The organism is Curtobacterium sp. UNCCL17 (assembly GCF_000686685.1).
In the GTDB taxonomy this organism is placed as follows: domain Bacteria; phylum Actinomycetota; class Actinomycetes; order Actinomycetales; family Microbacteriaceae; genus Curtobacterium; species Curtobacterium flaccumfaciens.
Genome location: NZ_KK366001.1, coordinates 1 through 56031 on the forward strand (window position 1 = coordinate 1; position 56031 = coordinate 56031).

Below are 56031 nucleotides of genomic sequence, written 5' to 3' on the forward strand. Positions count from 1 at the left end.
CCGGTACTAATAAGCCGAAGACTTGATAACACACTGATTTCCGTGCACTTGTTGCACGGGCTCGCGTCCACTTTGTGGTTCCCGACAGACGATCGGGAATCGAAACTGAATACACCGCTCTGTCTTCTTCACCGAAGATGGTAGCTGGGACAGCTTTGAGACCAAATGCATGATCTGGTCGAGAGTGTTCCGGTGGTCATAGCGAGAGGGAAACGCCCGGTCACATTCCGAACCCGGAAGCTAAGCCTCTCAGCGCCGATGGTACTGCAAGGGGGACCTTGTGGGAGAGTAGGACGCCGCCGGACTTAACGTATGAAAGATGTGGCCATCGGCCCTCCATCGAGAATTCGCAGGGGAAACCCTCGTTCTCGGTCGGGGCCGGTGGCCATTTCTGTTTTCGCCGCCGTTCGCTCGACGCCGGCTCTGGTTCGTGATGGACTGGAGGCCGACGTCGGGTGACCGACGCGGCACCCAACACAACGACACAGCGGACGAACGCCCGAGGCACTGCACCGGGCACGCGATGAGGAGCAACGGTGGCGAACGACGACGATCAGCGGCGGAACGACGGGGACCGCGGAGATCGACCCCGGCGGGACGGCGACCGGTTCCCGCGTCGCGACGGCGCTCCGCGTCGGGACGGCCAGAGTGATGGTCGTTGGTCGTCCGGTCCTCGCGAATTCGAGCGCCGCGAAGGCGACCGTCGCGATCGTCCGCAGGGTGGAGACCGTCCGTTCCGTGACGGCGCGCCTCGACGGGACAGCGCTCCGCGTCGCGACGGCGACCGTCCGTTCCGTTCCGGCGACCGGAACGACCGTCCGTCGTGGCAGGGCGACCGTGGTGACTCCGGCCGGCCGCCGCGCGGCGATGGTCCGCGCGGTGCCGATCGTCCGCGGCGCGATGGCGATCGTCCGTTCCGTGGTGGCTCCGACCGTCCGGCTCGTGACGGTGACCGTCCGTTCCGTGGCGGGAGCTCCGATCGTCCGCGTCGTGACGGTGACCGCCCGTTCCAGGGCGGCTCGGACCGTCCGCGCCGTGATGGCGACCGCCCGTACCGCGGTGGTTCGGACCGTCCCGCTCGTGACGGCGACCGTCCGTACCGTGGCGGATCGTCGGACCGTCCCGCTCGTGATGGCGACCGCCCGTACCGTGGCGGTTCGTCGGACCGTCCGCGGCGTGATGGCGACCGTTCATTCCGTGGTGGCTCTGACCGCCCGGCTCGGGACGGTGACCGTCCGTACCGTGGCGGCTCCTCGGACCGTCCCGCCCGAGATGGCGACCGTCCGTACCGTGGTGGTTCGGATCGTCCCGCTCGAGATGGCGACCGCCCGTACCGCGGTGGCTCGGACCGTCCCGCCCGAGATGGCGACCGCCCGTACCGCGGTGGCTCGGACCGTCCCGCTCGTGACGGGGACCGCCCGTACCGCGGTGGATCCTCCGATCGTCCGGCCCGTGGTGGTTCGTCCGACCGTCCGTTCCGCGGCGGTTCGTCAGACCGCCCGGCCCGCGACGGCGGTGAGGACCGTCGTCGTTTCGGTGACGGCAGCCGTCACGCCGGCGCCCGTTTCGGTGAGGCCGCGCGCGACGACTGGGAAGACCGCGACCCCTACGGCACGAAGTCGATCCGTCCGCGCCACGACGACCCCGAGATCCCCGAGGAGATCCAGGCGCGCGACCTCGACCCTGCGGCCCGGATGGAGCTGAAGACCCTCAGCAAGGACAACGCCGACTGGGTTGCGCGTCACCTCGTGGCAGCTGCGCTCTTCGTCGACGACGACCCCGAGACGGCCAACCAGCACGCCCTGAGCGCTGCTCGTCGTGCCGGTCGTGTCGGTGTCGTCCGGGAGACGGCCGCGATCACCGCGTACCGCCTCGGCGACTTCGCCACCGCGCTCCGGGAGCTCCGCACCTACCGTCGAATCTCCGGTCGCAACGACCAGCTCCCGATGATGGTGGACTGCGAGCGTGGCCTGGGCCGTCCGGAGCGGGCACTGGAGCTCGGTCGCTCGGTCGAGCGCTCGGCCCTCGACACCCCGGTGCAGGTCGAGCTCGCGATCGCCATGTCCGGCGCTCGTCTCGACCTCGGGAACCCCACAGCCGCCCTCGGTGAGCTGGAGATTCCACAGCTCGACCCGTCCACCGCCTACACGTGGTCCCCGGCGCTCTACAGTGCTTACGCGGCCACGCTCGAGGAGCTCGGTCGACAGGACGAGGCCGACGAGTGGTGGGCCCGTGTGGACCGCGCGGCAGCGGCCCTCGCCGAAATCGCGGACGACAACGCTTGGGAGACAGTTGATGTGGTCGAGGAAACGCTCGAAGTCGAAGAACACGGAGACGCCGGAGACGACGACGCCGATGACCTCGGAGCCGACGACGTCGCGACCGACGAACTCGACGGCGACGACGAATCCGCCGACGACCTCGACGACGACCTCGATGACGAACCCGCCCTCGACGACCTCGACGACGACACCTCCGCAGCCGACGAGCCCGGCGAGATCGACGACGACAACCCCCGCGACGTCGACGGCTCCGCAGCCGACTGAGCAGTCGGCGGCCTTGACCGACGGCGTCGACGTGGTCCTCACCGACCTCGACGGCGTCGTCTACCGCGGCCGCAACGCCATACCGCACGCGGTCGAGGCCCTGACCCGGGCCTCGCTCACGGCGCGGGTCGGCTACATCACCAACAACGCATCGCGCCGCCCGATCGACGTCGCAGAGCACCTCGAGCGCTACGGGCTCGAGGCGTCCGAGGGTGACGTCGTCACCTCGTCGCAGGCCGGCGTCCAGCTGCTCGCGACCCTGGTGCCGGCCGGGTCGACCGTCCTGGTCACCGGCGGGCTCGGCCTGTCGAGCATCGTCGAGGCAGCCGGGTTCACGGTCACCTCGAGTGCCGAGGACTCCCCGGCCGCGGTCATCCAGGGCTTCTCGCCGGACCTCGGTTGGAAGGAACTGGCCGAGGCCTCGTTCGCACTGGCGGACCCGGACGTGCCGTGGGTGGCCACGAACATGGACTGGTCGATCCCGGTCGAGCGGGGCATCGCACCCGGCAACGGCACACTCGTGTCCGCCGTGCACCAGGCGGTCGGCCGGATGCCCGTGGTCGCCGGCAAGCCCGAGCGGCCGATCTTCGACACGGCCGTCGAGCGCTTCGGTGGCGGTCGGACCCTGTTCATCGGGGACCGGTTGGACACCGACATCAAGGGCGCGAACGACGCCGGTATCCCGAGCGTGCTCGTGCTCACCGGCATCGACAAGGCGAAGCAGGTGCTCGCGGCCGACCAGCGCTCGCGTCCCACCTACGTGCTCGAAGACCTCCGGGGGCTGTCCCAGCCCTACCCGGAGACGGCGCGGCGCGAGGACGAGGACGGCACCCGGTACGTGACCGTCGGTACCTCGACGGTGGCCATGCGCGGGCACGTCGTCCGGGTGCTCGATGCCGGGACGGACATCGATCGGCTCCGTGCCGGCTCGACGCTCATCTGGGAGTCCGGGTTGGCCATCTACGGCCTCGACGTGGACCCGCAGCTGTACGGCGGCGAGTAGCGTGTCGGACGTGCCGAACCCCGAGCAGCCGTCCGCCGATCCCGAGCAGCAGGACGCCTTCGCCGCGCGCACAGCCGAGGCCGAGGCCCTGCCGCTCGCTGACCGTGCCGACGCCTTCTCCGCCCTGCACGACGAGCTGCGGACGCGGCTCGAGAGCGGCGGCTCCGCGAGTGCCTGAGCCGGACGGAGCCGTGCACGACGCGACCCCGGTCCGCCTCGACGCCCTCCTCGCCGCACGCGGGCTCGCACGGTCGCGCACCGTCGCCAGCAAGCTGATCCAGGACGGCCGGGTGCTCGTGGGCGGCCGTGCCGTCCTGAAACCGTCGACGCCGATGGCACCCGATGCGGACATCGAGGTCGACGCCGCGGACGAATGGGTCTCGCGTGCGGCCCGGAAGCTCGTCGGCGCGCTCGACGCGTTCGAGGTCGACCCCGCCGCCCGGGTCGTGCTCGACGTGGGTGCGAGCACCGGTGGGTTCACCCAGGTGCTGCTCGCGCGCGGCGCGCGCCGTGTCATCGCGCTGGACGTGGGCCACGGGCAGCTGCACCCCACCATCGCACTCGACGAACGCGTCGCCGTGGTCGAGGGGACGAACGCGCGGAACCTCACGCGCGCCGACTACCTGGCGCTCGACGCCGCCGCCGCCGAGACGAGCCTGGTGGTGGGGGACCTGTCCTTCATCTCCCTCCGACTCGTGCTGCCGGCGCTGGCCGAAGCCGTCCCCGCGGACGAGTTCGTGCTCCTGGTGAAGCCCCAGTTCGAAGTGGGTCGTGGCGGTGTGCGCGAGGGCATCGTGCACGACGCCGGACTCCGGAACGACGCGCTCATGAACGTGCTGTGGGCGGCGTGGGACCTGGGCCTCGGCACCAGTGGGCTCGCTGCGTCCCCGATCGTCGGGACGCACGGCAACCACGAGTACCTGGCCCGCTTCCAGCGCGGTGTCGGGGGCAATCCGACAGAATGGAGAGTCCGGGCGACCGAACTCACGGAAGGGTCTTCATGAGTGACGAACGGCACATCCTGCTCGTGTCCCACACGGGTCGCCGTGACTCGATCGACGCTGCTGTCGAGGTCTGCGACCTCCTGCACGCGGCCGGTCTCACGCCCGTCATGCCCTTCGACGAGTACGCGGACATCCGTCGTGCCGAAGCGTCGGTCGGCAAGGTCGACATCCTCGGCGTCGACGTCCAGCCGAACCAGCTCGAGATCGTCATCGTGCTCGGTGGCGACGGCACGATCCTCCGCGCGGCGGAACTCGTCCGGAACACCGGCGCTCCGCTCATCGGGGTGAACCTCGGGCACGTCGGGTTCCTGGCCGAGAGCGAGCGTGACGGCCTGTCCGAGACGGTCGAGCGCGCGCTGTCCGGCGAGTACAACGTCGAGGAACGCGTCACCCTGCAGGTCGATGTGGTCGTCGGCAACCAGATCGTCTACTCGAGCTGGGCGCTGAACGAGGCCACGATCGAGAAGGCCTCGCGGGAGCGGATGCTCGAGGTCGTGACCGAGGTCGACGGCCGCCCGCTGTCGTCCTTCGGCTGCGACGGCGTGGTCGTGTCGACCCCGACCGGCTCCACGGCGTACTCGTTCTCCGGCGGTGGCCCCATCGTGTGGCCGGACGTCGACGCGTTGCTCATGGTGCCGCTGAGCGCCCACGCCCTGTTCGCCCGTCCGATCGTCGTCGGGCCGGACTGCACGCTCGCGATCGAGGTCCTGCGGCGCACGAGCGGCGTCGGTGTGCTCTGGTGCGACGGCCGACGGACCCACGACCTGCCTCCGGGCGCCCGTGTCGAGGTGCGGCGTTCGCCCGACCCGGTGCGTGTCGCCCGCCTCAAGGACGCTCCGTTCACCGACCGCCTGGTCGCGAAGTTCCAGCTGCCCGTCGCCGGGTGGCGCGGCCCCCAGAGCGACGAGACGACCGATGAGCACGGAGGACGACCGATGAGCACGGAGGACGACCGATGAGCACGGAGGACGACCGATGATCGAGGAGATCGCGATCCGCGACCTCGGTGTCATCGGTGAGACCACGCTCGAACTCGGGCCGGGCTTCACCGTCGTCACCGGGGAGACCGGTGCGGGCAAGACCATGATCGTCACGGCGCTCGGGCTGCTACTCGGTGCGCGGGCCGATGCCGGTTCGGTGCGCCGCGGTGCGTCGAGCGCCGTCGTCGAAGGTCGCTGGCACGTCCCGGAGCAGGACGCCGTCGCCGAACGCGTCGAGGACGCCGGCGGCACCGTGGAGGACGGCGAACTCATCCTCACCCGCACGGTCTCCGCCGAGGGGCGCAGCCGTGCCACGGTGGGCGGTCGCAGTGCGCCCGTGGCGGTGCTCGGCGAGCTCGCCGACCAGCTCGTCACCGTGCACGGGCAGTCGGACCAGATCCGCCTGACCTCGGCCACGGCGCAGCGCGCTGCCCTCGACGGGTTCGGGGGAGCCTCGCTCGAGAAGGCCCTCGCCCGGTACATCGCCGCGTACGACGCCTGGCAGCGGCACGCCGGTGAACTCGAGGTCCTGGTCCGCGACCGGGACGACCGGGTGGCCGAGGCCGAGCGGATCCGGGCGGCCTCGGACGAGATCGAGGCCGCCGACCCGCAGCCCGGCGAGGACGTCGAGCTGGCCGAGCGCGCCGAGCGGCTGGGGAACCTCGAGGAGCTCCGGTTGTCCGCGGCCCTGGCGCACGAGGCGTTGTCCAGCGAGTCCCTCGACGGCGTCTCCGACGTCGTCGGCCTGGTCGAGTCCGCACGCCGTGCCGTGGAGCGCGTGGTGTCGTCGGACAGTGCTCTGCAGCCGGTGCTCGAGCAGCTCACGGAACTCGGGATCCAGGCGGCCGAGGCCTCGGCGAGCATCTCGAGCTACCTCGGTTCCCTGGAACCCGAGGCCGGGCACGACCTCGAACTCATCAACGAACGCCGTGCCCTGCTGGCCGGCCTCACCCGCAAGTACGGCGAGACGGTGGACGACGTCATCGCCTACGGACAGCGCGCGAGCGACCGGCTGCTCGAGCTCGACGGCGACGACGACCGGATCGCGGCGTTGCAGCAGTCGGTCGAGCAGGACGAGCAGGCGCTCGAGACCGCCGCCGCCGCGCTCACCACGGCGCGCACCAAGGCTGCGGCCGACCTGGCGAAGCGCGTGACCGCTGAGCTGAAGACCCTCGCGATGGGTGGTGCGACGCTGGTGGTCGAGGTCACCGACGCCGGCGAGTACCGCCGACACGGCCGTGACCAGGTGACGATCCTGCTCCAGCCGCATTCCGGCACCGACCCCCGGCCGATCGGCAAGGGGGCGTCCGGCGGTGAGCTGTCCCGCGTGATGCTCGCGATCGAGGTCGTCATGGCCGGCAGCACCACGGTGCCGACGTTCGTGTTCGACGAGGTCGACGCGGGTGTCGGTGGGGCGGCGGCGATCGAGATCGGCCGACGGCTGGCGAAGCTCGCCGAGCGCACGCAGGTCATCGTCGTCACGCACCTGGCCCAGGTCGCGGCGTTCGCGAACAACCACCTCAACGTCGTGAAGGACGCCAGCGGGGCCGTCACCTCGTCGAGCGTGCGCCGGCTCGAGGGCGAGGACCGGTTGCAGGAGATGGCACGGCTGCTCTCCGGACTCGGTGACAGCGCCAGCGGCATCGAGCACGCACGCGAGCTGCTCGACGTGGCCGGCCAGCGGGCCTGACGACCAAGCAGGCGGGTACCGGACCCGGACCCGAACCCGGCCACGGCCCGAGGACCCGGCCACCCACCCGCGCAACGCCCACGGCGAACCGAGGTCGCGCCTCCCGGCAGTTCTGACGTACGATGGAATCCCGTGGCGGACACTCTCAGCGGCGGTACCAATTCTTCGAACTCGACCCCGAAGGTGACGAAGCAGATCTTCGTGACCGGCGGGGTCGTCTCGTCTCTCGGCAAGGGCCTGACGGCGGCCAGCCTCGGCAACCTGCTCACGGCTCGCGGCCTCAAGGTCGTCATGCAGAAGCTCGACCCGTACCTCAACGTGGACCCGGGCACCATGAACCCGTTCCAGCACGGCGAGGTCTTCGTGACCGACGACGGTGCGGAGACGGACCTCGACATCGGGCACTACGAGCGCTTCCTCGACATCAACCTGTCGCAGGCCGCGAACGTCACGACCGGTCAGGTGTACTCGACGGTGATCGCCAAGGAGCGTCGCGGCGAGTACCTCGGCGACACGGTGCAGGTCATCCCGCACATCACCGACGAGATCAAGCGCCGGATGCGCGAGCAGGCGCAGAACGACCCCCAGCCCGACGTCATCATCACCGAGGTCGGTGGCACCGTCGGCGACATCGAGTCGCAGCCGTTCATCGAGTCCGCCCGACAGGTGCGGCACGAGCTGGGCCGCAACAACGTGTTCTTCGTGCACGTCTCGCTGGTGCCGTTCATGAACGCCTCGGGTGAGCAGAAGACCAAGCCGACGCAACACTCCGTCGCCGCGCTCCGCTCGATCGGCATCCAGCCCGACGCGCTCGTGCTGCGGTCGGACCGTCCGGTGTCGGAGTCGAACAAGCGCAAGATCGCGCTGATGTGCGACGTCGACGAGGACGCCGTGGTGAACGCCGTTGACGTCCCCTCGATCTACGACCTGCCGACGCTGCTGAACAACCAGGGCCTCGACCAGGTCATCGTCGATGCGCTCAGGCTCGACGCCGGTCCGGTCGACTGGACCGCGTGGACCCCGGTGCTGAAGGCCGTGCACGAGCCGAAGAAGGCCGTCACGATCGCCCTGGTCGGCAAGTACATCGACCTGCCGGACGCCTACCTGTCCGTCACCGAGGCGCTCCGTGCCGGCGGCTTCGCGCACGACGCCAAGGTGACGCTGAAGTGGGTCGTGTCCGACGACTGCACCACGCCCGAGGGCGCGGCGAAGCAGCTCGGCGACGTCGACGGCATCTGCATCCCCGGTGGGTTCGGCGTGCGCGGCATCGAGGGGAAGCTCGGCGCGCTCAAGTTCGCGCGTGAGCAGGGCATCCCGACGCTCGGCCTGTGCCTCGGCCTGCAGTGCATGGTCATCGAGTACGCCCGCCACGAGGTCGGTCTGACCGACGCGTCGAGCACCGAGTTCGACCCGGAGACCTCGACCCCGGTCATCGCGACGATGGCGGAGCAGGTCGAGATCATCGCCGGCGGCGACCTGGGCGGCACGATGCGCCTGGGCCTGTACCCGGCGTCGTTCACCGAAGGCTCGCTGGCGGCGGAGCTGTACGGAGCGCCGGAGGCCTCCGAGCGGCACCGTCACCGCTACGAGGTGAACAACAAGTACCGCGAGCAGATCGCGGACGCCGGCCTCGTCTTCTCGGGCACGTCGCCCGACGGCACGCTGGTGGAGTACGTCGAGCTCCCGCGCGACGTGCACCCGTTCTACATCGCAACGCAGGCGCACCCGGAGCTCCGCTCGCGTCCGACCGATGCGCACCCGCTGTTCGCGGGGCTCGTCGCGGCCGCGATCGAGCGCCACGAGGCGTCCAGCCTGTTCGACCCGCAGACCGAGGAGCAGGTCGCGTAAGCGCCGGTCTCCACGATCGGACGGGAGGCGCGGTGCCAGCTGGCACCGCGCCTCCCGTCCGTCTGTCGCCGCGTCAGGGGCGCGTGCTTGGATGGAGACGTGACAGACGCACCGATCGCTGACGAGTCCGCCTCCTTCGAGGTCACCGAATCCACCGTCGTGTACGAGGGCGCCGTCTGGGACGTGCGCCGCGACACCGTCGCGTACAACGGCGACTCGATGGTCCGCGAGTACATCGACCACACGGGCGCCGTCGCCGTGTACGCCGAGGACGACGAGGGCCGCGTCCTGGTCATCCAGCAGTACCGACACCCGGTGCGGCTGCGCGACTGGGAGCTGCCCGCCGGTCTGCTCGACATGGAGGGCGAGGACCACCTGACGGCCGCGAAGCGCGAGCTGGGCGAGGAGGCCGACCTCGAGGCCGACACGTGGGAGCCCCTGGTCCGCTACAACACGTCCTCGGGTGGCAGCGACGAGTTCATCCAGATCTACCGGGCGCGCGGTGTCCGGTCGACCGAGTCCGCCTTCGAGCGCGAGGCCGAAGAGGCCGACATCGTGACCCGCTGGGTCCCGCGGGCGGAGCTCCTCGAGGGGATCCTGGACGGTCGGCTCAACAACTCGGCCCTCGTCGTCGCGACGCTCGCCGTCGAGGCCATCGAACAGCGCGGCAAGTGAGCGGGTCCGCGGGCGACGGTCTGCGCGAGCTGGTCGCCACGGGGACGTGGACGCACGAGCCGGAGGCCGCCCAGTTGGACGGCGACGTGTTCCGCGTCACCGCGGTCGAGGGCAGTGACGCCTGGCGGACCACCTCGTACGGCTTCGTGCACGACTCCGAGCACGCGCTGCTGCAGCCGACCGACGGTCCGTTCTCGGTCGAGGCGTCGTTCGTGCTCGACTACACCGAGCAGTTCGACCAGGCCGGGGTGTTCCTGCGTGTCGACGAACAGACCTGGATCAAGGCCGGCGTGGAGTTCTCGGACGGAGCCCCGCAGCTCGGCGCCGTGGTGACGCGTGGGTTCTCGGACTGGTCGGTGTCGCCCGTGCCGGAGTGGGCGGGCCGGGTGGTGACCGTCCGCGCGAGCCGCGATGGCGACGCCGTGACGATCCGGGCGTGGGCCGAGGGTGACGAGTCCCGCTTGGTGCGGGTCGCGTACCTCGACCCGGACGCCGTCGTGTCCGCGGGGCTGCTGTGCGCCGGGCCGACGCGGGCCGGGCTGACCGTGACGTTCACCGGGTTCCGCGTGGGCGCGCCGGACGAGGCGTTGCACTGACGGGCGGGTGGCCCCGCGCCGGTTAGCCTGCTGAGGTGATGCCCCTCGACCGTGCCGCGGAGACGTACCTGCGGCACGTCGCGATCGAGCGGGGACTCTCGCAGCACACGTTGTCCGCGTACCGGCGGGACCTCGCCGTGTTCACGTCGTGGTTGGCGGACGCTCCGGTCGTCGAGTCGGACGGTGCGGACCGGGCCGGGGGGTCCTCGGCGCTGCTGGACGTGGCACGGTTGGCACGGGCGGACGTCTCGGGGTTCGTGACACACCTGGCCACCCGACCGGAAGGTCCGCTCGCACCGCGGTCGATCGCGCGGATGCTCAGTTCGGTGCGCTCGTTCACCGCCTTCGCCGCGGGTGAGGGCTGGCTGCCGCTCGACCCCGGCACCGCCGTCCGGCCGCCGAAGGCCCCGATGCGGCTGCCGAAGGCGATCCCCGTCGAGGACATGGAACGGCTGCTCGGGGCGGTGTCCGTCGACGCCGACGACCCCGTCCAGCTGCGGGACAAGGCCCTGCTCGAGCTGCTCTACGCCACCGGTGCGCGGATCTCCGAGGCGGTGGGACTGTCGGTCGACGATGTGACGACGCTGTCGGACGCCGACGGCGAGCTCTCCGTCGTGAAGGTCACCGGGAAGGGCAACAAGCAGCGGATCGTGCCGCTCGGCAGCTTCGCCCGGGCCGCGATCGACGCCTACCTGGTGCGCGCACGGCCGGTGTTCGCGGCGCGCGGGCCGTCGACGCCGGCATTGTTCCTCGGTGCCCGTGGAGCGCGGTTGTCGCGGCAGAGCGCCTGGCTCGTGATCCAGGCCGCCGCTGCTGCCGCCGACCTGGAGGCGCACGTGTCACCGCACACGTTCCGGCACTCGTTCGCGACGCACCTGCTCGATGGCGGTGCCGATGTGCGCGTGGTGCAGGAGTTGCTCGGGCACGCGAGTGTCGCCACGACGCAGATCTACACGATGGTCACGGCGGACATGCTGCGTGACGTCTACCAGACGGCACACCCGCGGGCGCGGCGGTAGGCGGGCCCGCGCCCGTCGTGCGGGTGCATGGGCCGTGCGGGTGCGCGACGGGCGCGTTTCGTGAGCAGAAATGGGCGGGTCGCGCCGTCGCACCCGACCATTTCTGCTCACGAAGCGCCGCGGACAGCGGCGGGCGGCTCCCGCTGCTCAGAACAGGTGGAACTGGGCCGACGCGGCGATGACGGTCGTCGTCACCGCGACGACGAGGGCGCTCGCCGAAGCGCTCCGCGCCAGGACCGCCCAGCCGCCGACAGCCTCGGGACGGACGATGCCGATGACGCCGCACACCACGCCGAGCAGCCCCGCCAGGCCCCAGGGGTTCGCGACGACCGAGACCACGGCGAGCAGCACCGCGAGCACCGTGAACACGCAGAGTCGACGGTCGCGGGCGGTGCCCGATGCCCACGCGTCCGTCCGGATCGCGGCGGTCTGCACCGAGAACGACGGCCCCACTGGCGCGACGACGATCGGCGTGACCGGTTCTGCAGCGGCCGCGGGGACCCGCGTGGCAGCGCCCCAGGTGCGACCGTCCCACCAGCGCAGACGACGGGCGTCCTGCGGGTCCGGGAACCAGCCTGCGGCCGGCAGCGTCACGGTTGCTCCTCGAGGTGCGGGGTGGATCGACGCTCCCGAGCCTAGGAGCGCGGTCGGCCTCGCCCCAGTCCCCAGCCGGGTGTCAGCACAAGGGGGGACCTGCCCGGTGCACTACGGTCGGGGCGTGCCCTCGACGCTCGACGACTTCTGGACCGCGCGACGCCGCGAGCGTCCGAGTCTCCCGACGGCGGTGCCGGAGGCGTGGTCCTTCGGCGCGACCCCGGAGCAGGCGGACGCGCTCCTGCAGCTCGTGCTCGACGGGGTCAAGGTCGGCACGGCGTCGTCGCTCTGGGACTACGAGGCGACCGGTGACCCGCTGCCGGCAGCCGACGAGTTGAGCATCGTGACCGACGGCTCGGGTGCTCCCCGTGCCGTCATCGAGACGACGGTGGTCCGGGTGGTGCCGTTCGACCAGGTCGGCGCGGACCACGCCTGGGCCGAGGGCGAAGGGGACCGGACGCTCGAGCACTGGCGGAGGGTGCACGAGGCGTTCTGGCGCGCACACTCGGAGAACCCGCGCGGGTTCGCGCCGGACATGCCGGTCGTGTGCGAGCGGTTCCGGCTGCTCTGGCCGAACGGCTGAGACCGAGCCCGAGCCCGAGCCCGAGATCGAGATCGAGACCGATCCGGCGTCAGGCGGGGACCGGCTCCGCGTCGACCTCGGTGAACACGTCCTTCACGGCGGCGAGCAGGCGAGCGTTGAAGTCCACGCCGAGCTGGTTCGGCACGGTGACGAGCACGGTGTCGGCAGCCCGGACGGCCTGATCGGCCGCGAGCTCTGCGACGAGCTGTTCGGGCTCACCGATGTAAGACCGGCCGAACCGGGCCAGCCCGCCGTCGAGGTGCCCGACCTGGTCCTGCCCCTCGACCTGGGCGCGCACGCCGAAGTAGTGGCGCGACTCGTCGTCGATGATCGGGATGATGCTCCGCGAGACCGAGACGCGCGGTTCGCGGTCCCAGCCCGACTCGGACCACACCCGGCGGAAGCGCTCGATCTGCTCGGCCTGCAGCTGGTCGAACGGCACACCGGTGTCCTCGGTCAGCAGGGTCGAGGACATCAGGTTCATGCCCTGCTCGGCGGTCCACTCCGCGGTGGCGCGGGTGCCGGCGCCCCACCAGATGCGGTCGCCGAGCGAGTCGGACAGCGGGGAGATCGGCAACGACCCGGCCGAACCGGTCATCTGCGGGTTGGCGTTGGCCATCGGCTCGCCGGCGATCGCGCGGCGGAACACGTTCGTGTGCGCACGGGCCATGTCGCCGCCGTTCTCGTCAGCAACGTCGGGCACGTAGCCGAACTGCTGGTAGCCGGCGAGGGCGGTCTCGGGTGATCCCCGCGAGACACCGAGCTGCAGTCGCCCGCCGGAGATCAGGTCGGTGGCCGCGGCTTCCTCCGCCATGTAGAGCGGGTTCTCGTAGCGCATGTCGATGACGCCGGTGCCGATCTCGATCCGGCTGGTCTTCGCGGCGATGGCGGAGAGCAGCGGGAACGGTGCGGCCTGCTGCGGGGCGAAGTGGTGGACGCGGAAGTAGGCGCCGTCGACGCCGGCTTCCTCGGCTGCGACCGCGAGGTCGATCGCCTGCACCAGGGCCTCCCGCCCGCTGCGCACCTTCGACCCCGGCACGTCACGCCAGTGTCCGAACGACAGGAACCCGATCTTCGTCATGTCCATGCGAACGCATTCGGAGGCGGGGCCATTCCGCCGCGACTACCGTGTCCGGGATGGATGACCCCCGCCCCGCGCTCGAGGCCGAACGCGTCCGCAACGTCCGGCTGCTCGCCGAGGTCGAGCGGAGCATGCGCGACGTCAGCGACGCCCGGCAGGATGCGAACTCCGACGACGAGCACGACCCGGAGGGCGCGACCCTGGCCTGGGAACGCGGCTCGCTCGGTGCGGTCCGCGACGGCGCCCAGCTGCGGATCCGCCAGGTGGACGCAGCGCTCGTACGACTCGACGACGGCACCTACGGTCGGTGCACGGTCGGTGGCGAGCCGATCCCGGGGGCACGTCTGGCCGCCGTCCCGTGGGCGGCGACGTGCGTCGCGCACGCGTGAAACACGACGATTCCACCGGAGGTGAGATTTCTTTATAAATTTGCCTCCAACCGCGCGTCGCGCCCTTCCGCGCGGCTCGCGTCCCGCGATCATGACGCCATGACGCAGACCACCATCTACCGCACGGAGCCGATGGCGACCCGTGCCCTCGGCGCCGAGATCCGACACGATCACGAGCGCTTCGTCCAGCTCCTCGAGCGAGTGAGCGGCAAGCAGCTCGGTTCGTTCGAGAAAGTCGAGTGCGAGGTGCCGCACAAGGACGTTGAGACCGAGTGGGGGACCGTGCGTCTCGACGTGCAACTGACCTTCGACAGTGGCTTGGTGGGCATCGAGGCAAAGCTCGACCACGAGCTGACCGAGCGGCAGGTGGACGCCCAGCTCGAAGCACTCGGCGACACCGGCGTGCTGTTCGTGCTGGTGCCGCGCAAGGAGTCGCTCGCTCGCTCGGTCATCGACCACGAGCGCGTCAGCGTGATCGACTGGGACCAGGTCCTCGCGTGCTTCGACGCCCCTCGGCTGGTCAAGGACGACATTGAGGGGGAGGGGCGCCTGCTGAAGACGACGGTCGAGGCTCGGCTGCACGGCCTCGAGCTCGGCGCGCGCATGCCTGGCTGGAAGGTGCGGGTGCAGCGCGGGGACGGCGGCATGCCGTCGATCGTCTTCGAGCGGCCGCTGCACGACGGCAAGGATGCGAAGTGGATTCGCGGGCAGATCCAGGTACCGGGGCGCGGGATGCCGCCGTACCTGGAGGACACGCAGTTCGAGGGGTTTGTCGGGATCTCGGTGAACCACCTCGACGAGGCTGACTTCCCCGATCCGAAAGGCCCTGAGCAGGCGCCGGCGTGGGTCCGGGCGCTTGAGGTCCTGGATGACCAGGTCCTGTCCAAGAACTCGGGACGGATCGCGGTGAGCCGGGGGTCGGCGGGCAACGGTCGGAAGGGTCTCGGCAAGCACAAGCTGCCGCTCGCGAAACGCCACCTCTCGGGGCGCACCCACCTGGCGAGGGGCTACACCGACTGGTCAATCGGCCCGAAGACCGAGCTCACCGCCATCGACGACCTCGACGCGCTGGTCGAGACGATGCTCATCTGGAGCAACGACTGGTACGACGCCCTGCAAGGGACCTCGGTCGCGCGAGCGGCGCAGTAGCGGCGACCAGCTGACGGCCTGGAGGCGCGGGCTGTCCCCGCCACGCGCCTCCCGGCATGCGCACCCAGCGTCCACCCCGTGCGCCGCTGATTCCCAGCCGCGCGCCCTACGTTTTCGGCATGAACGGCGACCCGAACGACCGACCCGGCGATGCCCGGGCCGACGGCACGCCGCGCCAGCGCTTCCAGTGGTTCCACCGCCTGCGCGCCTGGATCCACGCGCGGCCGCACGTGCACCTGCTCTACAAGGTGCTGGTCGGTCTGGTGGGCGGGCTGGTCGTCATCGTCGGGCTGATCCTGGTGCCGTTGCCGGGTCCGGGGTGGCTCGTGGTGTTCATCGGCCTGACGGTGCTCGCGAGCGAGTTCCACTTCTTCCACCGGATCATCACGTGGCTCCGGGCACAGCTGCACCGCTTCTGGGACTGGGCCAAGCGGCACGGGCCGAAGCGCCTGCGCGATGCCGCAGACCGGGGCAAGGCCGATGTCGACGCTGCGCACACCGGTGCGGCGCGGACGGTCAGGGTGCGTGCGCGCGCTCGCGGTGCGAACTCGGCACGACCGGGCCACTAGCGCCGCGGCACTAGTCGGCGGAGGCGACCCGGATCGAGCCGGTCGCGGTGCGCTCGATGACCTCGGCGGCGTGCTCCTCGACCTCGACGGCGTCCGTCGACGACAGTTGCAGCACGAGGGCGACGACCGCGGCGAGCACGATGAACCCGCCGTACCCGGCGATGACCGGGACGAGACCGACCGACGGCTCGAGCAGGCCTCCGATGACCGAGGGCACCCCGAACGCCAGGTAGCTGACGACGTAGATCGTGGAGAGCAGTCCGGCGCGGTGGGTCGGGGCGGCGGTGGCGAGCAGCATCCGGAGCGGCGCCTGGAACCCGGCACCGAAGCCGACACCGGCGATCGCGCTGCCGACGACCACGCCCGGCAGGGAGTGTGCGAACACGAACGACACGGTGACGATCGGGCCGAGCACGAGCGCGACGAGTCCGAGCAGGACCGCGCGACGGGTGTCCATCCGCTGGATCGCCAGGCCGGTCAGGGCGCCGACGCCGGTGACCACGGCGATGAGCGCACCGGCGGCGAAGTGGTTGGTGATGCCGAACACCGTGCCGAGCGCCGAGGGGACGAGCGACAGGAACATGCCGCCGAGGGCCCAGCTGGCGACGAGCGAGCCGGCGACACCGCGGAACAGCCGACGTGAGGACCGCGGCACGCTGATCGTCGGGCGCAGGGAGCGGAGTGCGCCGGGGCGACGCTGCACCTGCTCGGGGACGACGAACAGCGCGAGCACCAGCAGCACGAGGAGCGCGCCGAACAGCAGGTAGACGAGCTGCTCCGGCGCCGGACCCCACTGGACCAGCGCGCCGCTCGACATCGCGCCGGTGGCCAGGGCGATCGGCGGGATGACGCCGTTCAGCACGCCGGCCATGGTGGGGTGGCGTTCGAGGGAGTTGTCGATGAGGGCCGCACCGAGGGCCCCGATGAGCAGCCCGACCGAGACACCCTGCACGATCCGGTCGACGATGAGCGCGACGACCCCGTCCGCCATCGCGAACAGGCCGAGCGACAGCGCGACACCCAGGCCGCCGACGACCAGCACGGGCTTGCGGCCGACGTGGTCGGACAGGCGACCCGCGACGAGCAGACTCGCCAGCAGGCCGGCGACGTAGATGGCGAAGACGCCGGTGAGCATGAGCGGGGTGAGGTGCCACTCGGCTGCGTAGACCGGGTAGATGGGCGACGGTACGGCCGACGACGCGACCGAGACCAGGAGCATCGCCGCCAGGATCCAGAACCCGGCGACCGAACGAGCTGACTGGTGCATGCGCACCCCTTTCCATCTCCGTGCAGTACGACTGCATTCGTACCGCACTCGAACAGTACGACGCAAGTCGTACAGCAAGCCGAACGGTGGTAGCGTCCCGTCCATGCCCGCGCACGTCGATGCTCCTGAACGGCTGCCGCAGCCGTCCGCGGCCGAGATGGACCTCCCGGTCGTGATGGACGCCCTGAGTGATCCGATCCGGCTCGCGATCCTGCACCGCTACCTGGTCGACGCGGCCGGGGGTGAGCGCAGCTGCGGCTGGGTCGGCATCGACCGGCCGAAGTCCACGCTGACCCACCACTTCCGGGTCCTGCGCGAGGCCGGCCTGCTCGAGCAGCACCTGGAGGGCCTGACCCGCGTCAGCCGCGTCCGCGTCGAGGACGTGCAGCAGCGGTTCCCCGGGCTCCTCGACCTGGTGCTCGACTGGCAGGTCCCAGCGGCGCTGCTGCGTGAGGGGATCGCCTCGTGAGCGCCGGCGGGAGCGCCGGCGTGGACACTGTGCACACGCTTCCGTCGATCGTCGCGGACCTCGCCGTCACCACGGCGCTCGCCGCGGACCTGACGGCGGCCGGCTTCACCGTCGACCGGCTCGACTCCCTGTGGGGTGCCGAGGCCGCCGCATCGCTGCACCGCGGTTCGCGGGTCGCCGCGCTCCGCGCGCTCGCCGCCCGCGAGACCACGCCGCTCGGCACCCTGGCCACGCTGTTCGTGCTCGGCATGCCGGTGGCGCGGGCCGAGGCCGCCCCGGCGTTCCCGACCGCCGGGCTGGGCGCCGTCATCGCCGCGGGCCTGCTGCGCAGCGAAGGCGACAGCGCCGACGCGCTCGTGCACCCCACCGTCGACCTGCGCCCCTACGCCTTCGTCGACGACCTCGGCGCCGGCAGCTGGTGGATCGTCTCCGACCTCGGCGAGCTCGCCCTCGGGCACGCCATCAGCGAGGAGCACGTCCTCGGCATCGGCGGCGCCACCACGACGCTGAGCGGCCTGCAGGTGCCCGTCCCGGTCGAGCGTGTGCTCGACCTCGGCACCGGGTGCGGCATCCAGGCCATGCACGCGCGGCGCTTCGCCGACCAGGTGGTCGCCACCGACATCTCGCGCCGTGCCCTCGACATCGCCCGGTTCAACGCCCGGCTCAACGGCATCGACGGCATCGACTTCCGGTTCGGCTCGCTGTTCGAGCCGGTCGCGGGGGAGCGCTTCGACCGGATCGTCTCGAACCCGCCCTTCGTCATCACACCCCGTCGCGAGGGCGTCCCGTCGTACGAGTACCGCGACGGCGGCATGGTCGGCGACGCCCTGGTCGAGACGGTGCTGCGCGGCCTCGATGCCCACCTGGAGCCCGGTGGCACCGCTCAGCTCCTCGGCAACTGGGAGTACCACTGGGGCGTCGACGGCCTGGACCGCGTGCGCGCCTGGTTCGCCGACACCGACCTCGACGTGTGGGTGATCGAGCGCGAGCGGCAGGACCCGACGTCCTACGCCGAGACCTGGATCCGCGACGGCGGGACGAAGCCCGGCACGGCCGAGTTCGACACCCTCATGAGCGCCTGGCTCGACGACTTCGCGGACCGTCGCGTCACCGGCGTCGGCTTCGGCTACGTCGTGGTGCGTCGACCCCTGCCAGGAGGCCCGTCCGGCCTCCGCCGGTTCGAGCGCGTTCCCGAGACGCTCGGCTCCAACCCCGCGGGCCTCGGCGCGACGGTCGCCCGCGTCCTCGACGCGGCCGCCTGGCTCGCCGCGCACGACGATGCCGCGCTCGCCGCCGCTCACCTGTCGGTGGCCGGTGACGTCACCGAGGAACGGTACTACTGGCCGGGCAACGACGATCCCACCGTGATGACCCTGGTGCAGGGCGGCGGGCTCGGGCGCCGGGTGGACGCGGACACCGCACTCGCGGCGTTCGTGGGTGCGTGCGACGGCGACCTGTCCGTTGCCGCGATCATCGGCGCGCTCGCGCAGATCACCGGCGTGGACGCGCAGGCGCTCGCCGCCGACCTGCTGCCGGCGGCGCGCGACCTGGTGCTCGACGGGCTGCTCGTCCCCGCCGCCTGACGATCAGGCGCGGTGGTCGCGCCAGCTGTGCTCGGGCGTGTAGCCGAGGAGTTCGCGGGCCTTCTCCGAGGACAGCAGCGAGCTGACGCCGTCGATGTCCGCGCGGCGCTCGATGTCCGGTACGAAGCGTTCGACGAGCTCGATCGTCGGGGTGTCCATCACCGTGTCGGGGCTCGCGATGACGAACGCCTCGAACCCGGTGAGGTCGGCCTCGAGTGCCCGGCGGACAGCCTGGGCCCCGTCGCGGGAGTCGATGTACGACCACAGGTTGAAGGTCTTCGCCTCGGGGGTGGCGTCCCACGGGAACGCCGGGTAGTCGGTCTCGTCCATCACGTTCGAGAAGCGCAGGCCGATCATCTTCAGTCCCGGGTCCCAGCGGGTAAAGTGGCGGGCCATCTCCTCCTCGACCGCCTTGCCGAGGGAGTACGACGACTGCGGGCGGACCGCGAACTCCTCGTCGACCGGCAGGTAGGGCGGGTGGTGCTCGCCCATCGGGATGCCGAGCAGGGTCTCGCTCGACGCCCACACGACGTTCTTGATCTTCGCGGCACGTGCGGCGTGGAAGACGTTGATCGACGAGGTCACGTTGTTCGTGATGAGGGCCACGTCGGGGACCTGCCCCGGGGCCGGCACCGCGGCGAGGTGCACGACGGCGTCGACGTGGTCGTACCGGTCGTCGATGCCGAGCAGCGCGTTCAGGACCTGGCCGTGGTCGGTCAGGTCGATCCGCACGAACGGGACTCGCTCGGGCTTGTCGGGCGAGGGGACACGGTCGAGCAGGACCACGTCGTACCCGTGCGCATCGAGGTCGCGCACCACCGCTCGTCCGAGCTTGCCGCTGCCACCGGTCACCACTACACGCGTCATCGCGTCACTCCACATCGTCGTCGGAACACGCCCTGGCGGGCACCGACCATCCTGCCCCGCCGTGCCTGACGCGACCAGGCCCTGTCCGTACCCCGGAGCGTCGGGGGTGGTGGTCAGGCGGTGGGAGTGACCTGGGCGATCGCGAGGCGGGCGACGAGTTCGACGTGCTCGGCCATGTCACGGGTGGGGTCGAAGAGCCACTGGATCTGCATGCCGTCCGACACCGCGAGCAGGACGCTGGTCAGTTCGTCGGGGTCGATGTCGGTGCGCAGCCGGCCGTCCTGCTGCATGGCCCGGAAGTCGGCGGACAGGTCGCGGCGGCTGCGGTCGTAGCGCTCGCGGAAGTACTCGTGCGCCGGGTGCTCGGCGTCGGTGGCGGCCGCGGCGGACAGGTTGACGAACATCTGCACCAGACCCGGGACCTCGGCGTTGTGCCGCACGATCGCGGCGAGCAGGGCTGCCGGGTCCGCGGCCTGCCAGTCGTGCGCGAGGTCGAGCTCGTCGCGGCGGCGGAGGATCTCGACCCAGAGTTCGTCCTTCGAGTCGAAGTAGTGCAGCAGGCCGGCCTGGGTCAGCTCCACGGCGTCGGCGATGTCCTTGATGCTCGTCCGCCGGAAGCCCTGCGACGCCACGAGGTCCAGCGCGACCGTGAGGATCTCCTCGCGCTTCGCGATGCCCTTTGCGTACGAACCCCGTCGTGCCATGGCCAGACTGTACCGCCCGCAGGAGACCCGGAGAAACCAAGCAACGGTTGGTTTTCGGTGGTACGGTGCAGGAGCTGCCAGCGCGGGCGGCGAACCCGGTGGATGGTGGGTGTGGGCGACGAGGCCCCGGCCGTCCAGGCGGCGCCCCGCGGCCCTGAACGAGAGGACCGACCACCGTGACCACCGTGAACGACGCGAGCACCGCCTCCAGTCCGTCGACGCCGCTGACCGAGCGCATCGATGCGCTCCTCGGCCAGCTGACCACCGACGAGAAGGTGCAGCTGCTCACCGGACGTGACTTCTGGACCACCTGGCCCATCGAGAAGATCGGGCTGCGCCGGATCCTGATGTCGGACGGCCCCTCGGGCGTGCGCGGCGAGGTGTGGGACGAGCGCGACCCGTCCCTGAACCTGCCGTCGGCGACCGCGCTGAGCGCCTCGTGGGACCGCGCGATCGCGAAGCGCTACGGCGCCGCCGCCGCGGTGGAGGCCCGCCGGAAGGGCGTCGACGTCGTGCTCGGCCCGACCATCAACCTGCACCGGTCGCCGCTCGGTGGCCGGCACTTCGAGGCGTTCAGCGAGGACCCGGTGCTCACCGGTGACCTGGCCGCGTCGTACGTCGACGGCGTGCAGGAGAACGGTGTCGCCGCGACCCCGAAGCACTACATCGCGAACGACTACGAGACCGACCGCTTCACCGCGTCGACCGAAGTGTCGGACCGTGCCCTGCGCGAGCTGTACCTGCTGGCGTTCGAGAAGGCCGTGACCGAGGCGCACGCCTGGGCGATCATGTCGTCGTACAACGCGATCAACGGCGTGACGGCGTCGGAGAACGACCTGCTCGAGACCCCGCTCAACTCGGAGTGGGGCTTCGACGGCATCGTCGTGTCCGACTGGACCGGGGTGCGTTCGGTGGACTCGGCGAAGGCGTCGCAGGACGTCGCGATGCCCGGGCCGAACCCGTGGTGGAGCGAGGGCCCGCTGCTCGCCGCCGTGCAGTCCGGCGAGGTGCCGATGGCGGCGATCGACCGCAAGGTCCGCCGGATCCTGACCCTGGCCGCCCGCGTCGGCGCGCTCGAGGGCTTCGAGCCCGTCGCCGCGTCGCCCGTGCACGTCGAGGACGGCATCGCGTTCGTGCGCGAGGCCGAGGCCGAGGGCACGGTCCTGGTCCGCAACACCGGTGTCCTGCCGCTCGACGCCCCCGCCGTGTCGCGCATCGCGGTGATCGGGCACAACGCCGACCAGGCCCGCACGCAGGGCGGTGGCTCGGCCACGGTCGTGCCGTCGCAGGTCGTGTCACCGCTGGACGGCATCCGTTCGGCGTTCCCCGGCGCGAGCGTGGACTACGCGATCGGCGCCGTCGTGCAGGAGGGCATCGCGGAGTTCCCGCTGTCCACCATCACGAACCCCGGCACCGGGGAGCCCGGAGCCCGGGTCGCCTTCGTCAAGGACGGCGAGGAGCTGTTCGTCGAGGACCGCCGCGCGACGGCACTGTTCTGGTTCGGCGGCGACGCCCCGACCCGCGAAGCCGACCGGCTCGACATCACCACCACCTACACGGCCGAGTCGACCGGGACCGTGCGGTTCGGCATCGGCGCGGCCGGGCGGTCACGCATGTGGATCGACGGCGAACTGCTGCTCGACGAGGACGTGCCGTTCGAGGGCGACCAGCTCGGTGCCGCGTTCCTCAACCCGCCGGCGCGGTCGGTGCCGGTCGAGGTGACGGCCGGCCAGCAGGTCGCGATCCGCATCGAGTACGACATCGTGCAGGACGAGACGCTCGGCGGGGTGCTGGCGTACCAGTTCGGCACCGAGCCGTCGGACGACGACCCCGCCGTGCTCATCGAGGCCGCGGTGGACGCCGCCCGTGGTGCGGACGTCGCCGTCGTCGTGGTCGGCACGAACTCCAAGGTCGAGTCCGAGGGCTACGACCGCTCCTCGCTGGCACTGCCCGGCCGCCAGGACGACCTGGTGCGCGCGGTCGCCGCGGCGAACCCGAACACGGTCGTCGTCGTGAACGCCGGGTCGCCGGTCGAGATGCCCTGGCGGAACGACGTCGCCGCGGTGCTGCTGAGCTGGTTCGGCGGGCAGGAGTACGGCAACGCCCTGGCCGACGTGCTGACGGGGGCGCAGGAGCCCGGCGGCCGCCTGCCCACCACGTGGCCAGTCGCGATGGCCGACGTCCCGGTGCTCGACGTCACCCCGGTCGACGGGAAGGTCGCCTACGACGAGGGTGTCCACGTCGGTTACCGGGCCTGGCTGCGGGCCGGCACGGAGCCGGCGTACCCGTTCGGCCACGGCCTCGGCTACACCACGTGGTCGATCGAGGGCGTCTCCGCGACCCCGACCGTGCGCGAGGGCGACGCCGTCATCGTCACGGCGACCGTCGCGAACACGGGCGACCGCGCCGGCAAGCACGTCGTACAGGTCTACGCGTCCCGTGCGGAGTCTGCGGTCGACCGCCCGGTGCGCTGGCTGGTCGGGTTCGCCCCGGTCCGGCTCGCCGCGGGCGCCTCGACGGAGGTCTCGATCGAGGTCCCGGCGCGAGCCTTCGCCCACTGGGACGGCTCGTGGCAGTACGAGTCGGGGACCTTCACGTTGCACGTCGGCGCCTCGGTCTCCGACGACGCCGGAACCGCGTCCCTCGAACTGGAGTGACCGAGTCGTCCGGTTTCCGCGCAGCTCCCAACTCCGTTCAGTAACATCTATGTGCGCGAGTCGGCTGGTTACCGTCCGCGCACGCACCGACTACGGGGTCGCTGGGTGAGCGACTCGGTCTCCTGATCCGGCCGTTGTTGCCCTGGCCTCCCCGGTGCGTCCCAGAATGCGTCCCCGCGTCCGCGCGGGGACGCATTCGTCGTTCCGGCCCCGATGCGCAGCGGTGAACCGGTTGCCGCACTTCGTCCCGGTTCGGAAAAACGAGTGACACTTGGTCAACTTCTTACGTCCCGGGTGCGCGGAACGGTGTGACAAACCGCTCGGTAGGTGGAACGATGGGTGCACCATCTCGTGCGGATCAGGGACGAGATGGTCATCCGGCCGGGCTCTCGGGCCTCACCAACTCGATCAGAGCCCCGCCGGATGCCCTTGACTCTCGGTGGCGGTGCGGCGGCGGGACCGCAGGTGGTCGGGCCAGCGGCGCCGGCCCTCAGGCCCGCAGTGCCGGCCCTCAGGCCCGCAGTGCCGGGGCGATCTCCTCGGCCACGATGCGCAGGATCCGCTCGTGTGCCGCACGGTCGCCGTTCGCCGGCAGGGTGATGACCAGTTCGTCGGTGGCGGTGACCGCCGGGTCGGCGAGCAGGGCGTCGACGATGGCCGCCGGTTCGCCGGACACGACCTTGCTGAACCGGAACGGCGGGGTACCCGAGAGCGGCCGGCCCTCGTCGTCCATCCCGGAGGCGTACCCGGTCAGGAACTCCTCGTGCACGGCGCGGTCGTGGTCGTCGAGGAGCGGCACCACGATCCGGCCCACGGCGACCTTGGACTCGCGCTGCGGGTGCAGCTCGGCGAACCGCTCGCGGTAGGCGACGATCTGGTCGGCCTGCGCCTGGGCGAACGGGGCGCCGGTGTCCTCGGTGTTCAGGGTCGAGCAGTGCAACAGGAGGCCCTTCTCGGCCGTGCGGACCGCCGTGCCCATGCTGCCGCCGCCCCACCACACTCGGTCGCGCAGGCCCGGGCTGAGCGGCTGCAGGGTCAGGTCGGCCCCGGCGGGGATGCTCTCGTAGCCCTTGCCGGCACTGCCCAGGGGCTCACCCTGCAGCACCTCGAGCAGCCGTGCGGCGCGGGCCTCGGCCTCGTCGCGGAAGCTGCGGTCGACCGTGCCGAACACCGGGTCGAGGATCGGGCCGTACCCGGCGATGCCCGTGCTGATGCCGAGCTGTACCCGGCCACCGCTGAGCAGGTCGACCGTGCTGGCGTCCTCGGCCAGGCGCACCGGGTCCTCGTAGCGCATGCCGAGCACGGCGGTGCCGAACGCGATGGTGCTGGTGCGTTGGGCGGCGGCCGCGAAGAAGGTCATCGGGCTCGTCAGGTACGGCTCGAAGTGCCGTCCGCGCACCCAGCCCGTCCCGTAGCCGAGCGACTCGGCGGTCTCGAACAGGCGCAGGCCGTCCTCCAGGGCGCCGGCGGCGCCGTCGGTGCCGCCGTGGTTCGGGACGAAGGAGAGGAAGCCGAGTTCGCGCATGTCGCGAGTCTATGCGCACGTATCGAAATGCGCCTGAGTCGGCGACGGGGCGGACGGGAGGCCCGTGGCGGCACCGCCACGGGCCTCCCGTCCGCCCCATGCGCACCTGGGAGGATGTGTACATGACCGACGTCACCACCGTGCCCCCGCTCGTCGCCGCGATCCCGGCGGCGGTGGACGGCGTCGTCGACCCCGACGAGGTCTACGAGGCCTTCGCGGCCTGGGCCGCCGAGGGCGGCCGGCCGCTGTACCCGGCGCAGGACGAAGCGGTCATCGAGCTCGTGTCCGGCGCGAACGTCGTGCTGAGCACGCCGACGGGCACCGGGAAGTCGCTCGTCGCGGCCGGCGCGCACTTCGCCGCGCTCGCCGAGGGCAAGCGGAGCTACTACACGGCACCGATCAAGGCGCTGGTGTCCGAGAAGTTCTTCCAGCTCGTCGAGCTGTTCGGTGCGCAGAACGTCGGCATGGTCACCGGTGACTCGAGCGTCAACGCCGACGCCCCGATCGTCTGCTGCACCGCCGAGATCCTTGCGAACCTCGCCCTGCGGCAGGGGCCGGACGCCGACGTGGACGTCGTCGTGATGGACGAGTTCCACTTCTACGGCGACCCCGACCGAGGCTGGGCGTGGCAGGTGCCGCTGCTCGTGCTCGAGCGGGCGCAGTTCCTGCTCATGTCCGCGACCCTCGGCGACGTCACCACCATCGCCGACGACCTGTCCCGCCGGACCGGTCGGCCCACCGCCCGCGTGACCGGTGTCTCGCGACCCGTGCCGCTCGAGTACCAGTACGTGATGACGCCCGTGCAGGAGACGGTGGAACGGCTCCTCGAGGAGGGCAAGGCGCCGATCTACATCGTGCACTTCGCCCAGGCCGCCGCACTCGAACGGGCGCAGTCGCTGATGTCGGCGAAGGTCGCCTCGCGCGAACGCCGCGACCAGATCGCCGACGCCATCGCCGGCTTCCGCTTCAGCGCCGGGTTCGGACAGACCCTGTCGCGCCTGATCCGGGCCGGCATCGGCGTGCACCACGCCGGCATGCTGCCGAAGTACCGACGACTCGTCGAGCAGCTCGCCCAGCGCGGCCTGCTGCCCGTCATCTGCGGCACCGACACCCTGGGCGTCGGGATCAACGTGCCGATCCGGTCCGTCCTGTTCACGGGGCTGACGAAGTTCGACGGCACGAAGATGCGCCAGCTGTCCGCGCGGGAGTTCCACCAGATCGCCGGCCGCGCCGGACGTGCCGGCTACGACACCGAGGGTGACGTCGTCGCCGAGGCACCCGAGCACGACATCGAGAACGCCCGCGCCGTCGCCAAGGCCGGCGACGACCCGAAGAAGAAGAACAAGATCAAGCGGAAGAAGGCGCCCGAGGGCTTCGTGTCCTGGGGTCAGGCGTCGTTCGAGCGGCTGATCGCGGCCGAGCCGGAGCCGATGGTCTCGCGCATGCGGATCACGCACGCGATGGTGCTGTCCGTCGTCGCCCGTGGCGGGGACGCCTTCGCGGACGTCCGGTCGCTGGTCTACGACAACCACGAACCGCGCTCCCGGCAGCTCGCGATGGCCCGGCGGGCACTCGTCATCGCCCGGACCCTCATCAACGCGCGGGTGATCGAGAAGGTCGACGGCGCCTACCGCCTCACCGTCGACATCGCGCCGAACTTCGCGCTCAACCAGCCGCTGTCGCCGTTCGCGCTCGCCGCGTTCGAGTTGCTCGACCCTGCTTCTCCCACCTACGCGCTGGACATGGTGTCGGTCGTGGAGGCCACGCTCGACGACCCGCGGGCGATCCTGTCGCAGCAGCAGTTCAAGGAGCGTGGCGAGGCCGTCGCCCGGATGAAGCAGGAGGGGATCGAGTACGAGGAGCGGATGGAACTGCTCGAGGAGGTCACCTGGCCGAAGCCGCTCGACGAGCTGCTGACCGCCGCCTACGAGGCGTACGCCGCCGAACAGCCCTGGGTGCTCGACTTCCAGCTGTCCCCGAAGGCCGTCGTCCGTGACATGTACGAACGCGCGATGACCTTCGGTGACTTCGTGCGCTTCTACCAGCTCACCCGCTCCGAGGGGCTCGTGCTCCGCTACCTGTCCGACGCGTACCGGACCATGCGGCAGACCATCGCCGAGGAACAGCGGACCCAGGAGCTCGACGACCTGATCGAGTGGCTGGGCGAGGTCGTGCGGCAGACCGACTCCTCGCTCGTCGACGAGTGGGAGGCGCTGCTCAACGGCGACGTCCTGCTGGCCTCCGAGGAGCACGAGGAGATCGCGCCGCCGCAGCCCGCACGACTCACCGGCAACCCGCGGGCGTTCCGGGTGCTCGTGCGCAACGCCCTGTTCCAGCGGGTGCTGCTCGCCGCGGCCGACGACATCGACGGACTCGGGGAACTCGACGCGACCGTCGGCTTCGACCGGTCGGCGTGGGACAACGTGCTCGAGGAGTACTACGAGGAGCACGACAGCATCGGCACCGATGCCGACGCGCGATCGATGCAGTACCTGGTGCTCGACGAGAGCGGTGCCACCGCATCACCCCGGGTCTGGAAGGCGCGGCAGATCTTCGCCGATCCCGAGGGCGACAAGGACTTCGGGTTCTCGGCGACGATCGACCTGGACGCCTCGGACGAGGTCGGCGAGGCCGTCGTGCGGGTCACCGAGATCGGACGGTTCGACGGGTGGGCCGAGGTGGACGTCGACTGATCGGCGCTGGGGTTGTCGGACGTGTACCGTCTCCGGCACCACCCCCACCCGAGAGGACTGCGTCATGCGCATCGGATCCAGCATCGCCCTGATCGTCATCGGCGCGATCGTCGCCTTCGCGCTGAACATCCAGCTCGCCGGTATCGACCTCCGCCTGATCGGCTACATCCTGATGGCAGCCGGTGTCGTGCTGCTCATCATCAGCCTCGCCGTGGCCTTCGGCGGTCGCCGCACCACGACCACCACGCGCTCGGGCGTCGACCCGGCGTCGGGGGAGCAGATCACCCGCCAGGACCGGCGCGACGGGACCTACTGACCCGCGGTCAGTGCTCCGGCAGGTACTCGTGCCGGAAATCGGCGACCGCGTCGGCGATGTGGTCGTAGTCGCGATCCGAGCTGAGGACGGTTGCCCCGTTGCGCACGGCATAGGCAGCGATGTGGACGTCGATCGGTCCTGCTCCGCGGACGTGGCCGTTGTTCCAGAGAGCGTTCTGGATGCTCGTCACATCCTGGACGTCCGGGTGTTCTGATGCTTCGAGGAAGGCGTCCATGTCATCGCGGTGTCCCTGGTGGTCGGGCCCGGTGCGTGCTGAATGGCAGTACTCGAGGACCTGAGGTGGGCACGTCATGATCAAGTCCTGCGTTGCGATCTCGCGAAGGCGTCGTGCGATCCCCGCGGAACGGTGCGCCTTCCACCAGACGGAGTTGTCGACGATGTACGTCGCCATCAGGGATGGAGCTCGTCAGCCGCGGAAGGGTCGGTGCTGAAGTCTCGCGCGATGATGCGTTCGACGGCGGCCGGCTGTCGCCGCACCGCGATGAGGGTTTCGAGTGCTCTCTGCACGACCTCGCGGTTGGAGCGGGCGCCGGTCAGCTGCTTCGCATCATCGAGCACGCGTGGATCAAGATCGATCGTCGTCACTGCCATGCCGATCACCTCCGTTATACAGAGGAGTATATAACCGGGTGGGCTGCTTGCGGAAGGGTCAGAAGAGGGTCGCGGGCGGGGTCGCGTCGGGCAGCGCAGACGGCTCGGGGACCTCGGCGCCTGGCCAGCCGGGACCGTGCGGTACGTCGGTGCCGTTCTGGAACGCGGTGGCGGCACCGCGGGCACGCACGTCGGCGGCCTCGTTCATCTCGTGACCGACGTGGCCGCGGACCCACTCGAACGTGACCTTGCGACCCTGCAGTTCCGCGTCGAGTTCCTTGATGATCTCGACGTTGAGGACCGGCTTGCCGTCGGCCTTCCGCCAGCCCTTGCGCTTCCAGCCGGCGAGCCACTCGGTGCAGGCCTTGATGGCGTACTGGCTGTCGCACAGGATGTGCAGCGGCTCGCCGGTGTCCTTCGTGGCGCGGAGCAGCTGCAGGACGGCGGTGAGCTCGCCGATGTTGTTCGTCGCACGGGGCCAGCCACCGGCCGCCCACCGGTCGTCGTCGACGTACCAGGCCCAGCCGGCGGGGCCGGGGTTGCCGAGGGCTGAGCCGTCTGCGGCGGCGACGATCGTCACGATGGGACCTCCTGGTGGTGCCGAGTGCTGGTCAACCGTAACGGACCGGACCGACCCCTCGTCTCAACGCCGAGCGGGGTCGAGGTTGAGCGTGCTGCCCTCGAGCAGCCAGTCGTCGTCGCGCTGCTCCGTGTAGGGGTTCATCCACTGCACCTGCGCCGGCGTGACGCCGAACCGCTCCGCGACGGTCGAGAGCTCGTCGCCGTGCGCGACCAGGTAGTTCGCCGGTCGGCCGTCGACGTCGGTGACGATGCCGTAGGCGCCCGGTCGGTCCTCGCCGACGGTGACCCGGAGGTCGGGGTAGGGGTTCGGGATCCTCCACGTGAGGTCAGCGGCGGCGAGCACTGATCCGGCCCACGGGCGCGCCGACGAGTCCTCGTCGGCCACCGTTGCGGGCACGAGGACGACACTGCGCAGGTAGTCGGGGCGTGGACCCGCCTGACCCATCGTGAACGAGGTCGGAGGAGCAACCGCGGCGTCCCACTCGACCGTTTCGCGCACCGCGCCGTCCGCGCCGTCGAGCGGCTTCGCGGGCCGGTGCCGGAACTCCAGACGCATCGGCTGCGGATTGGTCGTCCGGTAACCGGAGAGCTGGGCGTCGAAGGTGCCGCGGTCGTTCGCCACAACGCGGACGTGGATGCTCGTGTCACCGCTCGGCGAGACGACGTCGGTCTCGGCCGCCACGGTGCCGGTGGGCAGCGCCTGCTCCACCTTGGCCGGATCGGCCGCCGGCGTCGGGTCCGGCGCGGGTTCCGCCGTGCGCTCGGCCGCCTGTCGCGTCGGTGTCGGGATCGCATCGTCGCCACCGAACGCCGTGCACCCCGTGAGCAGCAGCCCCACCAGTGCGGAGCCGATCACCGCGGTCGTCGCGGTCCGTGTTCGTCCCATCGTTCCCCCTCGTCGGCAGCGTAGCGGGGGCCAGGGGCCTCATCGAGTGCGGGGAGCGGACCGAGCCAGACTCGTTACACGGGGCCGGGGACTACCGTCCGCTGCAGGAGGAAACACCATGAGCGACAGCATCCCGAACGCCCCCGGCCCCGAGCCGTCGGACGACCGAGCACGGAACGACGCGCTCCGCGACGCCGCTCACAGCGACGACGTCGACGGGGTCAGTGGCCGCGAGCAGCGAGCGGCGGACACGTCGTACAGCCCCTCGAGCGAGCGTGAGATGGACGCATCCCAGACGAAGCAGCGCGACGACGCCGACCTGCGTGAGGACGGCATCGACCCGTCCAAGGTCATCGCGGCCCCCGGGACGGGCGGCGCGGACGACGCCGGCGACGTGGAGCCCGAACCGGGTGACCTGCACCTGCCGTGGCAGTCCGAGGAGGACCGCCGGGGCTAGCTCGGCTACGACACCGAGTCCGGGTGGGAGCCCGTCCGCTGCCCGGACTCGAGCGTCCCGATCGCCGCGAGCTCGTCGGCGGTGAGCTCGAAGCCGTCGACGTCGAGGTTCGACCGGATCCGCGACGGCGTGACCGACTTCGGCAGCACCACCACGCCCTGCTGCACGTTCCACCGCACGAGCACCTGCGCCACGCTCACACCGTGCGTGTCCGCGATGCCGGTCAGCACCGGCTCGTCGATCAGTCGCCCGCGGCCGAGCGGCGACCACGCCCCGGTCACGATGTCGTGCTGCTCGTGGAACGCGATGAGTTCGCGCTGCGGCAGCCACGGGTGCCGTTCGACCTGGTTCAGCGCCGGTACCTCGCCGGTCTCGTCGATGAGTCGCTGCAGGTGCGGCACCTGGAAGTTCGAGACACCGATGCTCCGCGCCCGCCCCGACTCGCGCAGTTCCACCAGCGCCCGCCAGGTCTCGACGTAGCGGCCGTTCGCGGCGGCCGGCCAGTGGATCAGGTAGAGGTCGACGGCGTCGAGCCCCAGCCGCTCGAGGCTGCCGTCGAACGCCCGCAGGGTCGCGTCGCGCCCCTGGTGGTCGTTCCACACCTTGGTCGTCACGAAGACGTCGTCGCGATCGAGCGCGGAGGCCCGGATCGCCCTGCCGACGCCGGTCTCGTTGCCGTACATCTCGGCGGTGTCGACGTGCCGGTAGCCGGCGTCGAGCGCGAGACCGACCGCCGTCTCCGCTTCGGCATCGTCGACCTTGTAGACGCCGAAGCCGATCGCGGGGATCGCGCGGCCGTCGCGCAGGGGGACTGAGGTGACCATGCACCCATCCTGCCGGTGCCTGGCGGGCGTGTGTCGGGCCTCCAGGCCATCTGTGGAGAACGCGACCGGCGCGCCGGACGCACGTTCCTTCCCGTACCGGCCGCGATGGCAAGTGGAAACGGGCGTACCTGGTCAGAACTCCCGACCAGGTACGCCCGTTTCGACCAGGTATGCCCGAAACCGCCCGCGCCGCACGCTCAGGTCGGCAGGTGCACCGGCTCGGTGTCGGGGAGGGGGCTGGCGTCGCGGCCGCGCAGGTCGGGCAACCAGCTGCGCATCGCCAGGGGGAGCAGCACGCCCAGGCCGGCCATCACGGCGCCGACGGTGAAGCCGCCGACGGGGCCGCTGCCGTCGATCAGGAAGCCGGCGATCGCCGAACCGCCGGCGGCACCGATCAGCTGGCCGGTGCCCATCCAGCCGTAGGCCTCGGCCGTGTCGGAGAACTTGACGGTGGCGGAGACCGAACCGAACATCACCGCGAGGGCCGGCGCGATGCCCACACCCGCGATGACCAGGGCGAGGCAGAGCCACCAGAAGCCGGTGCCGCCGAGGGCCAGGGTGAGGCCGACGAAGACGACGGACATGCGCGTCCACAGGGTGTTGCGGGAGATCGGGCGGTGGCCGAACGCCAGGCCGCCGACGAGCGAACCGACCGCGAACACCGCGAGGACGATGCCGGCGTTCGGGCTGCCCTCGCCGAAGACGCTCGTGACACTCGCCTCGACCGCGGCGCACGCGCCGATGAGGAGCAGACCGGTCAGGGTGGCGACGACGACCGCGGGGCGCTTCAGCACGACACCGAAGGCGCGCTTGGAGCGGGGGATGCGGACTCGACCGAGCTCGGGGGAGGCGATGAACCACGCGCCGCCAACGACCAGGAAGACCATCGCGACGACGATCGCCTCGACCGTGCCGACCTGGGTGGCGACGAAGGTGGTGATGACCGGGCCGGCGACCCAGATGAGCTCCTGCGCGCTGGCGTCGAGTGAGAAGAGGGGTGTGAGCTGCGCCGACGTCACCATCTTCGGGTAGATGGTGCGCACCGCCGGCTGCACGGGCGGGACCGCCAGGCCGCCGAGGAACCCGACCACCACGTAGCCCCAGAGCGGCATGACCACGAACGCGATGACCACCATGCTGATCAGCGCGACGATGCTCGTCAGGATGAGGACGGGGCGCATGCCCCAGCTGCCCATCCACCGGCTCGTCAGGGGGCCGGCCAGCGCCTGCCCGATGCTCGTCGTCGCCAGCACCAGACCGGCCGCGCCGTAGGAGCCGAACACGTGCTCGACGTGCAGCAGGTAGGCCAGCGACAGCATGCCGAACGGGAACCGCGCGGTGAGCTGTGCGGCGATGACACGACCCACGCCAGGGGTCTTCAGGAGGGGCCCGTACGTACTCACGAGACGAGTGTACGGACCGGCCGGACGGGGCTGTCCCCCGTCCTGGGGAGGGGCGGTTCGCGACACGCCGATGCGCTGATTCCACACTTGTGGATCGGGACTGTCCACGGGTGTGGGGAAGTGTCGGTGGTCGGCCGCAGACTGGCGGAAACTCGGGCCTCCCGGGAATCCACAGACTGTGGAGGACGTTGTGGAGAACTACATGGCTGTAACACTTCCTCTTGTGGTCGGTGCTGCGGCTAGCCACTAGATGTAGTGTGGAGGCATCGCAGCGGCCCCTCCCGGACACGACTGCGGACAGACATCAGCACCACCTCCACAGCACAGCAGAAACCAGTAGGAACCAGGGGAGAACATGGCCGTCACCGTCTACACCAAGCCGTCCTGCGTCCAGTGCACCGCGACGTACCGGGCCCTCGACAACAAGGGCATCGAGTACGAAGTGCACGACGTCTCCACGGACGAAGCAGCGCTCGAGCACGTCAAGAGCCTCGGCTACATGCAGGCCCCCGTCGTCGTCACGGACGACGACCACTGGTCGGGCTTCCGCCCCGACAAGATCGCGACCCTCAGCGCCGAACTGGCGTAGTCGCCTTCCGTCCTGCGGACGGTCACCCCGGTCCCGTTCAGGAGGCCCGGCGATCGCCCGCAGGACACCCCCGGTCCGCCTGTTCCGCACCTTCTCCAGAGGAGCGCACCATGAGCCGATTGGTCTACTTCTCGAGCGTGTCCGGGTACACCGCGCGCTTCGTCGAGAAGCTCGGCCGCGACGCGGACCGGATCCCGCTCTACCCGAGCGAACCGTTCCTGCACGTCGACGAGCCCTACGTCCTGGTCCTGCCCACCTACGGTGGCGGCAACGGCGAGGGTGCAGTCCCCAAGCAGGTCATCAAGTTCCTCAACGACGCCCACAACCGCTCGCTCATCCGCGGCGTGGTGGTGGGTGGCAACACGAACTTCGGCGAGGCGTACGGCCTCGCAGGGGACGTCATCGCGCAGAAGTGCAACGTCCCCCTTCTGTACAGGTTTGAACTCTTCGGGACCCCTGACGACGTGTCGGCGGTCAACTCAGGATTGGATGCATTTTGGACGCAGCAGTTGCAGACGTCGATCTGACGTCGCCGCAGACGGGGATGGACTACCACTCCCTCAACGCGATGCTCAACCTCTACGACGCGGACGGGAACATCCAGTTCGACAAGGATCGTGAGGCCGCCAAGCAGTTCTTCCTGCAGCACGTCAACCAGAACACCGTCTTCTTCCACAACCTGAAGGAGCGGCTCGACTACCTGGTCGAGAACGAGTACTACGAAAAAGCCACGATCGACATGTACTCGCTGGACTTCATCCAGCGACTCAACGACCTGGCGTACTCGAAGAAGTTCCGGTTCCAGACGTTCCTCGGCGCGTTCAAGTACTACACGAGCTACACGCTCAAGACGTTCGACGGCAAGCGCTACCTCGAGCGCTTCGAGGACCGCGTCGTCATGACCGCCCTCGGCCTTGCCCAGGGCAACGAGCAGCTCGCCATCGACCTGGTCGAAGAGATCGTCGCCGGCCGCTTCCAGCCCGCGACCCCCACGTTCCTCAACACGGCGAAGGCACAGCGCGGCGAGCTCGTCTCCTGCTTCCTGCTCCGCATCGAGGACAACATGGAGTCGATCTCGCGCGGCATCAACTCCTCGCTGCAGCTCTCGAAGCGCGGCGGCGGCGTCGCCCTGCTCCTCTCCAACATCCGCGAGGCCGGTGCCCCGATCAAGCAGATCGAGAACCAGTCCTCGGGCATCATCCCCGTGATGAAGCTGCTGGAAGACTCCTTCTCCTACGCGAACCAGCTCGGTGCGCGTCAGGGTGCCGGCGCGGTCTACCTCAGCGCCCACCACCCGGACATCATGAAGTTCCTCGACACCAAGCGCGAGAACGCCGACGAGAAGATCCGCATCAAGACGCTGTCCCTCGGCGTCGTCGTGCCGGACATCACGTTCGAGCTCGCGAAGAACAACGAGGACATGTACCTGTTCTCGCCGTACGACGTCGAGAAGGTCTACGGCGTCCCCTTCGGCGACGTCCCGATCTCCGAGAACTACCGCGCGATGGTCGACGACTCGCGCATCAAGAAGACGAAGATCAAGGCGCGTGACTTCTTCACGACCATCGCCGAGATCCAGTTCGAGTCGGGCTACCCGTACATCGTGTTCGAGGACACGGTGAACAAGGCCAACCCGATCAAGGGTCGGATCAACATGTCCAACCTGTGCTCGGAGATCCTGCAGGTCAACACCCCGACGACCTTCAACGAGGACCTGTCCTACAAGGAGATCGGCAAGGACATCTCCTGCAACCTCGGCTCGCTGAACATCGCGCTGACGATGGACTCGCCCGACTTCGGCAAGACCATCGAGACCGCCATCCGAGGCCTGACCTCGGTCTCGCAGATGTCGCACATCACCTCGGTGCGATCCGTCGAGGACGGCAACGACAAGTCGCACGCCATCGGCCTCGGCCAGATGAACCTGCACGGCTACCTCGCTCGTGAGCGCGTCTACTACGGCTCCGAAGAGGGCATCGACTTCACGAACATCTACTTCTACACGGTGCTGTTCCACGCCCTTCGTGCGTCGAACGAGATCGCGATCGAGACCGGCGAGACCTTCGACGGCTTCCGCGACTCGAAGTACGCGTCGGGTGAGTTCTTCGACAAGTACACCGACCAGACGTGGACCCCCGCGACCGCTCGTGTTGCCTCGCTCTTCGACAACGCGAACATCACGATCCCGACGCAGGACGACTGGAAGGCGCTGAAGGCGTCCGTCCAGGAGCACGGCATCTACAACCAGAACCTGCAGGCCGTCCCGCCCACCGGTTCGATCTCGTACATCAACCACTCGACGTCGTCGATCCACCCGATCGCGTCGAAGATCGAGATCCGCAAGGAAGGCAAGCTCGGCCGCGTCTACTACCCGGCGCCGTTCATGACGAACGAGAACCTGGACTACTACCAGGACGCGTACGAGATCGGTGCCGAGAAGATCATCGACACGTACGCCGCGGCGACGCAGCACGTGGACCAGGGCCTGTCCCTGACGCTGTTCTTCAAGGACACCGCCACCACGCGTGACATCAACAAGGCGCAGATCTACGCATGGCGCAAGGGCATCAAGACGATCTACTACATCCGTCTCCGCCAGCTCGCGCTGGAGGGCACGGAGGTCGAGGGCTGCGTCAGCTGCATGCTGTAGAGCTGCCGCTCTGCTCCCTGGAGGCGCGGTGCCAACCCGCACCGCGCCTCCAGTCCGTCACTTAGTCACCATCTCTGTAAGGAACACACGTTGGTCGAGAAGCTGAAGCTCATTGATCGGGTCCAGGCCATCAACTGGAACCGGATCCAAGACGACAAGGACGTCGAGGTCTGGAACCGTCTCGTCAACAACTTCTGGCTGCCCGAGAAGGTGCCGCTGTCGAACGACGTGCAGTCGTGGAACACGCTGACGCCGGCCGAGCAGACCCTGACCATGCGTGTGTTCACCGGTCTCACCCTGCTCGACACCATCCAGGGCACCGTCGGCGCCGTGTCGCTCATCCCCGACGCGATCACCCCGCACGAGGAAGCCGTCTACACGAACATCGCGTTCATGGAGTCGGTGCACGCCAAGTCCTACTCGTCGATCTTCTCGACCCTCGCGTCGACGCGCGAGATCGACGAGGCCTTCCGCTGGTCCGAGGAGAACCCGAACCTGCAGAAGAAGGCGTCCATCGTGATGGACTACTACCAGGGCGACAACCCGCTGAAGCGCAAGGTCGCCTCGACGCTGCTCGAGTCGTTCCTGTTCTACTCGGGCTTCTACCTGCCGATGCACTGGTCGTCGCGCGCGAAGCTCACGAACACCGCCGACCTGATCCGCCTGATCATCCGTGACGAAGCCGTCCACGGGTACTACATCGGGTACAAGTACCAGAAGGGCCTCGAGACCCTCACGCAGGCCGAGCGCGACGAGCTCAAGGACTACACGTTCTCGCTGCTGTTCGAGATGTACGAGAACGAGGTGCAGTACACGCAGGACCTCTACGACGAGGTCGGTCTGACCGAGGACGTCAAGAAGTTCCTGCACTACAACGCCAACAAGGCGCTGATGAACCTGGGCTACGAGCCGATGTTCCCGAAGAACATCACGGACGTGAACCCGGCCATCCTTTCCGCCCTGTCGCCCAACGCTGACGAGAACCACGACTTCTTCTCGGGGTCCGGCTCGTCGTACGTCATCGGCAAGGCCGTGAACACTGAGGACGAGGACTGGGACTTCTGATCCTGGTCTGACTCGTGGGGACGCCCCGCTGGCTTCGGCTGGCGGGGCGTTCTCAGTTGAAGGGCACCGTCGCCGATGTGGCCGACTTGCGGTTGACAACGCATCAAGATCACCTCGGTCAGAGGATCTGGTGGTGTCCCGACGACGCTGACTGGATGTTCAACCCCGACAAGGCTGAGGAGCAGTACGGAGGTTCGTACCTGCAGGCCGGTGGTACAGCCGAGAAGATGAGCGTGGAGCTGCGCCGTCGCGAGGACGACGGGGAGTACCGCTTCTCCATCGTCGGCCGTGACCACGACCTCACCGAACCGCTCACGGAGACCATCGACGTGCATGCGGCGCACGAGCCTCGGCATCCTGCCGAGCTGTTCACGGCCGACCAGGCTGCGCCGGTGTTCATGCACTACGTCCAACGCCAGACGGTCCCCGACGGCTAAATGCTCCGTCTCATCGCCGACATGTAGAAGGTGGCGACGCCACCGTCGCGTGTCCGCGACGGCCTTCCGGACGGGAGGCGCGGTGTCAGCTGGCACCGCGCCTCCTGTCCGTTGCTGCTCACGTGACCGCGTGCAGTCACGCAGCCAACCGCGTCCGGCCAGCCCTGGGCTGGGGATGGTGCTGGGGCCGGATCACCCGAGGGCGCCGCCCCAGAAGTTGCCACCGCCGAACACGACCTTCACCGGCACGGCCTGCGCTCGGTCGGTCACGTACCGGTACGCGCCGCCCGGACGTCCGAGCCACAGCACCTGCGCGGTCGTTGTGGTCGTCGCGACGGTCCGGAGCTCCACCACGTACTGCCCGGAGGGGATCTGGAACTGCGCCGTCTGCTCGCTGTCGAGCAGCGTCGAGAACCGGGTCGAGAACGACGCACCGGTCGTCGCGTTCGTCACCGTGACGGTCGCGCCGCTCAGTTGCACCGACGGGCTGCGGGACGCCGAGGCCGCGTAGACGACCAGGTCGTAGTCGCTGTGTGCGTAGTGCCGTGACAAGGTGACTCGGGAAGCCGGGAGCGTTCCTCGCTGCTGGTACACCCGGGTCTTCCAGACGGCGGGCGACGCCGTTCCACTGGCGTAGGCCTCGATGCGGTACTTCCCGGTGCTCAACCCGACGAACCGGTACTGGCCCGCGCTGTCCGAGGCCGTCCGGAACGCCTGCGAGGTGTCCTCGTTCCAGGCGTACATCAGGCGCCCAGCGGCGGGTCCAGTGGGGCCGACCACGCCGCCCTGCACGGTGGCGCCGATCACGAGCGGCACGGTGACCGCGACTGTGGAACCGCCACGGACGGCGATGCCCGAGCGGAGTCCGGGGGCGTAGGTCTCCGTTCCGTGCGGCGGGAGTTGCCGCGTCGTCACCGTGACGGTGTCCGGTGCGGGGATACCGGTGAACGTGGCGGCGCCGTCATCGTCGGTGGTGGCGTTCCCGACGACGACGTCGGTGCCGATCGCTGCGATTTCGACGTCCGCCAGCCGGATCGCGGTGCCGGCCGGCGTTGCGAGCTGCACGGTGATCGTTCCGGATCCGGCCGCAGTCGCTGGTGGCGCGAGGCCGATCAGCGCGCCTGCTGCCAGCGCAACGGCCAGCGTCGTCCCCGTGATCAGTCGCATCGTGTTCCCCGATCGTCGGCCAGCCGTGCGTTGTCAGGGACTGTACGCGCACGGTGGGCGGGCTGTGGGGCATGCACATCGCAGCAGCGGTCACGAGGAAGCCGTCTCGGCTTCGACAGGCGTCACGAGGTGCGGGACGCACCGATCGCCCAGACGCGGGGCGGTTCGGCACCGTTGACGGCGTGGTCACCGATGATCCGGGCCTTGAACACCCACGGGTTGTGGCTGCCGGCGGTGCGAGCGTTCCGCCAGTGCCGGTCGAGGTTCTTCGTCGTGCTCACCCCGGACGCCGCGAGCGCGTCGAACAGGTGCGAGGTCGCCGTCGTCGCCAGGGTGGTCAGCGCCACCTGGGCCTGCGCGGTCGCGAGTTCGGCGCGGTCGTTGCGGCGCTCGTCTTCGGCTATGTCGAGCCCGGCTCCCTCGTACGCGCCCTGCAGGGCCGCGGCGGCCCGGTCGACGATCGCCGTGGCGGCGAACCCGGCCGCCGACACCTCGCCGACGACCTGGAGGATCTGCGGGTCTGCCGCGAACGTGTCGGCGTTGCCGTGTGAGAAGACGCGGGTGCGGTTGCGGACCTCGCGCGCGATCTCCCGTTCGGCTGCGAGGACGGACCCGGCGAGGACGCTCAACAGCACGCCCTGGTAGAACGCCGTCTGGTACTTGAACCGCTCGTCGAAGGGGATCACCGCGTCGGCCTGCACGATGGCGTCGTCGAAGGTGCTGGTGCCGGACCCGGTGGTGCGCTGCCCGAACCCGTCCCAGTCGTCGGTGTGGGTGACCCCGGGCTGGTGCGCGTCGACGATCGCGATGACCCGCTCGCCGGTGTCCGTGCGTTCGGCGTAGGTGTCGATCCAGTCGGCGAAGATGCTGCCGGTCGAGTAGTACTTCTGCCCGGTGATCCGGAACGTCCCGTCCGGCTGCGGGGTCACCTTCGTGATCACATCGCCCACCTGCACCGATCCGACCTCGGTCCACGAGTTGCCGGCGATCTCACCGCGGCCGAAGCGGTCCAGCCACGCCTCGCGTTCCCCGGTCCGTGCGACCAAGCGGTCCTCCACCAGTGCGAAGTGGCCGCGGAGCGCCTGGGGGATGTTGCTGTCAGCGGCGGCGAGTTCGGTCAGCAGGCGGAACAGCTGGGGCAGGGTCGCCCCGGCTCCGCCGTGGGCGACGGGGACGCGGACGGCGCCGAATCCGGCGGCGGCGAGTTCGCGGATCTCCTCGAACGGGAGGCGGTGGTCGCGTTCGCGCTCAGAGGCGCCGGCAGCGATGCGGTCGAAGATCGGACGGAAACGGGCGAGGAGTTCATCGTCGGCGCCCTCGTCGATCGTGCGGTCGGCGGTCTGGTTGCTGATGGTCACGAGGACTCCTTCGTGGTCTGGGCTGCTACCTGTCGCGTGGTGTGGCGTCGTGCGGTGTCGATTCGTCCGGTGTCGGCGGACGGCCCGACCAGATGTGCGCAATGGCGAGACTGTGGCATCGACGAACGCCCCCGAGAAGGGTTGTGTCGATGTGTGTCGGAGGGTGACTTCCCATGACACGTGACCACGCTGCGATGAGGTGGGGGTTCGCAGCAGCCCTTTCGCGGTGCTGCGCGTGTGCGGTGGCCGCGGAGCCCCTCCGACGAAGACAGGCATGCTCCTCCGAGAAACCCGCGTCGGCCACGCTCAGAGGAGCGCGCATCAACGAGGGAGCACACACCAGCCAGAGGACCGGCCACTGCCTGGCTGGGCGTGGGCGAAAGCCTCGGTTTCGGCGTCGTTCACTCCGGTGACGCTCAGGCCGGCGGGGTCGTCCCTGCGCCCTCGGTGTCGTCTGCGCCGGCAAGACCTGTTCCGGCCTGGTCGAGGTTCTCGTGTGGGTCGCCCATGTCCCCGGTTGCAGCGCCGGTGCGGGACAGCCCGAAGTGTTTGCGGACGGCGTTCGCCTCGGCGGGGGACAAGGTGCGTCCGGCTCCGAGGGACGGCGCGCCCTTGATCGCGTCCTTCGTGTAGCCGACGTGCACATCCGTGCCGTCGAACGTGGCGTCGTCGGCCGGGACGAGCGTCTGCTGACGCCCGAGCAATCCCGTCGTGACACTGACGTAGGCGGCGCTGCCGTCCTCGTCGGAGGGGAACACCTGCACGACCCTGCCGACTGAAACGCCGTTGCGATCCCGGACAGTCGCACTCTCGACCTGGTGGATGATGCCCTTGGTGATCATGGGGGTAGTCAACGCCCTCGAGTCTGACGCTTCGCAGACGCCGTCCTCCAGGCCGGCGGTGAGGAGCCGATCCTCGGGGTCCGAGGCAGCGGCGGTCCGGTCGGTTCCTCCGACGTTCGCCCGGCTACGGGGACAGCTCCGTGTTGCGGACCTTGGGGCTTCCCAGTTGCGAGGAGTTTCGCTGGCGAAGTCGAGTTGCCCGCAACACGCACGCCACGATCAAGAGCGCCATGACGATCCATCCGGTGATGGCGAGTGGCCCGACAAGGCGTTGGTCGAATGGTGGGAAGAGCACGGACTGGTACGAGGCGAAGGTGTTGAGTGCCGCGTGGGTGAGCACGCAGGGCAGAAGCGATGCACTCGCAAGCCGGAGCCAGCCGATCAGCACGCCCGCGCCGACACAGCCGATCATCATCATGATGATCCCGAGGGGATTGCGTTCCTCGTAGTTCAGGCCGAGCAGGATCGCGGGAGCGTGCCAGAGACCCCAGATCGCGCCGCTCACGCACAGCGCCCATCCAGTGCCGAGCGGCAGCAGTTTCGGGAGGAGCCAGCCGCGCCAACCGACTTCTTCGCCGATCGCAGCGATCGCGGTGATGGCAATCCCGATCGGGAGGTTCAGCAGCTGCAGCAGCGCCAGGAGCGCCATCGGCATCGGCGGTTGCTCGCCCGTGACACGAACGATGAGTTCTTTCGCCACAGATTGCTCGGGGTCGAGCTGCACCCACCCGAACAGCATCCCGAGGCCCCAGCTGCCGGAGATGAGCACAACAGCTCCGGTGATGCCGGCGAGAGCGAAGCGCCAGCCTTGACGCGTGAAGAATCCCGTCAGCCCAAGCTCAACCAGGATCGCTCTTCCACGGCGACGTTGGAGCGTGACCGCGACCAGCAGTGCTGCGAGACCCGGTGTGAACATCATCGCCACGGTCGCGATGTACGCACCGGGGTTCCCGACGGGGTCCGAGAGGTCCGCGCTTGCCTGGATTGCTGGCCAGAGCAACACCCACGCCGCACCGTAGGCCAGGCACGCGAACACGCTGACCGCACCCCATAGGGTGCCCCGCGACCTCCCAGCTGCGGTCTCCCTCTCGGTCTTTCGCGCCCTGATCTCCCTCATGGTGCTTCCTTGTCGAGTCGTAGCAGCCAGTACGGAACGACTGCCCACGCCGGGCCCGCCAGGATTGCCCACCACGCTTCTGGTGGCACGGTCGAGGCCGCGACTCCCGCGATGATCAGCCAGCTGATCGCCACAGCGGCGATGAATCCAGCGGTGACCGCGCAGGCGATCCGACCTTTCCGCCGATCTCGAGCGAAGGCAGATCCGACCGCAGCGACAAGAAAGAGGGTCTGCACGGCAGCGAGAAGGCTTACCGTCCCCAACGGGGTCCCGTATCCGTCTGGACTGCCGTCCGGACCGAAGGTCGTAGCGATCCGATCAGGGAGTCGGTTCCACCACACACTCGTGACTGCGATCTCGATGAAGACGGGGGCGGCCGCGGCGAGCGAGCCAAGAGACGCGCTACGCACGTGCTGTGCGCTCACCGGACGCCAGCGCCATTCACGCTAGGGCTGTTCACGGTGGCGTGGTGCCGTCTGCCGAGGCGGGACCAGAACTGGTGCGTCTGCTCATGCGGCGTGTACGGCATCGCGGCGATGCCGACGATCGCAATCATGATCAGCCCGAAGCTCCAGAGCCCCATCGTGATGATGATCGCCCCGTGCAGCACCACGCACAGGACCAAGGCGATCGACCGACTTCGCGGGCCACACAGAATCAGCACACCGATCGCGATCTCCGCTACCACCGCACCCCAGGTCGCGCCCACCGTCACAGCGGGCAGCGTTGTTGCAGCTTGTAGGACAGGAGCAAGCGGTCCGCTCGCCCCGAAGAACGGGTCCCGAAGGACGTAGTACTCGGCTGTGCCGTTGACCCATTCGGGTGCAAACAGCTTGGCGATCGCGGCGTTGAAGTAGATCGCAGTGACCTGGACTCGCATGACCATGAGACCTGCGAGCGCCACTTGTCGGCGCCAGTTCGCGACGGTCTGCGGCGGACCGAGCCGCCAGCGACGTCGGTCGGCGAAACTGACGGCGACAAGGAGCAGGGTGCACACCGCGGCCGCTTGGTCGCCCCCGTCGGGGAGCGAGATCGACCCAGCGATCGAGAACGCAACCCACGCGTGCAGGATCGCCATCACGGTCGGCGCAACCCCAGCCGCAACCCCGATGAGGATCATGACCATGGCGGATGTGACGAGCGCATCGGGCAAGGATCGTCCAAGGCAGTACGTCGACGCGTTTCGCAGCCCATCACAGACCGGACCGGCTCCGCTCCCCACCAAGGTCTGCATCAACGCGTCGTACGGCGTTGCCACGAGGATCGTGAGCTGAGCCAGCACGAGCGTCCCGCGAAAGCCGCTGAAGTGGAGCGTCTGAAGGTCAAACCCGCGGAGGGTGCGCCGGAGCCGTGGCCCGCTCACCTCAGCGAAGATCAGTTGCACGACACCTCCACCCGTGCAGCCTGCAGTACCCGGAAGTTCGGGAGATCGAAGCTGCGAAACTCGAACGGAGTCGCCTTCTCCTGAGCGAGGAGAAGGTCCCCGCAGAGAGTCTTCCGCTTCGCCTCATTCTTCAGGACCTGCGGTTGCTCCTCAGTTGCTCGTCGAATGCACTTCTGCGAGGCAGACTTGTCCACGCATTTCGTCCAGTTCGCCACCTGCTGATGCAGCGCTGCTAGCTCAGGGCCCTGCGCACGCTGCGCGCGGGAGACGCCGAACATGTTCGATGCTTTCCCTTGCGGCAACGACAGCGCCGATTTGCCTGTCTGGGTGCGGTACGCGATGTACTGCCGGCCCCGAGAAGATGCGGTGAAGAACTCCCAGCGCTGCGGCGCAACCGCCAGCACGGCATCTCGCACCTTCACCGCGGCAGGATCGCGACTCGACATGGCGTGTGGAGACAACGACTCCACAATGCTCAGTGCCGTCCAACTCATCAGCAGTACGGCCGTTGTCGCAAATGGCCAAAGCGCTCGTTTCGGACCCATCAGCCCAGGGCGCGAGTCAGCTCCGCAGCAAAGAGCGCGCCGGAGTCACGGTCTGCTGACTTCGGCCCCCAGAACTTCACCGAGACGGAAACAGCCGCCCAGACCAGGACACCGACTGCGACGACCACCAGGCACTTGCCATCACCGGTGATCGTGGCGGGCTCCGAGGTTGCGATGCGTTCGGTTGCGGTTTCGAACGCGTGCAGCGCGTCGAGCACTCGGTACGGGTCGCCGCTCTGCAGCGGGACGGTGATGTTGTCGTGAAACTGCGGGTAGGCGTTCTGGTACTCCTCCGTGACGGCTGAGATCTGCGCAGCTGTCAGCTTCTGCTCGCCGCTTGGTACGTACTTTGCAAGCTCCGGGTGCTCGGCGATGATCCGCCCCTGCCCGGTGAAGAGCTCGATCACGTTCCGGTCAGAAAGCGGAGCCCGTTCGGCGGTGGGGTGTTGCGTCGTCGGTGTTGCTGCCTGGACCGGCGCAGCCGGCACTGTGGTTGCAGCGGAAACGGTGACCATCACGGCCGCAGCCGCGATCATGATCTTCGACATCGAAGGTTTTTCCTCTCGAGGTTCTTGTCAGTTGCTCGACGGCAAAGCAGCCGCCAGCTCGGCCGCGAACTGTTCCTCGGTCAGGGCGGAGCCGGATCGGCCCGCAACCCAGACAAGGACGCCCAACCACAGCGTTGCAGCGACAGCGACGGCGACCAGCAGGGCGCACTTGCCCTCGCCGGTGATGGTGGCGGGCTCCGAGGTTGCGATGCGTTCGGTTGCGGTTTCGAACGCGTGCAGCGCGTCGAGCACTCGGTACGGGTCGCCGCTCTGCAGCGGGACGGTGATGTTGTCGTGAAACTGCGGGTAGGCGTTCTGGTACTCCTCCGTGACGGCTGAGATCTGCGCAGCTGTCAGCTTCTGCTCGCCGCTTGGTACGTACTTTGCAAGCTCCGGGTGCTCGGCGATGATCCGCCCCTGGCCCGTGAACAGCTCGATCACGTTGCGGTCAGAGAGCGCAGCCCGCTCGGCAGCGACCTGATGCTGCGTTGTCGGTGACGTTGCGTGGGCCGGTAGCGCCGGCACTGTGGTTGCAGCGGAAACGGTGACCATCACGGCCGCAGCCGTAATCATGAACTTCGACATCGAAGCCCCTTCTCGCGCGGCCCCTCCGCGCACGGGTATGAACGTACATGATGTGAAGTTTAAACCGCAACATATCGACCGATTGGAAATGCGGCGCTCGCAGAACCCCGCTAACGCTGTTCGGGTTCGGGTTCGGGTTCGGGTTCTGGTCGCGACACCAGTACCAACGCGCCCTGTCGACCGGACGGAAGCCGCGCCTCCAGGCCGGATCGAGAGCCGCCCACGCGGCGGACGCAACACGAACGGCGGCCCTCCTCCTTCCGGAAGAGAGCCGCCGTGGTGTCTCGCGGTGATCAGTGGGCCGACGGGGCCGCCGTGCCGACGAGCTCGGCCCGCACGATGTCCGCACCAGCCGACAGCGCGCCGAGCTTGTCCAGCGCCGCACCCCGCGCCAGGGGAGCCATCCCGCAGTTGGAACTCGGGATGAGCTTGTCTGCATCGACGAACTCGAGCGCCCGACGCAGCACCTCCGCGACCTCCTCCGGGGTCTCCACGGTCTCGGTCGCGACGTCGATCGCCCCGAGCATGACCTTCTTGCCGCGGATCAGCTCGACGAGCGCGAGGGGAACGTGCGAGTGCATGCACTCGAGCGACACGATGTCGATCGAGGACTGCTGCAGCAGTGGGAAGGACTGCTCGTACTGCCGCCACTCGGCGCCGAGGGTCTCCTTCCACTTGTTGTTCGCCTCGATGCCGTAGCCGTAACAGATGTGCACGGCGGTCTCAGCGTGCAGGCCCTCGGCCGCGCGTTCGAGTGCGGCCACGCCCCAGTCCTGCACCTCGTCGTGGAAGACCGTGAAGGCGGGCTCGTCGAACTGGATGATGTCGACGCCGGCGTCCTGCAGTTCGCGTGCCTCTTGGTTGAGGATCGTGGCGAACTCCCACGCCAGCTTCTCGCGGCTCTTGTAGTGCTGATCCGAGAGGGTGTCGATCATGGTCATCGGGCCGGGGAGCGCCCACTTGATCGGCCGGTCGGTCTGAGCCCGCAGGAACGCGGCGTCCTCGCCGAAGACCGGCTTCCGACGGCTCACGGCACCGACGACGGTCGGGACGGCCGCGTCGTACCGGTCGCGGATGCGGACGGTCTCCTTGCGGTCGAGGTCGACGCCGTCCAGGTGCTCGATGAACGTCGTGACGAAGTGCTGGCGGGTCTGCTCGCCGTCGCTGACGATGTCGATGCCGCGGCGCTCCTGCTCGTGCACGGCGGAGCGCAGGGCGTCCTGCTTGCCCTCGGTCAGGGCGGCACCCTCGAGCAGCCAGGGGGACCAGAGTCGCTCGGGCTCGGCGAGCCAGGACGGCTTCGGCAGGCTGCCGACGATCGAGGTGGGGAGGAGAGAACGCATGGGTGTGACGGTCCAGTCAGTCGAAGGGCAGAGGAAGTCAGCGCGCGAGGGCGGGGTCAGCCCACCGGGCGAGGAGTGCGTGGTGCGGCCGCACCAGGTGCTCCTCGGTCCACCGGCCCTGCGTGATCCCGAGGCGGCTGCGCTCCTCGCGGTCGTAGGTCACCGGGGTGGGCGTGAAGTCGGTGTGGTCGAGGGTGGGGCGGTAGGTGCTGCCGGCCGGGGTGTTCGCGGCGTAGACCTCCGGGCGGTAGATCTTCTGGAAGGTCTCCATGGTGGCGATCGTGCCGATGAGCTGGAGGTCCGTGTAGTCGCCGGTCAGGTCGCCGCGCGTGTAGAACGCGAGCGGGGCAGCCGCTCCGGCGGGCTGGAAGTACCGGACCCGCATGCCCATCCGGCCGAAGTAGTCGTCAGTGAGCGAGGAGTGCTCGTGCTCGTACTCGGCGCCGAGGACCGGGTGGACGTACCCGTTCCGGCGGTAGGTCTGGCTCGTCGAGACGCTGATGCAGACGACGGGCTCGGCACTGAAACTCGAGTGGAACGCGGATGACTCCAGGAAGCGCTGGAAGAGCGCCCCGTGCAGCGCCCCGAAGTCAGACGGCAAGCCCGGCGATGACGGCAGCAGCACCGAGAAGTCGTAGTCGCGCAGGTACGACGAGAAGTTGTTGCCGAGGATCCCCTGGTGGCGCTCGCCGGTGTGCTGGTCGAGGATCGTGACGTCGAGCATCTCGAGCAGCGGGAACTCCGCGTCCGACCCGCTGTCTGAGAACTCCAGTGCCACCGAGACGATGTCGAGCTGCAGACGGTAGCGGTCGTGCGCCGCGGCCAGCTCGTTCGCGCGCCCGTCGATCATCGCCAGCGCAGCGCGGAGATTCTGCTGACGGTGCTCGCCGCGCGCCAGGTTGGCGAAGTTCGTGGTCAGCCGGGAGCTGTCGGCGGGGGAGTAGTCCTCGTCGAACCGGGTCCGGGTGATGCTGAAGGTGAGGTCGTTCGCCATGGTCGGCAATCTGTTCGTCGAGCGGCCCGTGGGCGCGGTGGGAAGGATGAGTCGATCATGGCGGGAATGGCGAGCCATCAGGTAATACCGAGACGCTATGCACCGGTATAGCCTCGGCCTATGGCCCGGGTCTCGAACGACATCACCCTGCAGCAACTCCGGTACTTCATCGAGGTGGCGACGGAGGGCTCGATCAGCGCAGCGGCCGATCTGCTCTACGTGTCCCAGCCGACGATGTCCGCGGCGATGAAGGACCTGGAGACGCGGATCGGGCGCCCGCTGTTCACCCGCTCGGCCAGGGGGGTCGTGCTCACCGTCGACGGCGTCGAGTTCCTCGGGTACGCCCGACAGGTCGTCGAGCAGGTCTCGCTGCTCGAGCAGCGGTACGTCGGCGGCCAGCGGTCGCGTCGGCTGCTCGGGGTGTCCGCGCAGCACTACTCGTTCGCGGTGGAGGCCTTCGTCCGGATGGTCGAGGCGGCGGCTGCGGACGAGTACGAGTTCTCGCTGCGAGAGACGCGCACGTGGGACATCATCGAGGACGTCCGCACCCTGCGCAGCGAGGTGGGCATCCTCTACCGCAACGACTTCAACAAGCAGGTGCTCGGCAAGCTGCTGCGGGACGCCGGCGTCGTGTTCACACCGCTGTTCGTCGCACAGCCGCACATCTTCGTGGCGAAGCGGAACCCGCTCGCGTCACGGGAGCGTGCGACCCTCGAGGACCTCGCGGACCTGCCGCGGCTCACGTTCGACCAGGGTGCGAACAACTCCTTCTACCTGGCCGAGGAGATCCTGTCGACGATGTCGAGCAAGCGGGAGATCCGTGTGTCGGACCGGGCGACGATCTTCAACCTCATGATCGGCCTCGGTGGCTACACGATCTCGACCGGGCTCATCAGCGACGACCTCGACCCCGAGATCGTCGCCATCCCACTCGACGTCGACGAACGCATCGAGATCGGCTGGATCGCGCACGCTTCGGTTCCCCTCACCGTGCAGGCGCAGACGTACCTGGACGAGTTGCGCGCGGTGGTCAGCAGTTACGGCGTCGAGCCGCTCGGGTAGGCAGGCGGCGGATCCGGCGGTTCCGGCGGTTCCCGCGATCGGCCTGGAGGCACGACATGCGTCCGTCAGGAGGCTGCGGTCTCGATCATCGCCGTCACGTGCGGCGCGCTCCACCGCAGGAGCGCGTCAGCAGGCGGATCCTCCAGGTCCTCACCCCAGATCGCGACGGCGGCGCCCGACATCGGAGCCGCGAGAAGCGAACCGGAGTCGCCGTCCCACGCCCGGAGCGACCAGTTCTCGCGGAGATCGGCGACCGTGTAATCGCTGTCGGCCGGGTCGAGGTCGGTCGGCACCTCGTAGAGGTAGTACGAGTTGTAGTTGAGCTGGTCGATCCCGGCCTGCTGCAGGTCGACCGCACTCGCCCGCCGCGCTCGGCGTTCGCGCCGCTCCGCTGCGTCCTCGGTGTCGCCGTCGAAGCTCCAGTACGTGACGTGGATGCGCGGATCGAGTCGCCCGACCGCAACCCGATCGATCCCGTCGTTCCAGGCCCAGACCTCGCGGTTGCCGAGCGTGGCCGCCATCTCGTTCATCCAGGCGACGCGATGTGCGGCGGTGACGTCGTCGCCCCATTCGTCGCCGCCGATGTGCACGGTTCGGCTGGAAGGGAAGGTCCGCTGCACCTCTGCGTACAGCTTCTTCGCCAGCACGAGACTCTCGGGCGCCGACGTGTCGAGCTCGTTCTCGCCCGAACGGATGCGGTCGACCCACTTCGTGCCGTGCTGCGCCTCGAGCAGGGCGAACGCGGCGGCCATGTGTCCGGGAGTGTCGATCTCCGGCACGATCGCGACGCCTCGCTCCGCCCCGTACTCGGAGATCGTGCGTGCCTGCGCGGCACTCAGGAACGGGCGATGGGTCACGCGGCTGGTGTAGACGCCGTGGTCGAGATCCGCGTTCGCGGGGGTCTGGCCGAGGACCGTGCTCTCGATCCTGACGTTCTGGTCATCGGTGAGGTGCAGGTGCAGGAAACGCCCGCCGTCGTCGGCGACGAGGTCGATGTACCGCTTGATCAACGCCACGGGGTAGTAGGCGCGAGCGACGTCGAGCATCACGCCCGTCTCCGGACGCGCGCCCTTCGTGGGCTTGGTGGTGACGGTCGCGGTCGACGTGCGGCACTGCTTCGCGGAGTACGCACCGGCGCAGGCGAGGACGGAGTACTTGCCGGCTGCGGCACGGGAAGGTGTCCCGCGGACTGCGGTGACCGAGGTGCTCGAACCAGCGGCGAGTGCCTTCACCGCGACCCGGCCGAGCGTGTACTTCTCGGTGCCGGCGGACAGGTACAGCCACGCGGAGGAAGCCGCCTTCCGCACCGAGGCGGTGTTCTTGACCTTCAGGGTGGTGCGCACAGCGGTGCCGGTGGTGGACGCGGTGACCTTCGTGACCGTCACCGCCGAGACTGCGGTGTCCGCTGATCCTGCCGTTGCACGGATGCCGACCAGAGCTGCGGCCGACAGGGCGATCGCCAGACCGACCGCAAGCGTGCGTCTGGCAGACGATCCGGGACCCACGTTCCCCTGCTGACGCACCACGACGTTCTCCCTCGGCAATGCGCGTCGTTCGCCGGCGCGACGGCGTCACCTTTCTACCGCAGGCGGATCACGTGTTTCGTGTCCGGACCACGCCGGAGGCGCACCGCGACCCACCGGCAGATCCGCCGTCGCGGTGGTCGTCGGCCAGGGTGAAGACGGCCTCGACGTCGAACCTGCTCCAGTCATCGAGCTTCGTGAGCGATCGCATCCCACCACCCCAGGGGCGGGTCGCAGGTGCCCTCGACGCGACTGGGAGACGGCCTGGAGGCGCGTGGCGGCGCCGCTCCGCGCCTCCAGGCCGCCGTGTGGTGTGGCCGGAAACCGGCCCGGTCGCAGGATCGGCCAGCGCTCTTGGCGGGAAGCGCTGCGCTCGCTGCTCCGCTGTTGCGGTGCTCGCTCAGCGCGTGCGCGCAGCGAGATCGCCGTAGGCCGCCGCGTACCAGCCGACGGTGCCGTCTCCGGCGGTCGGGCCGATCGTGATCGCCGCGCTCGACGTGACCACGTACAGGTCCTCGTCGTGTCCGCAGTGGACGGAGCGTGACGCGCGTCGCTTGCCCGTCTCCGACCCGTTCGCACCGATGCGTCCTGCCCACACGGCCATCTGCACGGTTCCGCCGCCCTGGCATGTGACCGAGACGCGGATCCGCGCACGGTCCCCGGCCCCGTCATCGCCGAAGGAGAGCCGGCTGGACGAGTCGTTCGTGCCGGCACCGCTGCCCAGCTCGCCGGGCTGTCCTGCCCATCGGTCCTGCACGCGCTGCATCCAGCGGGAGTACGCCTTGTCGTTCTCCTCCGGTGTCGGGTGATCAGAACAGGCCGTGAGTGACACGAGGGCCACGACGGCGACGCCGATGACCAGCGTGCTGCGTCGAAGGTCGCGGCGGGCGTGCAGGAACGGTGTGCGCATGTGGTGGCAAGTGTTCCGGAGATCGGCATCCCACCGCATCCTCCCGTTCGCGGGACTCCGCGCTCCCCAGCAGGACCAAAGGGTGCGGGTTCGCAGCCGAACACGTCGAACACACCGTCCATCGCCGGTCGGGGTGACAAGGTGACCCGACCGGACGATCACGAGGAAGCCTGGTGACCAACGAATGAACGGTTCCACGATTGCAAGGAGCGCGGCGCTGGGACGACCCGCGGCGCGTTGGTCGGGTGCGGCGGTGGCCGCGATCGTGACGATGTCTCTGCTGACAGCATGCGCAGGAGGAAAACCGATGGAAAGTCCCTCGACCAACCACACCGTGAAGCCCGATGCAGCCAAGCGCACCGTGGTGGATCTCGTCGATGAAACTGCTCGTGCCGTGGACGGCGGCCCTCGGAAGGTCATCAGTGGACCGCGAGTCGGCCTGTGCCCCGGATCTGACGGCTCGGGGCGTGCGGACGACAGTGGTGGAGTCACTTGGGTGTACGTGAAGCAGCGCGAGGGCGCGGCCGACCCGAGGGACGATCTCCGGAAAGTCGAGGCGTTGTGGAAGAGCCTCGGCATCACGACCGAGCGGTATCGGAGCGGCGGCGACGATCCTGATCTCGGGGTCCGGGGCCGCGGTGGTCCGATCGAGACGATCGACTTCCTCGCTTCCACAGTGGGGGGCTACAGCATCGACGCTGAATCGCAATGTGCCGACGGCGATTACGGAGAGATGACCGGGAGCGGCTCGACCAGCTGATCAGGGGCTCATCAACGGACCTCCGCTCGACCACAGCTCGTGCGCAATCCTCCGGCTGCTGCATGTCCGAGATGACCGTGTCCTGCTCGAAGGGCACGCTGTCCGTGTGGTCAGTCGGAAGAAGCGGGCGGTAGGTCGATGACAGGCTCCCTCGGCCGCAACCCGAGCTCGGCAGCAGCCGTGAGGTACGCGCAGTACACCTCGCCGTACCGAGCGGTCGCGCGATCCGCACGAGCGACGTCCGTCGGGCGCTCGACGTTCGTCTCGTACCCGATCGTCCGGCGCTCCGCGGCCTCGTCGATGACCGCTACCGACCACCGCCAGATGTCGGAACTCGACGCAGTCGGCGGCGCATGCTGCAGCACCTCGTCCGGTACTGGGATCACTCGCCGGTCGGGGGCGGCGCTGCGGAAGAAGGCGAAGAGCATCGCGGGGACGGCGACGACGCCTCCGCCGAGGACCACGCCGATGAGTCGGGCAACGACTGGCTCGTCTCCGGGCAGCAGCGGCGGCGCGACCACGAAGCCGAACGCGCCGCCTGCCATGTACCCGATCGCAAAGGCCGCCATGACGGATGCTGTTGCGAGCCGGGTCTGACGGCGTACGCCAGCGGGATCGTGGAGTCGGCGCCACCGAGACGCGGTGTCGGCAGCGTGGCCATCGCGATCGACGTACACGCGGCCGTCGGGGGCCCGGAAGAAGGGTGAGTGTGCACGCTCCGGATCGATCACGGGATTCCGTCGGCCCTGCTCATCGCCCCTGTGGTCAGCATCAGAAGTCCGGGCTCTGGTGAGTCTGACCCTTGGCCAAGGAGCATCTGGCCAGCGTCCCGCGCAAGCGTGGCTCCGAACACGCAGACGAGCACCGGCGTCCACCGTGAGGTGCGTCGAGCGCAGTGCTTCTGCGAGTTCACACCATCAACCTACGGCGTGACGCCCACGCCCTCCGCTGCTATGTTTGCGCGCACAACAAATCCCGGACGACGATGTCGGAGGACGCGCGATGACGCACGCAACAGAGCACCGCTTCGGCGAGACGACCCTGACGATCGTCGATGCCGAAGGCAATCCCATCCGCGATGCCGACATCACCGTCGAGCAGACCCGCCATGCCTTCGCCTTCGGCAACATCGGCTTCGACTTCATCGGACTCGCCAACGGCGAAGCGACCGGTGTAGCCAACGGCGAAGCGACCGGCGAAGCCAACGCCGGAGCGCAGGAGGAAGCAGGCACCGAGCACCTCGCCGACCTCTACACCGACGTCTTCAACACCGCGACGCTCCCGTTCTACTGGGGCCGCTTCGAGCCCGAGCGCGGAGCTCCGGACACCGCCAGGCTCCTGACCACGGCGCAGTGGTTCCGCGACCGCGGTGTCGCCCTGAAGGGCCACCCGCTCGTCTGGCACACCGTGCAACCCGAGTGGCTGCTCGGGCTGCCGCTGGACGAGGTCGAGCGGCTCCTACGGGAGCGCATCCGCCGCGAGGTCTCCGCCTTCGCCGGCACGATCGACACCTGGGACGCCATCAACGAGGTCGTCATCATGCCGGTGTTCGACAACGGCGACAACGCGATCACCCCGCTCGCTCGGGCCAAGGGCCGCATCCCGATGATCCGGATGGCCTTCGAGGAGGCCCGCGCCGCCAATCCACACGCCACCCTGCTGCTCAACGACTTCGACCTGTCGAGTGCGTACGAGTGCCTGATCGAGGGCGTGCTCGAGGCTGGCGTGCAGATCGACGCCATCGGGCTGCAGACCCACATGCACCAGGGCTACTGGGGCGAGGACACGATGCTCGCGATGGTCGACCGGTTCGCCCGCTACGGCCTGCCGCTGCACCTGACCGAGACCTCGCTCGTCTCCGGTGACCTCATGCCCGCGCACATCGTCGACCTCAACGACCACCAGGTGGCCTCGTGGCCGTCGACGCCCGAGGGCGAGGCGCGCCAGGCCGACGACATCGAGCGGCACTACCGGAGCCTCGTGGGGCACCCCTCCGTCGAGGCGATCACCTACTGGGGCATCACCGACGCGGGCGCCTGGCTCGGCGCCCCGATCGGACTCGTCCGCGCCGACGGCACCCCCAAGTCGTCCTACGAGGCCCTCCGCCACCTGGTCAAGGAGGAGTGGTGGCTCGGCCCGACGGTGCTGCGCACCGACGACCGCGGTCGGGTGCAGATCCGCGGCTTCCGTGGCGACTACCGCGTCGACGTGCGTGGCGCGTCCACGGCGTTCGCCGTCGCCGACGTGCCCACGCAGGTGCAGATCGTCGCGTGACCACCTGACGGACTGGAGGCCCGGTGCGGCCCCGCCCCGCGCCTCCCGTCCGTCACCTGGTCGCGCGTCGTGCGGCCTCCACGCCCCAGAGGGCTCCACCGACGAGGATCGCGGCGCACGCGACGAACGCGGGAACGTCGTCGGCGCGTCCGAGTGCGATGTAGACCAGGCTCACGACCACCGTCGCGCCGCCGGCGATGCTCGTCGGGACGACCGCTGCTCGGTGGCCGAGGATCCAGTTCTCGTCACTGCGCATGGTCGCCCGGGTGCGGATGCCCACGAGTCCGTTCCTGCCGATGAGGCCCCGCGCCGGCAGGGCCCGCTACCGCCGCACGTACCGGTGCTCCGGCCGCCCCGCAGCCCCGTACCGCAACTGCATCGCCACCGTCCCGTCCGCCGTGAGCTGCGCCAGGTACCGCTGCGCCGTCGCCCGCGACACCCCGATCGCCGCAGCCACCTCCGCGGCGGATCGTTCCTCACCGGCGACGAGCTGCTCGAGCACCAGCGCCGCCGTGGCCGCCCGGGACGGCGACGCCCCACCGCTGTCGCCGGCGTGCAGGATCCGGAACGCCCGCTCGACGGCCTCTTGATCGAGGGTCGACCGCTCGTCGAGCACGTTCCGCGACCGTGCGTACGCCTGCAGCCGCTCGGCCAGCACCCCGGCCGCGAACGGCTTGATCAGGTAGGCGAGTGCCCCGCTGCGCATCGCCCGCCGAACGGTGCCCGAGTCCGAAGCTGCACTCAGCACGAAGGCGTCGGCGTCGGCGTCGATCGACCGCAGCAGGTCGAGCCCGCTGCCGTCGGGCAGGTACACGTCGACGAGCACCAGGTCCACGGTCCCGCTCGACAGCGCGGCGCGGGCGGCCGCGAGGGTCCCGACGGGTTCGAGCGCCCGGAACCCCGGTACCTCGTCGACCTGCCGCCGGTGCAGGTCGGCGACGTGGAAGTCGTCGTCGACCACCAGCACGGTGAAGACGGAACTCACGACACCACTCCTTCCAGTCGGGCGCAGAAGACCGCGCCGTGGTCGGCACCGCCGGGGGAGGCGAGCCACACGTCGCCACCGTGCCGTCGGGCGATCTCCCGCGACAACGGCAGCCCGATCCCGAGCCCGTGCACCTGCGAGACGTCCTTCGACGCAGGAGCCGCCGCCGGCCCGCGGACGAACAGCGAGTCCGCGGCATCGTCCGGCACCCCCGGCCCGGAGTCCATCACCGACAGGTGCAGCGTCGCGCCGTCGTCGAGCACCTCGACCTCCACCCACGGGGATCCGCCGTCCCTCGACTGCTCGTCCCCGGTGAGGGCCGCCGACACCGCGTTGTCGACCAGGTTGCCGAGCACGGTCGTCACGTCGCCCGGTTCGGTGATCGTCCCCTGCACGAGCGTCTCCGCCCCGATCCGCAGCAGCACCCCGCGCTCGGCGGCCTCGACGCCCTTCGCCCCGAGGAACGCCTGCAGGTACGGCTCGGTCAACCGGTCGGCGTGCTGCACCGGGTAGCGCAGCGGCCCGCGCTCCTGCACGTCCGCCAGGTAGGCGCGTGCCCGCGTCGTCTCGCCGATGTCGAGCAGCCCCGAGATCGCGTGCAGCCGGTTCGCGAACTCGTGGCGTTGCGCGCGGAGCGCCGTGCTCATCGCCCCGACGGCGTCGAGCCGTCGGGTCAGGGCCTCGACGTCGGTGCGGTCGCGCAGGACGGCGACCCGGCCCAGGTCGCGTCCGTCGCGGAACACCGTGCGGACGTCGACGAGCAGCACCCGGTGCCCGGCGACGATCGTGGCGCTCGCCGGAGCCGCGGTGGACGCGGCGAGCATCGACCCGAGCGGCGCGGGCAGGTCGAGGGAGGCCGCCGGACGGCCGACCGGGTCGGCCAGTCCGAGCAGTCGCACGGCTTCGGGGTTGCAGACGGTGACGACCCCCGACGGGCCGATCGCGATGACGCCTTCACCGACGCCGCCCAGCACGGCCTGCTGGTTCTGCACGAGCGTCACGAGCTCCTCCGGCTGCAGCCCGAGCGTCAGCCGCACCAGTCGCCGCCGGATCAGTACCGAGGCGATCACCGCGAGCAGGACCGCCGCCAGCCCGGCACCGATCACCGGCATGCTGTCCTCGACCAGGGTGTCGTAGACGCGTGCCCGGTTGAACCCGACGCTCACCTCACCGACGACGGCGGACTGCCGGGAGGCCCGGCTCGACTCCGCCCCGCCGGCTGCGGGCGCGGAGACGGGCACCTTCGCCCGCGCCGACTCACCGAGGGTGCCGCGCGCCCAGGACACGGTCTCGCGGCCGGCGAGTGCGGCGTCGGGGGAGGT

At 69.5% G+C, this 56031-nt stretch carries 58 protein-coding genes and 1 rRNA gene (1 of these 59 only partly in view); 29 read left to right on the plus strand and 30 right to left on the minus strand.

The window, feature by feature from the left end:
• Positions 1-188 precede the first annotated feature (188 nt).
• From rrf to BR70_RS0109875, 11 genes are all read left to right on the plus strand, one after another.
• A 5S ribosomal RNA gene (rrf, locus tag BR70_RS0109825) occupies positions 189-305 on the plus strand.
• Positions 306-1694: 1389 nt separating this feature from the next.
• Entirely contained in the window at positions 1695-2546 is an 852-nt protein-coding gene (locus tag BR70_RS22320; RefSeq protein ID WP_051596930.1) for a tetratricopeptide repeat protein, read from the plus strand.
• Between the two features lie 13 nt (positions 2547-2559).
• Positions 2560-3549 (plus strand): HAD-IIA family hydrolase, encoded by a 990-nt coding sequence (locus BR70_RS0109835; RefSeq protein ID WP_027465921.1) that lies wholly within the window; start codon positions 2560-2562, stop codon positions 3547-3549.
• Positions 3550-3559: 10 nt separating this feature from the next.
• On the plus strand, positions 3560-3727 hold the full coding sequence (locus BR70_RS23260) for a hypothetical protein (protein WP_155896846.1): 168 nt from the start codon (positions 3560-3562) through the stop codon (positions 3725-3727).
• Positions 3720-4553 (plus strand): TlyA family RNA methyltransferase, encoded by an 834-nt coding sequence (locus tag BR70_RS0109845; RefSeq protein WP_027465922.1) that lies wholly within the window; start codon positions 3720-3722, stop codon positions 4551-4553. The genes BR70_RS23260 and BR70_RS0109845 overlap by 8 nt, the downstream gene beginning before the upstream one ends.
• The gene (locus tag BR70_RS20395) at positions 4550-5512 is read left to right on the plus strand and encodes an NAD kinase (protein WP_051596810.1); all 963 of its coding nucleotides are present in this window, start codon (positions 4550-4552) and stop codon (positions 5510-5512) included. Before BR70_RS0109845 ends, BR70_RS20395 begins: the two co-directional genes overlap by 4 nt.
• Positions 5513-5528: 16 nt before the next feature.
• Positions 5529-7223 (plus strand): DNA repair protein RecN, encoded by a 1695-nt coding sequence (gene recN / locus BR70_RS0109855; RefSeq protein ID WP_027465923.1) that lies wholly within the window; start codon positions 5529-5531, stop codon positions 7221-7223.
• Between the two features lie 132 nt (positions 7224-7355).
• Positions 7356-9071, plus strand: a complete 1716-nt coding sequence (locus BR70_RS0109860; protein WP_027465924.1) for a CTP synthase — start codon at positions 7356-7358, stop codon at positions 9069-9071.
• Positions 9072-9170: 99 nt separating this feature from the next.
• Entirely contained in the window at positions 9171-9746 is a 576-nt protein-coding gene (locus tag BR70_RS0109865) for an NUDIX domain-containing protein (RefSeq protein WP_027465925.1), read from the plus strand.
• Positions 9743-10342, plus strand: a complete 600-nt coding sequence (locus tag BR70_RS0109870; protein ID WP_051596811.1) for a DUF1349 domain-containing protein — start codon at positions 9743-9745, stop codon at positions 10340-10342. Before BR70_RS0109865 ends, BR70_RS0109870 begins: the two co-directional genes overlap by 4 nt.
• 38 nt (positions 10343-10380) lie before the next feature.
• On the plus strand, positions 10381-11361 hold the full coding sequence (locus tag BR70_RS0109875) for a site-specific tyrosine recombinase XerD (RefSeq protein ID WP_027465927.1): 981 nt from the start codon (positions 10381-10383) through the stop codon (positions 11359-11361).
• Positions 11362-11508: 147 nt separating this feature from the next.
• Here the strand turns inward: BR70_RS0109875 and BR70_RS20400 are convergent, their stop codons facing one another.
• Positions 11509-11955, minus strand: a complete 447-nt coding sequence (locus BR70_RS20400) for a DUF2510 domain-containing protein (RefSeq protein ID WP_035808722.1) — start codon at positions 11953-11955, stop codon at positions 11509-11511.
• A gap of 124 nt (positions 11956-12079) precedes the next feature.
• Between BR70_RS20400 and BR70_RS0109885 the strand changes: the two genes are divergently transcribed.
• The gene (locus BR70_RS0109885) at positions 12080-12538 is read left to right on the plus strand and encodes an ASCH domain-containing protein (protein WP_214521906.1); all 459 of its coding nucleotides are present in this window, start codon (positions 12080-12082) and stop codon (positions 12536-12538) included.
• A 49-nt stretch (positions 12539-12587) separates the two neighbouring features.
• Here the strand turns inward: BR70_RS0109885 and BR70_RS0109890 are convergent, their stop codons facing one another.
• Entirely contained in the window at positions 12588-13625 is a 1038-nt protein-coding gene (locus BR70_RS0109890) for an LLM class flavin-dependent oxidoreductase (RefSeq protein WP_027465929.1), read from the minus strand.
• A 50-nt stretch (positions 13626-13675) separates the two neighbouring features.
• On the opposite strand from BR70_RS0109890, the gene BR70_RS0109895 reads away from it, so the two are divergent.
• The 3 genes from BR70_RS0109895 to BR70_RS20410 all read left to right on the plus strand — a co-directional run bounded on the left by BR70_RS0109895 (position 13676) and on the right by BR70_RS20410 (position 15726).
• Positions 13676-14008: a TraR/DksA family transcriptional regulator gene (locus tag BR70_RS0109895; protein WP_027465930.1), complete on the plus strand. Its 333-nt coding sequence runs from the start codon at positions 13676-13678 to the stop codon at positions 14006-14008.
• 99 nt (positions 14009-14107) lie between these two features.
• Entirely contained in the window at positions 14108-15157 is a 1050-nt protein-coding gene (locus tag BR70_RS20405) for a hypothetical protein (protein WP_051596812.1), read from the plus strand.
• Positions 15158-15276: 119 nt separating this feature from the next.
• A complete protein-coding gene (locus BR70_RS20410) occupies positions 15277-15726 on the plus strand; it encodes a TIGR02611 family protein (protein ID WP_081827337.1) in 450 nt (149 codons plus the stop codon).
• A gap of 10 nt (positions 15727-15736) precedes the next feature.
• On the opposite strand, the gene BR70_RS0109910 is transcribed toward BR70_RS20410, so the two are convergent.
• Positions 15737-16993, minus strand: coding sequence for an MFS transporter (locus tag BR70_RS0109910; protein ID WP_027465931.1), 1257 nt, complete (start codon positions 16991-16993; stop codon positions 15737-15739).
• Positions 16994-17096: 103 nt separating this feature from the next.
• On the opposite strand from BR70_RS0109910, the gene BR70_RS0109915 reads away from it, so the two are divergent.
• Positions 17097-17462 (plus strand): ArsR/SmtB family transcription factor, encoded by a 366-nt coding sequence (locus BR70_RS0109915; RefSeq protein WP_027465932.1) that lies wholly within the window; start codon positions 17097-17099, stop codon positions 17460-17462.
• A gap of 20 nt (positions 17463-17482) precedes the next feature.
• Entirely contained in the window at positions 17483-19045 is a 1563-nt protein-coding gene (locus tag BR70_RS0109920) for a DUF7059 domain-containing protein (protein ID WP_231495684.1), read from the plus strand.
• Positions 19046-19048: 3 nt separating this feature from the next.
• Here the strand turns inward: BR70_RS0109920 and BR70_RS0109925 are convergent, their stop codons facing one another.
• Positions 19049-19912 carry an NAD-dependent epimerase/dehydratase family protein gene (locus BR70_RS0109925; RefSeq protein ID WP_027465934.1) on the minus strand — a complete coding sequence of 288 codons (864 nt, stop codon included), beginning with the start codon at positions 19910-19912 and terminating at the stop codon, positions 19049-19051.
• 113 nt (positions 19913-20025) lie between these two features.
• Positions 20026-20616 (minus strand): TetR/AcrR family transcriptional regulator, encoded by a 591-nt coding sequence (locus BR70_RS0109930; RefSeq protein ID WP_027465935.1) that lies wholly within the window; start codon positions 20614-20616, stop codon positions 20026-20028.
• Between the two features lie 176 nt (positions 20617-20792).
• Between BR70_RS0109930 and BR70_RS0109935 the strand changes: the two genes are divergently transcribed.
• Positions 20793-23273 (plus strand): beta-glucosidase H, encoded by a 2481-nt coding sequence (locus tag BR70_RS0109935; RefSeq protein WP_027465936.1) that lies wholly within the window; start codon positions 20793-20795, stop codon positions 23271-23273.
• Positions 23274-23784: 511 nt separating this feature from the next.
• Here the strand turns inward: BR70_RS0109935 and BR70_RS0109940 are convergent.
• On the minus strand, positions 23785-24798 hold the full coding sequence (locus tag BR70_RS0109940; protein ID WP_027465937.1) for an LLM class flavin-dependent oxidoreductase: 1014 nt from the start codon (positions 24796-24798) through the stop codon (positions 23785-23787).
• A gap of 122 nt (positions 24799-24920) precedes the next feature.
• Here BR70_RS0109940 and BR70_RS0109945 point away from each other — a divergent pair, with 122 nt between their 5' ends.
• Together BR70_RS0109945 and BR70_RS0109950 are read left to right on the plus strand one after the other, a co-directional pair.
• On the plus strand, positions 24921-27491 hold the full coding sequence (locus tag BR70_RS0109945) for a DEAD/DEAH box helicase (RefSeq protein WP_027465938.1): 2571 nt from the start codon (positions 24921-24923) through the stop codon (positions 27489-27491).
• A 64-nt stretch (positions 27492-27555) separates the two neighbouring features.
• The gene (locus BR70_RS0109950) at positions 27556-27807 is read left to right on the plus strand and encodes a DUF6458 family protein (protein WP_027465939.1); all 252 of its coding nucleotides are present in this window, start codon (positions 27556-27558) and stop codon (positions 27805-27807) included.
• A 7-nt stretch (positions 27808-27814) separates the two neighbouring features.
• Here the strand turns inward: BR70_RS0109950 and BR70_RS0109955 are convergent, their stop codons facing one another.
• The 4 genes from BR70_RS0109955 to BR70_RS22325 form a co-directional block, all read right to left on the minus strand.
• Positions 27815-28219, minus strand: a complete 405-nt coding sequence (locus BR70_RS0109955; RefSeq protein ID WP_027465940.1) for a PIN domain-containing protein — start codon at positions 28217-28219, stop codon at positions 27815-27817.
• Positions 28219-28419 carry a type II toxin-antitoxin system VapB family antitoxin gene (locus BR70_RS22830; RefSeq protein ID WP_155896847.1) on the minus strand — a complete coding sequence of 67 codons (201 nt, stop codon included), beginning with the start codon at positions 28417-28419 and terminating at the stop codon, positions 28219-28221. The genes BR70_RS0109955 and BR70_RS22830 overlap by 1 nt, the downstream gene beginning before the upstream one ends.
• A 58-nt stretch (positions 28420-28477) precedes the next feature.
• Entirely contained in the window at positions 28478-28999 is a 522-nt protein-coding gene (locus tag BR70_RS0109965; protein ID WP_027465941.1) for a ribonuclease H family protein, read from the minus strand.
• A gap of 63 nt (positions 29000-29062) precedes the next feature.
• A complete protein-coding gene (locus tag BR70_RS22325) occupies positions 29063-29887 on the minus strand; it encodes a LysM peptidoglycan-binding domain-containing protein (protein ID WP_155896848.1) in 825 nt (274 codons plus the stop codon).
• A 118-nt stretch (positions 29888-30005) separates the two neighbouring features.
• Between BR70_RS22325 and BR70_RS22330 the strand changes: the two genes are divergently transcribed.
• Positions 30006-30344: a hypothetical protein gene (locus BR70_RS22330; RefSeq protein ID WP_051596813.1), complete on the plus strand. Its 339-nt coding sequence runs from the start codon at positions 30006-30008 to the stop codon at positions 30342-30344.
• Between the two features lie 5 nt (positions 30345-30349).
• On the opposite strand, the gene BR70_RS0109980 is transcribed toward BR70_RS22330, so the two are convergent.
• Together BR70_RS0109980 and BR70_RS0109985 are read right to left on the minus strand one after the other, a co-directional pair.
• Positions 30350-31168 carry an aldo/keto reductase gene (locus tag BR70_RS0109980; RefSeq protein ID WP_027465943.1) on the minus strand — a complete coding sequence of 273 codons (819 nt, stop codon included), beginning with the start codon at positions 31166-31168 and terminating at the stop codon, positions 30350-30352.
• A 197-nt stretch (positions 31169-31365) separates the two neighbouring features.
• Positions 31366-32571: an MFS transporter gene (locus tag BR70_RS0109985; RefSeq protein WP_027465944.1), complete on the minus strand. Its 1206-nt coding sequence runs from the start codon at positions 32569-32571 to the stop codon at positions 31366-31368.
• A gap of 355 nt (positions 32572-32926) precedes the next feature.
• Here BR70_RS0109985 and nrdH point away from each other — a divergent pair, with 355 nt between their 5' ends.
• The 5 genes from nrdH to BR70_RS0110010 all read left to right on the plus strand — a co-directional run bounded on the left by nrdH (position 32927) and on the right by BR70_RS0110010 (position 37312).
• Positions 32927-33160 (plus strand): glutaredoxin-like protein NrdH, encoded by a 234-nt coding sequence (nrdH, locus tag BR70_RS0109990; RefSeq protein ID WP_017886897.1) that lies wholly within the window; start codon positions 32927-32929, stop codon positions 33158-33160.
• 110 nt (positions 33161-33270) lie between these two features.
• A complete protein-coding gene (nrdI, locus tag BR70_RS0109995) occupies positions 33271-33687 on the plus strand; it encodes a class Ib ribonucleoside-diphosphate reductase assembly flavoprotein NrdI (RefSeq protein WP_027465945.1) in 417 nt (138 codons plus the stop codon).
• Between the two features lie 17 nt (positions 33688-33704).
• Complete coding sequence (nrdE, locus tag BR70_RS0110000; RefSeq protein ID WP_155896849.1) at positions 33705-35810, plus strand: class 1b ribonucleoside-diphosphate reductase subunit alpha; 2106 nt, start codon at positions 33705-33707, stop codon at positions 35808-35810.
• 90 nt (positions 35811-35900) lie between these two features.
• A complete protein-coding gene (gene nrdF, locus BR70_RS0110005; RefSeq protein ID WP_017886894.1) occupies positions 35901-36875 on the plus strand; it encodes a class 1b ribonucleoside-diphosphate reductase subunit beta in 975 nt (324 codons plus the stop codon).
• A 155-nt stretch (positions 36876-37030) separates the two neighbouring features.
• On the plus strand, positions 37031-37312 hold the full coding sequence (locus BR70_RS0110010; protein ID WP_027465947.1) for a hypothetical protein: 282 nt from the start codon (positions 37031-37033) through the stop codon (positions 37310-37312).
• Between the two features lie 192 nt (positions 37313-37504).
• On the opposite strand, the gene BR70_RS0110015 is transcribed toward BR70_RS0110010, so the two are convergent.
• The 11 genes from BR70_RS0110015 to BR70_RS0110060 form a co-directional block, all read right to left on the minus strand.
• Positions 37505-38377, minus strand: coding sequence for a carboxypeptidase-like regulatory domain-containing protein (locus tag BR70_RS0110015; RefSeq protein ID WP_155896850.1), 873 nt, complete (start codon positions 38375-38377; stop codon positions 37505-37507).
• Positions 38378-38601: 224 nt separating this feature from the next.
• Entirely contained in the window at positions 38602-39837 is a 1236-nt protein-coding gene (locus tag BR70_RS0110020) for an acyl-CoA dehydrogenase family protein (RefSeq protein WP_081827339.1), read from the minus strand.
• A gap of 416 nt (positions 39838-40253) precedes the next feature.
• Positions 40254-40679 (minus strand): hypothetical protein, encoded by a 426-nt coding sequence (locus BR70_RS0110025; RefSeq protein WP_027465950.1) that lies wholly within the window; start codon positions 40677-40679, stop codon positions 40254-40256.
• Between the two features lie 124 nt (positions 40680-40803).
• Entirely contained in the window at positions 40804-41598 is a 795-nt protein-coding gene (locus BR70_RS23265) for a CPBP family intramembrane glutamic endopeptidase (protein ID WP_231495704.1), read from the minus strand.
• A gap of 194 nt (positions 41599-41792) precedes the next feature.
• Positions 41793-42221, minus strand: coding sequence for a DUF1648 domain-containing protein (locus BR70_RS23940; protein ID WP_081827340.1), 429 nt, complete (start codon positions 42219-42221; stop codon positions 41793-41795).
• Positions 42218-43180: a sporulation-delaying protein SdpB family protein gene (locus tag BR70_RS0110035; RefSeq protein ID WP_027465951.1), complete on the minus strand. Its 963-nt coding sequence runs from the start codon at positions 43178-43180 to the stop codon at positions 42218-42220. The genes BR70_RS23940 and BR70_RS0110035 overlap by 4 nt, the downstream gene beginning before the upstream one ends.
• Positions 43171-43674 carry an SdpA family antimicrobial peptide system protein gene (locus BR70_RS0110040; protein ID WP_197019641.1) on the minus strand — a complete coding sequence of 168 codons (504 nt, stop codon included), beginning with the start codon at positions 43672-43674 and terminating at the stop codon, positions 43171-43173. The genes BR70_RS0110035 and BR70_RS0110040 overlap by 10 nt, the downstream gene beginning before the upstream one ends.
• A 50-nt stretch (positions 43675-43724) precedes the next feature.
• Positions 43725-44273 carry a sporulation delaying protein family toxin gene (locus BR70_RS0110045; RefSeq protein ID WP_027465953.1) on the minus strand — a complete coding sequence of 183 codons (549 nt, stop codon included), beginning with the start codon at positions 44271-44273 and terminating at the stop codon, positions 43725-43727.
• A gap of 27 nt (positions 44274-44300) precedes the next feature.
• Positions 44301-44858: a sporulation delaying protein family toxin gene (locus tag BR70_RS0110050; protein WP_027465954.1), complete on the minus strand. Its 558-nt coding sequence runs from the start codon at positions 44856-44858 to the stop codon at positions 44301-44303.
• Positions 44859-45151: 293 nt separating this feature from the next.
• Complete coding sequence (locus BR70_RS0110055) at positions 45152-46201, minus strand: methionine synthase (protein ID WP_027465955.1); 1050 nt, start codon at positions 46199-46201, stop codon at positions 45152-45154.
• 37 nt (positions 46202-46238) lie between these two features.
• On the minus strand, positions 46239-47195 hold the full coding sequence (locus BR70_RS0110060; RefSeq protein WP_027465956.1) for a putative oxygenase MesX: 957 nt from the start codon (positions 47193-47195) through the stop codon (positions 46239-46241).
• 120 nt (positions 47196-47315) lie between these two features.
• Between BR70_RS0110060 and BR70_RS0110065 the strand changes: the two genes are divergently transcribed.
• Positions 47316-48257 carry a LysR family transcriptional regulator gene (locus BR70_RS0110065; RefSeq protein WP_027465957.1) on the plus strand — a complete coding sequence of 314 codons (942 nt, stop codon included), beginning with the start codon at positions 47316-47318 and terminating at the stop codon, positions 48255-48257.
• Between the two features lie 65 nt (positions 48258-48322).
• Here the strand turns inward: BR70_RS0110065 and BR70_RS20430 are convergent, their stop codons facing one another.
• The 3 genes from BR70_RS20430 to BR70_RS0110080 all read right to left on the minus strand — a co-directional run bounded on the left by BR70_RS20430 (position 48323) and on the right by BR70_RS0110080 (position 50690).
• Positions 48323-49642: a family 20 glycosylhydrolase gene (locus BR70_RS20430; RefSeq protein ID WP_051596815.1), complete on the minus strand. Its 1320-nt coding sequence runs from the start codon at positions 49640-49642 to the stop codon at positions 48323-48325.
• A gap of 208 nt (positions 49643-49850) precedes the next feature.
• Positions 49851-49991, minus strand: coding sequence for a hypothetical protein (locus BR70_RS23270; RefSeq protein WP_155896851.1), 141 nt, complete (start codon positions 49989-49991; stop codon positions 49851-49853).
• A 189-nt stretch (positions 49992-50180) separates the two neighbouring features.
• Complete coding sequence (locus BR70_RS0110080; RefSeq protein ID WP_027465958.1) at positions 50181-50690, minus strand: hypothetical protein; 510 nt, start codon at positions 50688-50690, stop codon at positions 50181-50183.
• Between the two features lie 253 nt (positions 50691-50943).
• On the opposite strand from BR70_RS0110080, the gene BR70_RS23275 reads away from it, so the two are divergent.
• Positions 50944-51450, plus strand: coding sequence for a hypothetical protein (locus BR70_RS23275; protein ID WP_155896852.1), 507 nt, complete (start codon positions 50944-50946; stop codon positions 51448-51450).
• Between the two features lie 110 nt (positions 51451-51560).
• On the opposite strand, the gene BR70_RS0110090 is transcribed toward BR70_RS23275, so the two are convergent.
• Positions 51561-52019: a hypothetical protein gene (locus tag BR70_RS0110090; protein WP_027465960.1), complete on the minus strand. Its 459-nt coding sequence runs from the start codon at positions 52017-52019 to the stop codon at positions 51561-51563.
• Between the two features lie 433 nt (positions 52020-52452).
• Here BR70_RS0110090 and BR70_RS0110095 point away from each other — a divergent pair, with 433 nt between their 5' ends.
• Positions 52453-53724 (plus strand): endo-1,4-beta-xylanase, encoded by a 1272-nt coding sequence (locus tag BR70_RS0110095; protein WP_035808730.1) that lies wholly within the window; start codon positions 52453-52455, stop codon positions 53722-53724.
• A gap of 52 nt (positions 53725-53776) precedes the next feature.
• Here BR70_RS0110095 and BR70_RS20435 read toward each other — a convergent pair whose 3' ends face one another.
• The 3 genes in view from BR70_RS20435 to BR70_RS0110110 are tightly spaced (at most 6 nt apart) and all read right to left on the minus strand, a layout consistent with a single transcriptional unit that may run on beyond the window.
• Positions 53777-54040 carry an SdpI family protein gene (locus BR70_RS20435; protein WP_331279983.1) on the minus strand — a complete coding sequence of 88 codons (264 nt, stop codon included), beginning with the start codon at positions 54038-54040 and terminating at the stop codon, positions 53777-53779.
• Positions 54041-54046: 6 nt separating this feature from the next.
• On the minus strand, positions 54047-54709 hold the full coding sequence (locus tag BR70_RS0110105) for a response regulator (RefSeq protein WP_027465962.1): 663 nt from the start codon (positions 54707-54709) through the stop codon (positions 54047-54049).
• Positions 54706-56031, minus strand: partial view of a sensor histidine kinase gene (locus BR70_RS0110110; RefSeq protein WP_027465963.1) — the 3' portion only. Its footprint extends 384 nt past the window's final position; only the last 1326 of its 1710 coding nucleotides appear in the window; its start codon lies beyond the right edge, outside the window — the gene reads right to left on this strand; it ends in the stop codon at positions 54706-54708. The genes BR70_RS0110105 and BR70_RS0110110 overlap by 4 nt, the downstream gene beginning before the upstream one ends.

Bases quoted from the DNA above. Each gene is read 5' to 3' on its own strand.
- nrdE (WP_155896849.1), top strand. From the start codon at position 33,705: ATGGACTACCACTCCCTCAACGCGATGCTCAACCTCTACGACGCGGAC.
- BR70_RS0109895 (WP_027465930.1), top strand. From the start codon at position 13,676: ATGGATGACCCCCGCCCCGCGCTCGAGGCCGAACGCGTCCGCAACGTC.
- BR70_RS0110040 (WP_197019641.1), bottom strand. From the start codon at position 43,674: ATGAGTTGGACGGCACTGAGCATTGTGGAGTCGTTGTCTCCACACGCC.
- BR70_RS0110065 (WP_027465957.1), top strand. From the start codon at position 47,316: ATGGCCCGGGTCTCGAACGACATCACCCTGCAGCAACTCCGGTACTTC.
- BR70_RS22330 (WP_051596813.1), top strand. From the start codon at position 30,006: ATGAGCGACAGCATCCCGAACGCCCCCGGCCCCGAGCCGTCGGACGAC.
- BR70_RS22325 (WP_155896848.1), bottom strand. From the start codon at position 29,887: ATGGGACGAACACGGACCGCGACGACCGCGGTGATCGGCTCCGCACTG.
- BR70_RS0109945 (WP_027465938.1), top strand. From the start codon at position 24,921: ATGACCGACGTCACCACCGTGCCCCCGCTCGTCGCCGCGATCCCGGCG.
- BR70_RS20395 (WP_051596810.1), top strand. From the start codon at position 4,550: ATGAGTGACGAACGGCACATCCTGCTCGTGTCCCACACGGGTCGCCGT.
- BR70_RS0109930 (WP_027465935.1), bottom strand. From the start codon at position 20,616: ATGGCACGACGGGGTTCGTACGCAAAGGGCATCGCGAAGCGCGAGGAG.
- BR70_RS0109890 (WP_027465929.1), bottom strand. From the start codon at position 13,625: ATGGACATGACGAAGATCGGGTTCCTGTCGTTCGGACACTGGCGTGAC.
- BR70_RS0109910 (WP_027465931.1), bottom strand. From the start codon at position 16,993: ATGCACCAGTCAGCTCGTTCGGTCGCCGGGTTCTGGATCCTGGCGGCG.
- BR70_RS0110045 (WP_027465953.1), bottom strand. From the start codon at position 44,273: ATGTCGAAGATCATGATCGCGGCTGCGGCCGTGATGGTCACCGTTTCC.
- BR70_RS22830 (WP_155896847.1), bottom strand. From the start codon at position 28,419: ATGGCAGTGACGACGATCGATCTTGATCCACGCGTGCTCGATGATGCG.
- BR70_RS0110025 (WP_027465950.1), bottom strand. From the start codon at position 40,679: ATGATCACCAAGGGCATCATCCACCAGGTCGAGAGTGCGACTGTCCGG.
- BR70_RS0110010 (WP_027465947.1), top strand. From the start codon at position 37,031: ATGTTCAACCCCGACAAGGCTGAGGAGCAGTACGGAGGTTCGTACCTG.
- BR70_RS0109925 (WP_027465934.1), bottom strand. From the start codon at position 19,912: ATGACGCGTGTAGTGGTGACCGGTGGCAGCGGCAAGCTCGGACGAGCG.
- BR70_RS23270 (WP_155896851.1), bottom strand. From the start codon at position 49,991: ATGCGATCGCTCACGAAGCTCGATGACTGGAGCAGGTTCGACGTCGAG.
- BR70_RS0110050 (WP_027465954.1), bottom strand. From the start codon at position 44,858: ATGTCGAAGTTCATGATTACGGCTGCGGCCGTGATGGTCACCGTTTCC.
- recN (WP_027465923.1), top strand. From the start codon at position 5,529: ATGATCGAGGAGATCGCGATCCGCGACCTCGGTGTCATCGGTGAGACC.
- BR70_RS0109875 (WP_027465927.1), top strand. From the start codon at position 10,381: ATGCCCCTCGACCGTGCCGCGGAGACGTACCTGCGGCACGTCGCGATC.
- BR70_RS20405 (WP_051596812.1), top strand. From the start codon at position 14,108: ATGACGCAGACCACCATCTACCGCACGGAGCCGATGGCGACCCGTGCC.
- BR70_RS22320 (WP_051596930.1), top strand. From the start codon at position 1,695: ATGGAGCTGAAGACCCTCAGCAAGGACAACGCCGACTGGGTTGCGCGT.
- BR70_RS0110095 (WP_035808730.1), top strand. From the start codon at position 52,453: ATGACGCACGCAACAGAGCACCGCTTCGGCGAGACGACCCTGACGATC.
- BR70_RS0110055 (WP_027465955.1), bottom strand. From the start codon at position 46,201: ATGCGTTCTCTCCTCCCCACCTCGATCGTCGGCAGCCTGCCGAAGCCG.
- BR70_RS0109980 (WP_027465943.1), bottom strand. From the start codon at position 31,168: ATGGTCACCTCAGTCCCCCTGCGCGACGGCCGCGCGATCCCCGCGATC.
- BR70_RS0110080 (WP_027465958.1), bottom strand. From the start codon at position 50,690: ATGCGCACACCGTTCCTGCACGCCCGCCGCGACCTTCGACGCAGCACG.
- BR70_RS0109955 (WP_027465940.1), bottom strand. From the start codon at position 28,219: ATGGCGACGTACATCGTCGACAACTCCGTCTGGTGGAAGGCGCACCGT.
- BR70_RS0110060 (WP_027465956.1), bottom strand. From the start codon at position 47,195: ATGGCGAACGACCTCACCTTCAGCATCACCCGGACCCGGTTCGACGAG.
- BR70_RS0109940 (WP_027465937.1), bottom strand. From the start codon at position 24,798: ATGCGCGAACTCGGCTTCCTCTCCTTCGTCCCGAACCACGGCGGCACC.
- BR70_RS20410 (WP_081827337.1), top strand. From the start codon at position 15,277: ATGAACGGCGACCCGAACGACCGACCCGGCGATGCCCGGGCCGACGGC.
- nrdH (WP_017886897.1), top strand. From the start codon at position 32,927: ATGGCCGTCACCGTCTACACCAAGCCGTCCTGCGTCCAGTGCACCGCG.
- BR70_RS0110090 (WP_027465960.1), bottom strand. From the start codon at position 52,019: ATGGCGGCCTTTGCGATCGGGTACATGGCAGGCGGCGCGTTCGGCTTC.
- BR70_RS23265 (WP_231495704.1), bottom strand. From the start codon at position 41,598: ATGATGTTCACACCGGGTCTCGCAGCACTGCTGGTCGCGGTCACGCTC.
- nrdI (WP_027465945.1), top strand. From the start codon at position 33,271: ATGAGCCGATTGGTCTACTTCTCGAGCGTGTCCGGGTACACCGCGCGC.
- BR70_RS0109950 (WP_027465939.1), top strand. From the start codon at position 27,556: ATGCGCATCGGATCCAGCATCGCCCTGATCGTCATCGGCGCGATCGTC.
- BR70_RS0109915 (WP_027465932.1), top strand. From the start codon at position 17,097: ATGCCCGCGCACGTCGATGCTCCTGAACGGCTGCCGCAGCCGTCCGCG.